A 56,849-nucleotide genomic window follows, 5' to 3' on the forward strand; every position below is an offset into this window, starting at 1 on the left:
GACTGAGTCCGCTGCAGACGCTCACTGTCTGCACCCTGCAAGCCCGGATGCTGCTAGAGGACATTGATGCGGCGAACAAACCCAAGGTGCGGGCAAGCAAGAGAAGAGCTTCCTACCGTTTTGTCTCTGACGCATACGCTGCCACTGTTCCCGATGACCAACTCGACTGGGTGCCCCAGGAACTTGCTGGATTCCGAACTCGCAATGGACGGGAGCAGGTGGAGATCTTCGCTGGCTTAGCTACTGGGTTGGCTGGTCAGGTAGAGAAGCGCTCGGCGGCCCTGGTGGTGCTTGTGGAGCTGCTGACGTTCAGTCCGTGGGATGACGGAACCCACTGGGAGAAGAAGGCCCGAGAATCGGGCCTGAACGAGGCGGCGAGTGAACTAGTCGGGCTTCGTGAGGGCGACCTGAAGGCGGCAACGCAAGAGTTCGAGAGCCTGATGAAGGCACTCCGGCGCAAGTCGATCAAATGGGGTCGAGTCGCTGCCGCAACGGTTGTCGGAGCAGGGGTGGGCGTGGCGACTGCGGGCTGGGCAGCCCCAGCAATAGGCGCTGCGATCGGCGGAACCATGGGACTCACCGGAGCCGCTGCGACCTCCGCCGGCCTGGCCGCCCTCGGCGGCGGATCACTCGCCGCTGGCGGTTTCGGTGTAGCAGGCGGGACCCTTCTGTTGACTGGGGCTGGAGGAGTTGCTTTCGCAGGCGCCGCGGCGGCTGGAACGCGGTTCAGTCCGATTGCGTCACGGACGGTCGCCGCCGAAGCTGTCAAGCTCGACCTACTTGCTCGCATGGTCCTCGTGGAGTCTCCAAATCGCGAAGAGAAGATGCGGCGAGTTGTGGAAAGCTTGCAGGAGCGAATCAATGACATGAGTGACACCACAAGTTTCCTGGTCGAGAAGATAAATACACTGAAGAAAGAAAAATCTGCCACTGAAAAAGAAAATGAGGACCTCAAGAGTCAGATCAAATCCTTGAAAGTCGAACTCGATGAGATACGTTCCGCGACGGCAACACTCGAGGTTGTGCGCGACCGAATTCCTGAAATGACCAGCAGATGAGCGACGACGAAATTGAACTTAACCTTGACACGCAATCGCGTCGACTCGACGAACTCAACGATATCGTCAACGCAGCTTTGAGCGAATCCGGGCCTACGGCGAGTCTGGAGACGAGCCCGCACCACCAGACCTACGACGAGCTCACGTCTTTCAACAAAGACCTCAGGCTGCGACGGTCCTGGCAAGAGGTCGACCTCGACGGAGCTTTGACTGAAGCGCAGCGCGAGGCATGGGAGCTTTGGCAAACCAAGCATCGCCTCTCTTGGAGATCGTCGGACTACCTCGCCGTCGGTGCCGCAGGACTTGTCGGGTTGCTCTGTTCCTGGTTCGACTCGACGATCGACAGCGCGGTGCGTGATCACCTGAAGACGCTCACCGAGTCCGCCGCCGTACAGCGTTGGGAATCAGCGGGGAAGCGACTGCCCATCGACTACATGGGGCCCGGGTTCGGTGGACGTGCGCACCGGGTCAAGTCAGCGGGTCACGATGTTGCGCGACCGATCGAAGCCATCAGGCAGGTCATGAACGGCGAGTTCCGCGGAATCCGTTGGCAGAACGGGCAAGCCATCCCGGTTTTCCAAGGTGGGGTGTTCCTACCCAATCTGTCGCTCACCGAGGCTGCGCTGCGGCTTGGGCAGCATTTGTTGGCAGATGTCGTTACTCCGATGAGCCTGCCGATCCCTGGAATGTCGTTGCTGTACGAGAGTGACAACCAATTGGTGCGGGACTTCGCCCTTCACGCCTACAGTGGACTCGGTCAAGGGACAGGTTGGAACGTGCGAAGCGGAATCGCTACGCCAACAATGACTGTCATCGCAACTGAGGTGATCATCCGTACCTACGTCCACGCCGAGGCTCTCACGCAGACAGGTTCACCAGAGCTTGACTGGCCGCAGAAGCGCCGACGTACCGAGCTGCTACTCGCTGCGCACAGTCTGATATCTGCAATATCGCTCGGCAAGGTGGCAGCCCAGATCGCGGCCCACAGCATGGCGGGTGACTATCTCCGCGCTGCGCACCCCTCGCACATCAGGCATGCAAACATCCCAGCCCTTCTCCGGACGGGAACACTAGCGGCAACTGTTGTTAATGACGCGTACCGCGCATCGCAAATACCAAGTGCACAGTCTTGGGACGAGTTAGTTGTCGCAACCGCTCAGCCCTGGCAACTCGACCTCGTGAGCAGGTACGAGACGCTTGGTAGTGCACCCGGCGGCAGGTCAGAACTACTCAAAGACCTGGATACATAGCCGGAGGCCATCCATGTGTTGAACTAGTCTCGTTGGCCCGCATATTCGCCTAAGTAGTGATAGCGGCAGCACCGACTACCCTCGCGCCATATCCACGAAGCGGCTCAGATGTAGTTGGTGCGCAACGGTTATCGTGGCAGTAGGACCGTTGCGGTGTTTGCCGACGATGATGTCGGCCTCGCCCGCGCGCGGGTCATCGCGTTCAAACGCGTCGGGGCGGTGGAGCAGGATGACCATGTCGGCGTCCTGCTCCAGCGATCCCGATTCACGAAGGTCCGACACCTGCGGCTTCTTGTCGGTGCGCTGTTCTGGACCACGGTTCAGCTGGCTGATCGCGACCACGGGAACCTCGAGTTCCTTCGCGAGCAGCTTCAATTGGCGGCTGAACTCCGAGACTTCCTGCTGACGCGACTCGACCTTCTTGCCGGACGTCATCAGCTGCATGTAGTCCACCACAACGAGTTTCAGATCGTGGCGCTGCTTGAGGCGTCGAGCTTTGGCGCGGATCTCCATCATGGTGAGGTTCGGCGAGTCGTCGATGAACAGCGGCGCCTCGGAGATCTCACCCATTCGACGTGCGAGGCGCGTCCAGTCGTCGTCGGACATCGAACCGCCACGCATGTCGCCGAGCTTGATCTTGGCTTCTGCCGAGAGGAGTCGCATCACGATCTCGACCTTGCTCATTTCCAAGGAGAACATCGCGGCCGTCATCTGATGGCCGATCGAGCACGACCGGATGAAGTCCATGGCGAGCGTCGAATTGTGCGTCGGCACCATGGCCTCACCGGCGAGGTACATGTGCTCGTCGTTGTCGACCTGCACGCACCGCACCGGGACGCTGCGGACCGGACGAACGGCGACGACGCGTCGAACTCCCGACTGCATGCGAAGTTCCTTGTGGCGCAACGCTTTGTGGTAAACGGTGAAGACGTCGTCGTCGCCCGTGTCGACCCGGAGCCAGCCGGTCGCCGACCTCTTGTATGTGTAGCCGAGTCCGGCGACGAGGTCGGCGATGACTGCGGTCATGTGTCGGGTGGCGGCCGGAACGATGATCCATCCGTCCTCATCGACGCTCGCGCGGGCATCGAGGAGGCCGGCGAGCAGTGCTCGACGCTGCGCGATCGACCCGCGCAGATACTCATACGGAATTCGCCCACCGAGATCTGACATCAGCGCCATGACGTCGACATCGCCCTCGGCGTCGATGCGGATACCGATCTCGGGGTCGTCGAATGCCATTCCCGCAAGTGCGGCAACCGTATACGGACCGTAGGCGAAGTTCTTGCGCGGCAACTCGAGTGGCTCGGTGTTGCGCACCATGGCGCACCCGACGTGCACTCGCAGATCGGCGGTGGTGAGGGTACGGCGCTCATCGTCGACCTCTGCGACCCACTGGTGCTGTTCGTCGGCGACGAGCACGCTGCCGTCGCTGAACTCCACCTCGAAGCACGGCCGCTCCGTCATGACCTCGGTCGCGGCAACGACGCGCGTGGGCCTACCGTGCGGATCGATCAGCTCGTCGCCGACGCTCACCGTGCCCATCGTGGTCCAGCCGGTCGGGGTCGGTAGCGGAGTATCGAGCGAGAGCGCTTTGCCGACACCCGGGCGGGCTGCCACGATGATCATCTGCCCGGGGTGCAGGCCGTTGGTGAGCTTGTCCAGGTCGGCGAAACCCGTTGGCACACCGAGCGAAATGCCACCGCGGGAGGCGATGGAGTCGATCTCGTCCATCGTCGGCTGCAGCAGCTCTTCGAGCGGCACGTAGTCTTCGGCGGTACGCCGCTCGGTGACCTCGTAGACCTCGGCCTGTGCGCGGTCGACCACCTCGGCGACATCCTGGCCGTCGGCACCGGAGTAGCCGAACTGCACGATGCGCGTGCCTGCTTCGACGAGGCGTCGAAGAATGGCCTTCTCGGCGACGATCTCGGCGTAGTAGCCGGCGTTGGCCGCGGTGGGCACGGTGGAGATCAGGGTGTGCAGATAGGGGGCGCCCCCGATGCGGCGCAGCTCGCCCGCGCGCTCGAGCTCTGCGGCGACCGTGACGGCGTCGGCGGGTTCACCCTTGCCGTACAGCTCGAGGATCGCCTCGTAGACGGCCTGATGTGCCGGTCGGTAGAAGTCGTTGGTGCGGATCTTCTCGATGACGTCGGCGATCGCGTCTTTCGAGAGCATCATGCCGCCGAGGACGGACTGCTCGGCCGCCATGTCTTGCGGCGGTTGCCGGCCATATTCCTCGACCGGCATGTCGGGCTCGTCGGGTCGTCCGGAATCGCGCGCCGCACCGTGACCGCGATCATCGACAACTGCCACGTGTGCCAACCTTTCGAACTCGAACCCTGACGATGGACGTCCCCAACCGTCAAACTCGTCGACACGGCGGTGTGCTGACGAATCGGCCGTCCCCCGGAATCCGACTGGCTGAGTCGTCTTTGTTGATACCCGAGGGGTCTGACATGTCGGACCGCACATCGCGACGCGCAACACCATCGGCACTGATGGAAGACAGTAGGAGTTCGTCTCGTCGCACTCAAACGCGCTTGTGGACGAACTTGTGGATGGCCTGTGGACGGCTCGCGCGCAACCCCGCGTCAGTTGTGCAGCCGCTGTGGAGAACGTTGGGGAGTATATGCGTGCGCAACTCGATCTCTGCAGGTCAGACACTGTGCGCGATTTCCACAACAAAGAACTTTTCTCAGCTCGGCGTGTCTTGGGAAACTCACAGTCGGGCGTGTTGTGGGCGGGTGACAACCACCAGCGGGCAACAACGCAGTGAACAGTGGGTGTGACCTGCGCAACAGCTCAGTTTCGTCGCGGCGATTCGCTGTCGCCGCGCCGCGCACACCGCCACTGTCCGAGTTTCGCCCTCGTCCGACGCCGCGATGTGGTGGACTGGCCCCGTGCCGACGACCCACAGACGCCACAAGATGTCTCGCTCCCGTCTGGCGTCGTGGCTCCTGGCCGCTGCGGCACTTCTCGTACCGCTACTGAACGCATCTCCGGCTGAGGCAGCACCGCCACCGCTGCCCGCCGCATTCGACCTCGCGCGCTACACACCTGTCGATCCGACGCCGTTCCGCTCGCTGGCCTACGACGACAACGGACGGTCGTTCTTCACCACCGGCCGGTGGAACTGCCAGATCGGCCCGACGTTCCGCTCGGTGGGCTGTCAGGGCCGCCCCGCAACGGCACCTCCCGGCGTCCAGGGTGCAGCCATCACCGCCGACGCCCAGGGGCCGTGGTGGGTGCCCAAGCCGGATTTGCTGACCGGCACCTCGTACCATTTCGGCTCGGCGTCGGGCTTCCGTCCGCCGCGCCTGAATGTGGGCACACGCGTGACGATCGCGGGCGTCACCTGCACGGTGCCCTCAGCCACCCAGGTCGCCTGCCGCACCGGCAATCGGGCGCTGATCTTCTCGCCCGGATTCCACAAGTTCTACTACCCCGCCGACGACACCGCGCACAGCGGCAATCCCGCTCCGCGCTACCTGCCGACGTCGCTGCAGGCGTCGAGTCAGCTACCGCTGGTGCCGGCGCCGCCGAGCTGACAAGCCGCCCTACCGTCACTCCCCAGTCGCGGGGACGCCTGTTGGACGCCGCTCACGCAGGGAGCGCACACCACGTGGCGTAGCGGTGAGCAGGTAACCCGCATCGACACCCCTGTTGACCACCAGGAGCGGGACATCCGTTGTGGCACAAAGCCGTCGGGCCAATCGACCCGGCCCCGACGCATACCCGAGAACCATTGCGGCCGCATCGAGGTCGCGGGACTCCCGCGCCAACACGACGTGGGGCTTACCGCTGCGCACCAGGGCTCGGACATCGGAAGCGCCTGCGGCACAGGCGACTTCTCGCGCACGTCGTTGAACCTCATGGATCACCGAGAGCTCCTCGAGCTGATATGCGTCGGCGCCCAACTCATCTCGCCACCGTCGTTCCTCGCGACTGCGGTGCGGATTCGCCCGCTGCCGAGCGACGACACTGACGAGGTAGAGCGGCGCCTCGGAGCGGACCGCGCGGGCGGAATACTCGACCGCCCAATACGATTCGTCCGTTCCACACACTCCGACGACGACGGGCGCCGCGGAGGTCCGGGCTTGGGTGTGAGGCTGGGCCTGGGTGTGAGTCTGGGCCGGCCGGGTCTCACCGCGCAGGGGAATCGTGGCGACGGGATGGCGCTGGATCTGATGACCGAAGAGAGTGTGCATGGCGGTGACTTCCGAGATGAGACTGCAGAGCTGTGTACGCGAATCCCTTGCACCGGCACACCACGTCGGGCACCACCACCGAGCTGGACCCGGGGAACTCGCTGACCACGACGCTACGAGCGCGAGCCCTCGCGGTATCGGGTAGCCACCTACCCCACTTTCGCGACTGCACGTCCTCGTCGCGGCCTACGAGTACGCATTTCATGAACCATGTAAAGCCAACAGCCTCAGAGACGACGAGAGCCGGGCGGAACGATGTCCGCCCGGCTCTCGACCGGTGTACAGCTACTGCGTATCAGGCAGCGGGTAAATCAAGCAGCGACGACGTCGACCTGAACGGTCGCGGTGACGTCGGGGTGCAGGTTCACGACGACCGGGAAGGTGCCGGTCGACTTGATGTGTCCCTTGGGCAGTTCGACGCTGCGCTTGTCGACTGCGGGGCCACCTGCGGACTTGATCGCGCCGGCGACATCGCCAGCGGTGACCGAGCCGAACAGCTTGCCCGAATCGTGCGTCTTGACCGTGAGGCTGATGCTCGACAGGTTCTCGAGCGCCTGCTTGAGCTCGTTGGCGTGCTCGACGCCACGGACCTCGCGGGCCTCCTGCGAGCGTCGAATGGTCTCGACCTGCTTCTCGGCACCACGGGTGGCCTTGATGGCCAGGCCGCGGGGCAGCAGGAAGTTGCGGCCGTAGCCGTCCTTGACCTCGACAGTGTCGCCTGCTTCGCCGAGGTTCTCCACGGCAGCGGTGAGGATGAGTTTCATGTCGTTATCCCCTTCCGGCTTATCGGGCGGTCGAGGTGAAGGGCAGTAGTGCCACCTCACGCGAGTTCTTGACGGCCACAGCGACGTCGCGCTGATGCTGGACGCAGTTGCCGGTCACGCGACGCGACCGGATCTTGCCGCGATCTGACAGGAAACGACGCAGCAGCGCGGTGTCCTTGTAGTCGATGTCGGCCTTCTTGTCTTTGCAGAAGGAGCACGCCTTGGTCTTGGTGACCTTCTCGACGCGCACCTTCCGGGTGCTCTTAGCTTTTGCCATGTGTACTTACTCCAAAGTTGTTGCGAGGACGCCTCTTTCACATGAGGGGCGTCGTCGCGGTTCAGAAGGGGGGTTCGTCGTCCCCGCCGCCGAAGTTTCCGCCGCTGCTCGCGGGTGCACTGCCCCACGGGTCGTCGGCAACCTGCTGGCCCGAGCCCGACCCGCCGCCGCGGCTTCCGCCGCCGGACGAGCCGAAGCCTCCGCCGCCGCCCCCACCGCGCGAGGCCTTGTTGACCTTCGCGGTGGCGTATCGCAGCGATGGGCCGATCTCGTCGACCTCCAGCTCAACAACAGTGCGCTTCTCACCCTCGCGGGTTTCGTACGACCGCTGCTTGAGACGGCCCTGCACGATGACCCGGGATCCCTTGGTCAGACTCTCGGTCACGTTCTCCGCGGCCTCACGCCAGATGTTGCAGCGCAGGAACAGCGCTTCGCCGTCCTTCCACTCGTTCGTCTGACGATCGAATGTGCGCGGCGTCGACGCCACCGTGAAGTTGGCCACAGCCGCACCCGACGGGGTGAACCGGAGTTCCGGATCAGCCGTGAGGTTGCCGATGACTGTGATGACCGTGTCGCCTGCCATGTGTTTCCCCTTAGGTCTACGTGTGGGCACTCGTCGAAATCGATGTGCACCGCGAGTTGAGTTCAACCCTAGGTGTCGACACCGACGAGATCGATGGATTCGTTCGGTCGATCAGGGATCTGTGGGTTACTTGCGCAGAACCTTCGTGCGCAGAACCGACTCGTTGAGCTTCAGCTGACGATCGAGCTCGCTGACCGTCTTGGGCTCGGCGTTGAGATCGATGACAGCGTAAATGCCTTCGCTGTGCTTCAAGATCTCGTACGCGAGTCGGCGCTTGCCCCAGATGTCGACGTTATCCACCTTGCCGCCGTCGTTACGGACAACGTTGAGGAAAGTATCGAGTGAAGGGGCGACGGTGCGCTCGTCCAGATTCGGATCGAGAATGACCATCAATTCGTAGTGACGCATAAGACCACATCACCTCCTATGGGCTCATCGGCCACGGACTGTCCGTGGCAGGAGGGTCGCCTGCGTCGGCAACCGCTCCACCATACACGGGGCACCCCTGACCAGCGAAATCGCGCTGCAGTGCACAGGCTCGACCCGCTGAGGCGACGCCGGCAGGCGGGTAGGTGACGCAGACCACGGGCCCGCCATCTCTTACCCTGTAGGCCATGCCCGCGCTCCGCTTCTCTCCGACCATGGGCTTCGGGCAGTACACGCTGTCTCGTCGAGGCGAGACAGCGTTGATCCTCTTGGTCTCACTCCTTCTCACGTCGGTGGCCCTGTACTGGTCTTATGTCCTCAAGGTGAAGTGCGGCGGCGAGCCGTTCTTTCCCGACGGCCGGTCGCATCACTTCCCCGTCGGCGACGTCGACGCCGTGGTCCCCTGCTACTCCGACCTGATGTATCTGTGGGTTGGGCGCGACATCAACAACCACATCTTCCCGTACATCCACGGCGGGATCGGACCGAACGGTCACCTGTTCGGCGGGGTCGTCGAGTACCCGGTGCTGTCGGGGATGCTGATGTACCTCGGCGCGATCGGTGCTCACACCGACACCGAGTTCTTCCAGCATTCCGCGCTGCTGCTCGCCCCGTTCGCCTTCGCGATCACCATCATGCTGGCGTTGATGACCCGCTGGTGGGTTCTCCTGTGGGCCGCAACCCCTCCGCTGGTGCTCTACGCCTTCCACAATTGGGAGCTGCCCGTCGTCGCGACAGCGGTCGGAGCCGTCGCGGTGATGGCGTGGGGTGCGTCGACCAATCCGCGGACCGGCGACCGTCGACTCTCACTACGAACGTCGGCGATGCTCGCGGCGGTGCTGTTGGGAATCGGCTTCTGCCTCAAGCTCTACCCGGGCTTCTTCGCGCTGCCGCTTGCCTTGTACGTGCTGACGCGCGGCGCGGGCGGCATGATCGACGCGCGTCGTCGAACCGAGGATCTCGACTGGACCGGCGCGATCATGACGGCCGCGGCGGCGGCCGTGACCGTGCTCGTGATCCAGTTGCCGTTCATGATCGTCGGCTTCGAGGGCTGGAAGGCCGCGCTCTCGTTTCAGGGCAAGCGCAAGTCCGACGTCGACACCAACTCCATCTGGTACTGGGGACTTCGACATTTCACCGGCGGACAGACCGACACGTACAACTCACTCGTCGGAATGCTGTCGCCGCTGCTGATCCTGTGCGCCTTCGCGCTCGCGGTCTATCTGGGCTGGCGCGTATACCTGCAGTCGGGCACGTATCCGTGGATCGGCGTCTCGGGCGCGATGCTCGCCGGATTCATGTTGTTCCACAAGGTCCACTCACCGCAGTACACCCTGTGGCTCCTGCCGTTCTTCGTGCTCCTGAAGACGCGCTGGCCGATCATCATCGCCTACCTCATCGCCGACTTCCTGTTGGACACCACCATCTTCCGGCTGTTCGGCATCTACACGGCGCACGCGCCGATGCAGTGGTGGGTGATGGCGGGCGTGAACATCGGTGTCTGGGTGACCGCCGCGATCCACTTCTACCTGATCTTCGCGTTCGTCCGTGCCCCGCTGCGAGAACCGTTGGCCACCATGGTCGCTCCGCGCCCACGGCCATCCGACGACCCCGAACCCGTGCTCGCGACGTCGTCGTAGAGGAGTCGACATGAACGAATGGCTTGGCGACGCCCCGCTCGTCGGCGACCGGGTCACGTTGCGCCCCTTGACCTTCGACGACGCTCCCGCACTCGCACGGGTCGTCGACGATCCGCAGCGTTTCGCCTGGACATCGGTGCCACGCGACGAGCAGTCGGCACGCGAGTACATCGCCGCAGCACACGCCGACGATGCGCGCATCGCCTACGCGGTCATCGACAACAGCGACGGACGGCTGGTCGGCTCGACGAGCTACTACGACATCGACCACGCCAACCTCTCCGTCGCGATCGGGTACACCTTCTACGCCGAGACGGCGCAGGGCACCGCGGTCAATCCGACCGCGAAATACCTTCTGCTGCACCACGCCTTCGTCGACTGCGGCGCCGTACGCGTCGTGTGGCACACGCACGAGAACAACGCGCAGTCTAGGGCGGCGATCGCGAAACTCGGCGCCGAGTTCGAGGGACTCCTCCGCAAACATCGACGCTGGGCCGACGGGTGGCGCACCACCGCGCAGTACGCCATGACCGACGACGACTGGCCGGCAGCGAGAGATGCTCTGCTGCAGCGCATCTCACGTCACGGATAGGACATCCCGATCCGTCCGTCGCGGTATCGTCCGAACTCGTCGTGACGCTGGTAGCTCGGTTCACCCACATCTCCGACGGCCCGCACGATCTTCGCTCCGATCCTCGAAAAGTGTTCTGCCGCAGTCGAGTTGGGATTCATCTCCGACAGCATGCCCATCCAGTGGTAGACGAGCTTGAGATCGTCGGCATTCAGCGGCCCCGGAACCCATCTGTCGTGTGGCTCCTGCGGCCACGTGTCGCGGTGCCACGACTGCCATCCGTAATCCCACCCGCTCGGCGGTGCTATCGCGACGAGACCGTTGACCACGACGTCGAGTCGTTCGACCCCGATCTCGGTGCGCCAGCGTCGTAGCAGGCCGAGGTAGGCGACGTACTCGTCGGCCGACCAGTTGGTGGTGCTCAGGCTGTCCCATCCGGCCCAACGCAGCGCGCGTGCCACCGCGGGCTCGATCACCTGGCAGGGATGGTCGGCGGCGCCCGCTCCCGCGAAGTAGAGGTACCAGGTGAAGCCGCTCGGTCCGAGCCGGTCGATGCGGTTGGTGCGTCCGGGACGCAGCATGTCGTAGGCCTTGTCCGGATCGGTGGACGCGATGGCAGCCGCCTCCTGCAGCACGCGGGCGACGCGGCTGCGATTGGCACTCACCGCGGTGATGCGTTTGCGGTTGTCGGAGACGGCGCGCCCGGTGCAGAACGCGACGGAGTTCCAGAGCAGTGTGAGGGCGGCGTCGGGACTCGTGGACGCGAGGGTGCCGAGGTCGAACAACTCGGCACGCGAGCGAGACGAGCCGATCCCGACGTCGGGGAGGCCTGCGGCGACGAGCGCGTCGCGCCACCAGTTGCCGTCGATCTGCACGGTGTCGGTCATGACGGTTGCGGTGCGGTCGGCATGCGCAGCCCATTCGATGAGTTCGGTGGGAGCTGGAAGGTCGGGTGTTGTCATGCACCCTAGGACGTCGAAACCCGCCTGCCGGTTCCACCGAAAGTTTCTGGCATCGCACCAAGCCGAGCCGGATCGGCGGTCGCATACGCGCCGGCAGCTCCGTCGAGCGGTCCGCCCGCCGGATCGTCGAGCGGTCTGCGGCGTCGGTCTCGACGCACCAGGTTGTCCACGGGGTGGTAGATCTGCCAGATCACGACGATGCACAGCACGACCACCATCAGCGCGCGAAGGACTACGGCCAGGGTGAACCACCCCTCGGGGAGCCAGCGGCGCGACGGATCCAGGAACAGCGACATCCGCGGAATCCACACCAGGGCGTCGATCACCATCCACGTCATCAGCAGTCGCGTATGGGGAATGGCCAGTACCGCGAGCGGCACAAGCCACAGCGAGTACTGCGGACTCCAGACCTTGTTCACCAGCAGGAAGCCCGCGACCATGAGAAACGCCAACTGCGCGAGGCGCGGTCGGGTCGGCGCGCGCAGTGCCAGGTAGCCGATCCCGCAGGCGATCAGGACAAGCAGGCCGAGGCTGACCGCATTCAGCAGCGTGATGTTCCATGTGAAACCAGCCGCTTTCGCGAGGATGCGGAAGAGGCTGTCGGAGTCGGCGCCGCGCTGACCGTTGTAGCGGAAGAACTCGTACCAGCCGCGCGGATGCAGCAGCAGGATCGGCAGATTCACCACGACCCACGCCAGTACCGCCGCCGACGCCGCGACGAAGAAGTCGGTGACGCGTTTGGCTCGGAGACACAGCACGAGAAGGACGAACAGCAGCAGGATCGGATACCACTTCGACGCGACCCCGAGACCGATGAACAACCCCGCCAGCCACGGCTTGTTGCGTGCCCAGGCCAGGATCGCGACCGCGACCATAGCCACAGCGATGGCGTCGAAGTTGGTGAATGCGTGGACGATCACCAGCGGTGAGAGAGCAGCCAGCCACGCCGCCCAGATGCGCGTGCGGGCGGTGAGCGCGGTCGCCCAGACGACGACGAGCCAGAACAGCGCGAGACCGAGCGCCACGAGATCGAAGAACAACACGACGCTCAGCGCGCCCGGTATCCCGAGGTGATCGTGCAACCACTGCCATCCCTGCGCAGCCTGCGCGGCGACGTACATGTAGAGGCCGGTCAGCACCGGGTACTCCATGTACCGCGTGATGGTGTTGCCGTTCTGGTCCTGCTGGGTCCACGAGGCCTTGTAGGGGAACGCGCCCTTGTCCAGTTGCTCGGCGCCGTAGAGCGCGATCACGTCGGAGTAGCAGAGATCGGTGAACTGACGCTGGTTGTCCCAGTCGAGCCGCATCGCATGTCCGGCATCGTTGGCCTCCGACGTCGCGGGAGCCTGCTGCAGACAGCCCGCCTTGCCGTACCAACTGAGCGCCAACGCGCACAGGGAAAGCAGGAACAGGACGCGGATCGGTGTCCAACGTCGACTGCGCCCGACGGCCCCGTGCGCTCCCAGCGGACCGCCGATCACGCGACTCGCATCTCGGACGACGACGTCGGTCCTGCTGGGAATCACCCGCGCGTCGTCGACCCGGGCATCGTCGGACAGGGCAACCGGACTGGCGACCCCGCCCACGATCTGACCGTCGGACATCACCCCGCCGGAGATCACCCCGTCAGGAATCGATCGCTGCTGTGGCTGCGCCGACGCGGCGTCGTCGAAGTGCTTTCCCGACGACGAGCGACGGTCAGCCGACCGGCGGCTCAGGGGTGACTCCGCCCTCGTTGCCGGTGCCGCCGGTACCGCCCTCGCCGTTACCGCCGTTTCCCGCACCACCGTTACCGGTGGTGCCGTTGCCGTTTCCCGGCTCCGGATTACCCGGGAGCGGGATCGTCACGCCGGGAGCGAGGGTGATTCCGCCACCTCCGCCACCGCCACCGTTGCCCGGGATCTGCGGTATCTGCGGGGTGTTGTCCCGCTGCGTACGCGTCCGCGGCGAGTTGTTGTAGTCGGGGTTGTACGTGCTGGTCGGCGCTTCGGTCGGTGCACCGGCCTGACCACCGACGGCCGCGGGCTCGGGGAACTGCTCGACCTGGTCGCCCTCGAGGGCGTTGTTCATCGACCTACGCCAGATCTGGGCGGGAAGCCCGCTGCCGTACACCGGTGACCCGCCGTAGTTGGTCAGCGCGGTGCCCTTGTCGGTACCGACCCAGACGGCCGTGGACAGCTGCGGCGTGTAGCCGACCATCCACGCGTCCTTGTTCTGCCCGGTGTCGCCGAGCTGTGCGGTACCGGTCTTGGCCGCCGACGGACGTGCACCGTAGGTGTCGTCGGAGAGCGAGTTGCCATTCGAGTACGCGGCGATCGGCTCGAGCGCCGAGGTCACGTTATCGGCGACCTTGGCAGGGAAGACCCGCTTGCCGTCGTTCTGCTGATGCTCGTAGAGCACCTCACCGGTCGAGGTCTCGACCTTCTGCACCATGTACGGCTCGCGATAGACGCCCGACGCCGCCAGCGTTGCGTACGCCGACGCCATGTCGATGACCCGCGACGGGTACTGACCGAGCACGACGCCGCCCTCGACCTCACCGTTGGGGTTCTGCAACGTCTTCTGGATGTCGCCGAACGACTCGGCGACGCCCGCCGTGTGCGCGGCGTCGGCGACAGCGCGCGCTTGGCCCTTGAGGTCCATCATCAGGCGGTAGTAGACGGTGTTGAGCGACATCTTCATCGCGGTCGCGAGGTTGCACGACCCGCAGCTCTCACCGTCGGAGTTCTCGACGGTCAGACCCGTCGACGTCTGGTACGGCGCGGAGCTGTACACCTTGGACAGCGGGATTCCCTGCTCCAGTGCCGCGACCAGCGCGAACACCTTGAACGACGATCCGGTCTGCAGACCAGCCTGCGCGTAGTCCCAACCCTGGCCGTCGTCGCCACCGTAGTAGCCGCGGACTCCACCGGTCTTCGGGTCGATCGACACGACGGCGTCGCGGATCTTGTCGGGCTCGCCGTTGAGCACCCCGTTGTCGCACGAGTAGATCTTGTTCTCGCGGCACGCGGCCTGCACAGCGGCGTTCTGCGCCTTGGGATCGATCGTGGTGGTGATCTTGAGACCCTCGGTCCGCACCTGCTGCTCGGAGATGTTCAGCTTGTTCAGCTCGGCCATCACCTGACGCTTGATCAGACCGTTGGGGCCGGGCGTCTCCACGGCCGCCGCGGGCTGCGGGTAGACCTTCGGATACTGCATCGACGCCCGCTCGGACTGCTTGAGCGAACCGATCTGGACCATGCCGTCGAGCACATAGTTCCAGCGACCCTCGGAAGCGACCTTGTCGACGGCGGGGTCGTAGTAGGAGGGCGAACGGATCGCCGCTGCCAGCACCGCGGACTCCTCGGGGGTCAGCTTGCTGACGTCTTTACGGAAGTAGGCCTGCGAGGCAGCGGACACACCGTAGGCGCCGCGCCCGAAGTAGATGGTGTTGAGATAGGCGGCCATGATGTCGTCCTTGGACCACTGTCCCGACATCTTGGTCGCGATCGCGAGCTCTTTGAACTTGCGCTCGTAGCTGTGCTCATCGCCGACGAGCGCGTTCTTGACGTACTGCTGCGTGATGGTCGAACCACCACCGGCGTCGGCGTTGTTGGTGAAGCGACCGACCACCGCGCGCCCGATGCCCGTGACCGAGAAGCCCTCGTTGCTGCGGAACTGGCGGTCTTCGGCCGCGATCACCGCGTCCTGCATCGACTTGGGGATGTCGGTGATCTTGACGTCGGTGCGGTTACCCTCCGGCGGCACGACCTTGGCCAGCGTCTTGCCCGTCGAGTCGGTGATCAAGGCGACCTGGTTCTGCTTGATGTCGCCGGGGCTGGGCACCGTCACCGTCGCGTAGGTGATCGCGAAGGCGAGAATGCCGATCAGGATCACCGCGGGGACCAACCCACCGAGAATGCCAAGCGTCCAGGCGATCACGCGATGCCGCGACTGCGTTGTCTGCTCGGCATCGTTCTTGGCCGATCGGGTCGGCCGTTTTCCCGTGCCGTGCGACGACTCCGTCCCGCTCATCGATCACCTTTCCGCACCGCAACCCAGGTCGCGCTCACGCGTGCCTGTGCCGTGTTGTTCGAGGTCAGAACCGCCACCATGGTCGGTTTACCGCTCCTCACAGTACTTCTCCATTGCATCGAGCCCACTCCACTGTGACGTATGCGGCGCTGGCACGGCAAAAAACCTGCGGCCCACACCACAAAGTCAGAACGCCGACGAGCGTCGTATCTCTCGTCGACGAACGTGGAAACAACCGTTATTCGGCCACCCGACGACGACGTCGTGTCGATCGTGGCGGCAGACCCGCAACGTACGACTGGACCAGATGGTTCCAGCTACATGTACGGCAGACCTCGACGACGTGCACGGTGAATTCTTCGGCGGTCGCGTCGAGGGAGGCGATCTCTTCTGCGGTACGCGCCGACCCCGACACCTGGCCGAGCCGGTCGCCGAACACCCAGGACACCAGCGTGACCTGCTCCTTGCGGCAGATCGGGCACAGCGTCGACGACGGGCGCCCGTGGAACTTCGCGGCGCGCAACAGGTAGGGATTCGCGTCGCACACGTCGGCGACGGCTGTCCGGCCGGAGTGGACATCGGACAGTCGGGACCGACGCTGCAAGGCGTAGTCGACGATCTGGCGCACGTGTTTCAGCGTACGTCGTCACGCTCTGGGACGTCTGCGCGGACGCGCGCCGCGTCAACACTCGCCACCCCGCGCGTCGCCCGCAGGTCACCGGCATGACATGTTGTGGACACTCCCCCGTCGACACAGTTATATCGGTGCGATACATTGGAAACCACATCGACGCGACATGCCGTGTGGTCCCATCGGACACCCTCTGCGTGCGCGATCAGCCACGAGATCACCGAGGAGGTGCGCACCATGCTGGAGCTCGCCATTCTCGGATTGCTACTCGAATCACCCATGCACGGCTATGAGCTGCGCAAACGCCTCACCGGGTTGTTGGGCGCATTCCGGGCGTTCTCGTACGGCTCGCTGTATCCGACGCTGCGCAGGATGCAGGCGGACGGCCTGATCGACGAGGCGAGCACGCCCGCGGGCATGAAGGTGCGTCGCGGTCGACGTGTGTACCAACTGACCGAGAAGGGTCGCATCCGCTTCAACGAGCTGGTCGCCGACACCGGACCGCAGAACTACACCGACGACGGATTCGGCGTCCACCTGGCCTTTTTCTCCCGCACCCCAGCGGTGGCCCGGATGCGCATCCTCGAAGGGCGTCGACGTCAGGTCGAGGAACGGCGTGAGGGATTGCGCGAACTCGTCACCCGCGCGACGCGTGCGTCGGATCGCTACACCCGCCAACTGCACGAGCTGAGCCTCGAGTCGAGCGAGCGCGAGGTGCGCTGGCTCAACGAGCTCATCGCCGCAGAACACACACTTCCGGACGCGACCCCACAGCCGGGTCGCGACGGGACACAAGAAACACCCGAGCCGCCGGAATCGGCTGCGCTCGACACCGCCCCGGTGACACACAACTCGCCGGCGGTAACCCACGTTCCAGGGTCCAGCGACGTTCGCGGTCCCAGAGAAAAAGAAGGAGAACCCGACCATGGGTGAGCCCAATAAGGTGCGCGTGGCCATAGTGGGCGTAGGAAACTGCGCTTCATCCTTGGTCCAGGGCGTTCAGTACTACAAGGATGCCGACGAGAACGCGACCGTCCCCGGTCTGATGCACGTCAAGTTCGGTCAGTACCACGTGCGCGACGTCGAGTTCGTCGCCGCGTTCGACGTCGACGCCAAGAAGGTCGGCTTCGACCTCTCCGACGCGATCTTCGCGAGCGAGAACAACACCATCAAGATCGCCGACGTCCCGCCGACCGGTGTCACCGTGCAGCGCGGCCACACCCTCGACGGTCTCGGCAAGTACTACCTGCAGACCATCACCGAGGCCGACGGCGACGGCGTCGACGTCGTGAAGACCCTCAAGGACAACGAGGTCGACGTCCTGGTCTCCTACCTCCCCGTCGGCTCCGAGCAGGCTGACAAGTTCTACGCACAGTGCGCGATCGACGCGGGCGTCGCCTTCGTCAACGCACTGCCGGTGTTCATCGCCTCCGACCCCGAGTGGGCCGAGAAGTTCCGCGCCGCAGGCGTGCCGATCGTCGGCGACGACATCAAGAGCCAGGTCGGCGCGACCATCACCCACCGCGTGATGGCGAAGCTGTTCGAGGATCGCGGCGTGGCACTCGACCGCACCTACCAGCTCAACGTCGGCGGCAACATGGACTTCAAGAACATGCTCGAGCGTGAGCGTCTCGAGTCGAAGAAGGTCTCCAAGACCCAGGCCGTCACGTCGAACCTGACCGGCTCGCTCGCCGGCAAGGTCGAGGACAAGAACGTCCACATCGGACCGTCGGACCACGTCGCATGGCTCGACGACCGCAAGTGGGCCTACGTCCGCCTCGAGGGACGCGCCTTCGGCGACGTGCCGCTCAACCTGGAGTACAAGCTCGAGGTCTGGGACTCCCCCAACTCGGCAGGCATCATCATCGACGCCGTGCGCGCCGCGAAGATCGCCAAGGACCGCGGCATCGGCGGACCGATCCTGCCTGCCTCGGCCTACCTGATGAAGAGCCCGCCCGAGCAGCTCGCCGACGACGTCGCGCGCCAGCAGCTCGAGACGTTCATCGAGGGCTGATTCGACGGTCTGACACCGTCACGCCACACGATGCCCCTCGGTCCGACTCCCGGACCGAGGGGCATCGTCGTGTGTGGGGGTTGAACCGGCAGGTGCGCCTCTCGACCTGTGCTATATCGGTGTGCAGCGGTGGGACAACTCCGCGAATGCACAGGAGGTGGCGTGATGTCGTTGGGATTCCGCGTCGGCGTGCCGGGCATGCGCGTGCGAGTGTCGACCCGCGGTGTCCGCGCATCGGTGGGCCCTCGCGCGGCGCGTGTGCATTTCGGTAGCGGGCGGACCGGGGTGTCCACTGGACTCGGCCCCTTCTACGCCTACCAATCCGTCGGGGGGCGATCCGGTCGCACAACGTCGCGGCGCGGCGCGAGTAGTCGCGGTCCCTCCGCGGCACAGATGACCAGAGCTGCACGCACTGCAGAACGCGCAGCGCAACAGGCCGAACGCGACGCTGCCATCGAGCAGTTGCGGGACCTGCGCAGGTCATCGACGAGCGTGCACCTCGATCAATGGATCCCCGCTTCCCGGCCCGCGATACCGCCACCTCCGGTGGTCAACGTGCAGGCTGCTCTCGCCCAGGCCGAAGCCATGCACCTGCGCGGTGTCGGTCGCCTTGCACGGGCGCAAAGGTCCGCGGCACGCGGAGCTGCCCAAGCCGACGCCAACGCTTACGCGGCCGCGGAGACCACCCGTCTCGCAGCCATTCACGCGGATCTGTTATCGCATGCCGACGGTTGGTGGAATGCGTTGAGCGGCAACGACGAAATGACCGTGCTCGAGACGGTGAACGCGGCCTTCGCCGACAATCCAGCAGCAGGTTGCGCAGTGGGACTCGACGGCACCACCCTGTCGATCATCATGCGACAGCAAGACATCGACGCCCTGCCAGACCAAACACCCTCTGTAACGTCCGCTGGTCGGCCAACACTCAAACTCCTGAACAAGCGCGACAGAGTGCGCTGGTGGCTCCACATCCTCGCGTCCAACGTTGCTGCCACGTGTAGAGAGGCGTTCGCGGTTGCTCCAGGGGTATCTCGTCTCAATGTTGTTGTGATCAGCAGGTTTTCCGATTCACGACGACTCGGCGTCGTGCTCTATGGTTCGTGGAGCCGATCAGCCGTCGAAGGTGCAACGTGGCGTAGTCGTGATGACGCCTTTCGCATCTTCGATATCGGCGAAGACGTCGAGTGCAGCGTCCGGACGACGTCGTCCGGCAATCTGTCCACGACTCTCAAACCACTCGACGTGGATTCAGTCCCAGCACTGGTCGAACTGATCACGTCGGCCGAAGACACCGAATCCTCGAACGCTCTTGCAGAATGGGACGAGACTCTCGGCAACCCGATGGACATATCAGGGCAGGCGCCTGCCTTTCGTGATCCGTACGCCCTGATCACCTTCGAGACGTGGTTCGCATCGCGATCCTCACTGCCCGTTGCTTTTCCGCAGCCAAACTCCATGCCATTGATGCCGATGCCGATGCCGACGAGGGAGTACGCCTCCGAGAGTTCAGGTGCCGCGGCGGAACTGGCCGCAGGCCAATCCGTCGAGATACCCGAGACCGGCGTCCGCCAGATGGACATAGTTCTCCACACGTCAGGAGCCGACGTCGACCTGAGCTTTCTACTTCTCGACAGCTCTGGCCACGTCCGGGACGATCGAGACTTCATCTTCTACAACCACCACGTCGCGCCGGATCAGAGTGTCCGACTGAACGGAAAGAGGCTGCAGGAGAGCGGGCTCGTCGAGTCCGGAACCGTTCACGCATCGGCGGTGCGCCCAGACGTGGCCCGGATACTCGTCGTGGCGACAATGGACACGGCCTCGCGGCTCGACTTCTCCGCGCTCAATGCCATCGACGTCACCATGTCGTGTAGTGAGATGCGTTGGCGCTTCGTCCCGGCAGTCGAAAAGTCAGTTCGCGCAGCGGTTCTCGCCGAGATCTATCGACGCCCGGGCACCACACCCGGCGAGCAGAGCTGGAAGCTTCGCGCGGTCGGCCAGGGATGGGCCGATGGGTTGTCGGGATTGGCGCGCGATCACGGAGTCGACATCGACGACTGAACTCGTTGAGGCCTTTCCTTCAGCCCGGTGTCACGACCAGGCAGCGACGCTCACGCCTGCAGCGACAACACGTCTTCGTGTCCGTGTCGTCGGCACCAGCTCACGATGTAGCGCGCGTGCAGGCCGCACCATCGGTACACCGACGCCTGGGTGAGCGGTAGGCGGTCGTCGTGTTCGCCGCGCTCGAGCATCAGCGGACCGAGGTAGTGGCTGGTCACCTTGTTCGCCGTATTCGTCGACACCTTCGCGACCGACGCCAGGGTCGCGTTGTCCGACGCATTTCCCGCGGCAATGGCGCCCGCCATGCGCGCCGCCGTGATCCCGCGCCTGCCGGAGAACAACTCGTACAGCGCCGGATGAGTCGGCGAGGGCACCCGGTCGTCGAGCTTCGCGCCGTGAGCGACGGTGCGCAGCGCCGCGATCAGCGAGCCGAATCCGTCGGCCTTGGCGACGACGCCCCAGACATCCGGCCGCAGCCGCGCTTCTTCGAGATGATCGATCTCCATGGAGTGCCCCTGCGTGGCCAACAGCACCGGCGCAAGACGATTGGAATGGTGGAGGCCGTCGAGAACGTCGAGACCGTCGAATGTCCACTCGATGTCGGGGCGATTCCAGATGAGGTCGGCGGAAACGACGTCGAACCGAACACGACCGGACACGCTACGGACGAATTCGTCCTGGTCACTGGCCACGACGACGGTGGCTCCCTCGACCGCTGCACGCACCGGCTCGGCGACTACGTGCCCAAGCGGTGACGCGATCAGGATGCGCATCCCTTCCACGGCAGCTCCCTCTTGAGTCGTAAATGCATGCGCGATTACGCATGCTGAGATAATTTTCATGCGTGATATCGCATGGAGATGTCAGCTTCAGGCGTTTTCGTGCGTGATCCTCGCACACAAATGTCATCACAAGTGCTGACTTGCGCGGACGGCGGGGGCAGCATTCTTTATGCTCGGTTTGCCCGAGTACATCAAGTGCACACTCGCGCGCAGCGCATTTTCCGGGGAGAACTCAATGACTGCCGACGTCGTCAGCGAACTCGACACTGCAGCGGTGGATGCCGCACGGACCGCCCCCACGGCAGTCATCATCGCCGAACACGACGTCATCGACTCGGCGCTCGCGGTCTTCGTCGAGGACGCCGGACATCGCGCAGTCATCATCGACCTCGACAACGCGACCGATTCACTCGGCGGACTCGACGCCCCCGGCATCACGATTGTGCGATCCGCGCGGCGCATCGCCCAGGTCAGATCCATCCGCGCCCTCAACGGCACCGTGATCGGAGCGATCGGTGTGCCTGTCTCGGACGCGCGCAGCATCGACATCACCGACCCCGGCCACGCACTCGACGTCTTGGCCGCGCTGGCCGGAAAGTCGGAGTCTGCACAACCCCGAATCCCCCGCATCCACCTCACCGAACGCGAGCGCGAGGTCCTCACCGCCTACGTCCTCGGTGCAACGCTGCGCGAGACGGCTCGCCGATTCTTCATCGCCGAGAGCACGGCCCGCGAACACTACCGCCGGGTGCGGCAGCGCTACCTCAACGCCGGCCGACCCGTCTCGAACAAGGCAGAGCTGCTGCTGGCACTCATCGGCGACGGCTGGGTGCGGCCCGAGCAACTCTGACCCAGGACTGCCGCGAGAGAGCGTCGACGCCCCCGCGCTCATCAGTAGTGTTGAACCATGCGCGTGCAACGGTGGGTGGCGACCGGCCCCGGGGGTCTCGACGACTTCGCATTCATCGACGATCAGCTCCGTCCACCTGGCCCGGGCGAGGTCAGCATCGAAGTTCTCGCCGCAGGTGTCAATCCGGCGGACCTCAAGCACACACTGACCGCGTCGGACCTTCCCGTCCCCATCGGCTACGAGGTGTCCGGAGTGATAGCGGCACTCGGGCCGGGCACCGAGATCGCCTCTGGCGCAGCATCTCCGGGCGACGACGTCCTCGCATTCCGCGTCTATGGCGGATACGCGACCGCGCTGACGGTGCCCGCGGAGAAGGTGTTCGCAAGACCTTCGACGGTCGACGACGCCTCGGCAGCAAACCTGCTGCTCGCGGGCACGACCGCGGCGGACATGCTCCGAGCGTCCCGCGCGGCGACCGGCGATACGATCCTCCTGCACGGGGCGTCGGGCGCGGTCGGCATGGCGGTGTTGCAACTCGCACTGCTGCGCGGCATCACCGTGATCGGCACGGCGAGCCCGCGCAGTTTTGAGCGGGTCGTCGAATTCGGTGGTCTCCCAGTCGAATACGGGCCGGGGCTGGCCGATCGAGTCCGCGCGCTGGCCCCGAATGGCGTCGACGCCGCCCTCGACGCCGCGGGTACCGACGAGGCCATCGATACATCCGAGGAGTTGGTCGCCGACCGTTCACGCATCGTCACGATCGTGGCGCGCGACCGTGCCAAGACAGACGGATTCGTGGCCCTCGGCGGCACGCAGCCCGAGAGTGCCGCCTACCGCGATTCGGTCCGGGCGGAGTTGATCGCACATGCCGCGGCGGGCGACCTGGTGGTTCCGGTCGCACACACCTTCCATCTGTCGCAGGCGCGTGCGGCACTCGAACTCGTCTCTGGTGGGCACGCGGGCGGCAAAGTCGCGTTGCTGGTGTGAGCGTGCAGGTGTGGCACAGTGAGAGACGTGTTGTTGCCCTACCTTGTCCCCGCCGCCCCCGATGACCCCGCCGCGGTCACCGTCGGCGACGATGTGGCATCACGCGAAGACCTCGTCGGCGCGGCAACCGCTGTCGCAGAACGGATTCGCGGAGCACGCACACTGGCCGTGCTCGCCCATCCGACGATCGACACCGTGCTCGCCGTCGTCGGCGGTCTCATCGCGGGTGTTCCGATCGTTCCCGTGCCGCCGGATTCCGGTCCTCGCGAACTCGAGCACATTCTGACCGACTCGGGTGCACAGGCGTGGCTCGGCGCCGCACCCGATTCGACGCCACTGCCGGTGATCCCGATCCGACGCTTCGCCCGCTCGTGGCATTCGCATCCCGAGCCGCCCGGCGAGTCGACCGCGCTGATCCTCTACACCTCGGGCACGACGGGACTGCCGAAGGGCGTGCCGATCACACGCCGCGCGATCGCCGCGGGACTCGACGCGCTGGCCGATGCCTGGGCGTGGACCGCCGACGACACCCTCGCGCACGGCTTACCACTGTTTCACGTCCACGGGCTGATCCTCGGCGTCTTGGGCCCACTTCGCCGCGGCGGCAGGCTGATTCACACCGTCAAGCCCACCCCCGCCGGATACGCCGCCGCGGCCGCTGACGGCGCATCGATGTTCTTCGGCGTTCCGACGGTCTGGACACGTATCGGTGCCGATCCTGCTGCAGCGCAGTCGCTTTCCTCCGCACGGCTACTCGTGTCGGGAAGTGCCCCGCTGCCCGTCCCGGTGTTCGACAGGATTCGTGAACTGACCGGACACGAGATCGTCGAACGATACGGCATGACCGAGACCATGATCACCGTGTCGACGCGATTCGACGGCGAGCGCAGACCAGGATGGGTGGGAATGCCGCTGCGCGGCGTCGAAACACGGCTGCGCAGCGGCGAGATCAATTCCAGTACAACAGATCTGCCGCACGACGGCGAGTCCGTCGGCGACCTTCACGTGCGCGGACCGATGGTCGGGTCGGGATACCTGAACCGACCGGAGGCCACGGCCGAGAGTTGGCTCTCCGACGGCTGGTTCGCCACGGGCGACGTCGCGGTGATCGGCGAGGACGGCATGCACCGTATCGTCGGACGCGCGTCGACCGATCTGATCAAGTCGGGCGGATTCCGTGTCGGCGCAGGCGAAATCGAAACCGTCCTCCTCGGACACCCCGCTGTCGACGAGGTCGCCGTGATCGGTGTTCCCGACGACGACCTCGGCCAACGAATCGTCGCCTATGTCGTCGGGTCGGCAGTCCCCGACGACGAGCTCATCGGGCTGGTAGCCACCGAGCTGTCGCATCACAAGCGTCCCAGAGAGATTCGACGCGTCGACTCTCTACCACGCAACGCGATGGGCAAGGTACAGAAAAAGCTGTTGGCGCAGTGAGCAATCCGTTCGGCCCTCCCGACTCGTCGCCCCCCGACACCTCCCACTGGACGACGCGGCCCGCCCCCACACCAGAGCCCTCATCCGAACGGCCCTCTCCCCCGCGACGGCGGATGCGACTGTGGCCGCTGCTCGTCGCGGCGCTTGTGGCGCTGGTGGTGTTGGTGGTCGTCGTCGTGTTGGTCGCCACCGGTCCGGCGCCCGACGCGCAAACCGCCGCACCGGCTTCGGACACCCGCTCGGCCCAACCGACTCCTTCGCCCGAGCCGAGCGCCGCCACGACGTCGCCAACCACAACGTCGATCGATGCCTCGCCGCTCAGTCCCGAGGCCGCAGAGGCGTTGGCCACGCTCGGCGAGCTCGCGGTCAAGGGCCGGGCGCCGCGTACCGGGTATGCGCGGTCGCAGTTCGGACAGACGTGGTCGGACGACGTCAACGTCGAGTCAGGCCACAACGGGTGCGACACCCGCAACGACATCCTGAAGCGCGACCTCACCGGCGTCGAGTTCGCGCCGGGAACGAGGGACTGCGTGGTGGTCGCCGGAGTCCTGAACGATCCGTACAGCGGACGCACCGTCGATTTCCGACGCGGCGCCGAGTCGTCGATGGTGCAGATCGACCACGTGGTCTCGCTGTCGAACGCATGGCAGACCGGCGCACAGGCGCTGACCCTCGACCAGCGCACAGACCTCGCAAACGACCCGCGCAACCTGCAGGCGACCTACGGGCCGTTGAACCAGCAGAAGGGTGCGGGTGACGCGGCGACATGGCTACCGCCGGCCAAGGCGTACCGCTGCACATACGCCGCACGGCAGATCCGCGTCAAGAAGACGTACTCACTGTGGGTCACCCCGCCCGAGCGGGACGCACTCGCCCGCATCCTGGATGGGTGCACGCGAGCCTGAGCCGGCCTCGGATTGGACCACCGCCTGTGTGCGACCACCGCCTCTATTCGACCATCGTCGGCCCACGGCGCTCCGCCACGCGAGATCGACATCATTCCCTCGGCCTACGGACAGCCGGCTTCTATGTTCTCGTCGGATAACCGTAGGTAGGGTGGCGGGCGCGTCGGCATTATGTCCGACTTGTCACTTACGATGTGACCGTCATTCGACAGTGGCTCCCGCCACAACGCGGCAGAAAGGCACGAAACATGGGCGTCAGCCTGACCAAGGGTGGAAACGTATCGCTGACCAAGGAGGCTCCGGGCCTCACGGCTGTCGCAGTCGGACTCGGCTGGGACGCGCGGACCACCACCGGAGTCGAATTCGACCTCGACGCCAGCGCGATCGCGTGCGGCACCGACAAGCGAGTTCTCTCCGACCAGCACTTCGTGTTCTTCAACAACCTCCGCTCGCCGGAGGGCTCCATCGAGCACGCCGGCGACAACACGACCGGTGAGGGCGACGGCGACGACGAGGTCATCAACGTCGACCTCGCGGGCACCCCGCCGAACATCGATTCCATCGTCTTCCCGGTCTCGATCTACGACGCCGACTCGCGTAGTCAGTCGTTCGGCCAGGTCCGCAACGCCTACATCCGAGTCGTCAATCGCGCGAACGGCTCCGAGATCGCCCGCTACGACCTGTCCGAGGACGCGTCGACCGAAACCGCCATGGTCTTCGGCGAGCTCTACCGCAACGGTGCTGACTGGAAGTTCCGTGCTGTCGGCCAGGGCTACGCGTCGGGCCTCGCGGGCATCGCCCGCGACTTCGGCGTCAACGTCTGACCCACGTCCAGCCATGTCACGATGCCGCGCCTGGCATACACAGGCGCGGCATCTGGCTGTCTGACTGCGTGCACCCGGCAGCGGGACGCGCGATCTCCCTACTTCGGTGATGCAAGAAAGGCCGCTCCACCGTGATCTTCCGAATATTCGGACTGTCCATCGCCATCACGATCGTTTCGTTGGTGGTCGCATTCATCTATGGCGGCCCGACCGCCCTGTTCCTCACACTCATCCTCGGCATCCTCGAGGTGTCGCTCTCCTTCGACAATGCGGTCATCAACGCGACCGTGCTGCGACGTATGAGCGCGTTCTGGCAGAAGATCTTCTTGACCATCGGTGTGCTGATCGCGGTCTTCGGCATGCGGCTGGTGTTTCCGCTCGTGATCGTCTGGTTGAGCGCCAAGCTGAATCCCGTCGAGGCGCTGCGTCTCGCGCTCAACCCGCCGACCGACGGCTCCCCGACCTACGAGCAGATCATCACCGACGCGCACCCACAGATCGCGGCGTTCGGCGGCATGTTCCTGCTGATGCTGTTCCTCGGCTTCATCTTCGAGGAGAAGGAACTCCACTGGCTGCGGTGGATCGAGCGTCCGCTCGAACGCATCGGCAAGCTCGATCAACTCTCCGTTGTCGTCGCCGTCGTCATCCTCGTCATCACCGCTGAGTGGATCGCACCCGACGACGAACGTTCGACGGTGCTCTTCGCCGGCGTCCTCGGCATGATCACCTACATCCTGGTCAACGGGCTCGGCGAATTGTTCAACGCCCCGGAGGAACTCGAAGACGACGCCGAATCGGAATCACTTCCGCGCTCGGGTCCGAGCGAGCTCGCCAAGGCGACAGGCAAGGCAGGCTTCTTCCTCTTCCTCTACCTCGAGGTGCTCGACGCGTCGTTCTCGTTCGACGGCGTCATCGGAGCATTCGCCATCACCGCCGACCCGATCATCATCGCGTTGGGCCTCGGCTTCATCGGCGCGATGTTCGTGCGTTCGCTGACCGTCTTCCTCGTCCGTAAGGGCACGCTCAGCGAGTACGTCTACCTCGAGCACGGCGCTCACTGGGCGATCGGCGCCCTGGCGCTGATCCTCATGTATTCGATCGGCACCCACGTCCCCGAAGTGGTCACCGGCCTGGTCGGCGTGGTGCTCATCCTCGCGGCTTTGATCTCCAGCATCATTCGACGCCGCAACCACCCCGACGAAGACACAGAGAACGCCAGCTCGAGCACCGACGGCTCGACCACCCCGGAAGGAAAGTCCGATGACGGTCAACATGAACAAGGTGACGCTGAGCAAGTCGACCCCGACGGTGTCGCTCGCCAAAAGGGGTGACGGCCAGGGGAATATGCGCGTCAACCTCAACTGGGAACAGGGTTCCGGTGGAGGTCGGTTTTTCAAGCGTTCGGCGGGCGTCGACCTCGACCTCGGGGCCATGTACGAGCTCGCCGACGGCAGCAAGGGCGTCGTGCAGGCGCTGGGCAATTCGTTCGGTTCGCTCGATCGCGCGCCCTACATATTCCTCGACGGCGACGATCGCAGCGGAAGCAACACCGGCGGCGAGAACCTGCACATCAATCTCTCCGACATCGGACGCTTCCGTCGAATCCTGATCTTCGCCTACATCTACAAGGGCACGCCCAACTGGTCGTCGGCCAACGGCGTGGTGACGCTCTTCCCGAGTTCCGGACCGCAGGTCGAGGTTCGCTTGGATTCCGCGGACGACCGCGCGGTCTCGTGTGCCATCGCCATGCTCACCAGCAACGGCGGCGAGCTGAGCGTCAACCGCGAGGTGCGGTATATCCATGGCGCACAACGCGACATCGACCAGACCTACGGCTTCGGGATGAACTGGACAGCGGGCCGCAAGTAGCCCGCACATAAACGAGAACCCGGTTGCGACGACATTCGTTGTCGCAACCGGGTTCTGGTGTTCTATGCGGTAGGTCCGCAACAGCCGCGCCTCAGCCCTGCTGCTGCCCCAACTGCCGGGAGACCTGTTGGTTGATCTGTTGCAGACCCGACGTCGAGAGCCCGGGCAGCTGTCCCTGAATGGTGCGGACAATGGAGAAGTCGCTGCGAACCTTCTCACTCGACTGCACGAGAACCGTTCCGTTGCCGGTGAAGTCGAATTGCTGTTCCTCGCCCGACTGCACGCCCATCCGGTGTGCGGTTGCCCCGATGAGGTCGGTGACCCACGACTGATCGTAGTGATGGCTCGGCGACGGGCAATCTGCCCAGCCCACAAGCGCTTCCGGGTCGACCCGCACCGGAGGTTCGACGAACATGACCGGGCCGTTCGACGATGCGAGGAACTTTCCGGTGCCGATCAGGGTGAGGAAGCCGGGCACGATCGACTGCTTCAACGCCAGTTGCGGTTGGAACGCAAGGAGATTCGCGGCCCTGATCGTCAGGTTGCCGTCGTCGAGGTCGTAGGAATTGATGTTGTACCCGCGGTCGCCGATGATCAGCTTCCCGTGCCCCTCGGCCACCACGTAGTCGCCGAGATACAAAGGTGCAGAGAACTGTTGGGCCACCATGTGGAGGAGCTGGCCGTTCAATCCGTGCTGCAGTGAGGTGAACTTCATCTGCCCGTAGAACGCGATCATCGCGCCCTTCGACATGAACCATGGGGCGTTGAGGTCGATGCAGAACGAATAGTCGTTGCCCTCGATGTTGTCGTCCACAGGCAACGACATCGGATTCCACACGGTGTTGAGTGCGCTCACAACTTCTCCTCGGACGCCTGTACGTACACGGTTCCCTGCCCCGCGCACTGCAATTGCAGTGCTTCGCCACCGGTTCGGCCGACGTTGCGCCAACTCACGTTCGACGTCAGCGTGGTGGTCACCTGTCCCGCAGCCGCCACATACGCCTGGGGATCGACGGTGACGGGCGGACGGTCGGGGGCGACCCCGAGTTCGAAGACGCCGCCGTGGCCTAGGATCACCACCTGGCCCTGACCGGAGAGCTGGGTGGTGAACATGCCCTGGCCTGTCACCGCGCCCGCAGCGGCGGACCGCAGCGAACCGAACAGTCCGCCACCACCGCCTCCGCCGCCACCCTGAGCGGTCACCGACACCACGGACGCCTGCAGGCCGGACGTGTAGGCGAGCGTGCGTGACGCTTCGACCCGGATCAAGCCGCCGACCCTGCCGACGTCGACGATCTCCACCTCGATCCCCCGGAACCCGAAGTGCACGACTCCCTGTCCGCTGGCGAGGAGCGTCGACTCGTGTTCGCCTGCGAGTCGATGTCCGATCGCGCCGCCGATCCCCGACATCCCGCCCGATCCCGGCCCGACACCGGCGATCTGATGCGGCGCGAACCGCACGTCGCCCGTGTAGAACAGCATCGCCCCTCTGCGGGCGACCACCGGTCCGGACTGCGCGACGTCGACCGACACGACCTTGCTGTTGACCTTGGTGAACATGCTCCGCCTACCGTTCCGCCGGCTGGATCGACACCACGCCGGTTCCGTCCCAACGCAGCGAGAACGCTTCGCCACTGCCCTGCCCGATGGCCGAACGCCACGACACATCGGTCACGAACGACTGCGAGAGCGCGCCACGCGCACAGACGAACGCGTCGGGGTCGACGATCAGCGGATACTGCGGCGAGACCTCGAGGTGAATCAGCGGACCACCGTTCGACACGATGCCGACCTGGCCTGTTCCGCTGACCGTCGTGGTGAACAGTCCTTGGCCACTTGTCGCGCCGTGCATGCCCGCGAACGTGACGTTCGTCTGGAGGTTGCCGTTGAGCACCATCAGTTGCTGCGACTCCACCTGCAGCGTCTCACCGCTCAGTTCGATGATCGTCGTCTCCGCGGCGTTGTGCGCGAAGTAGACGACGCCGGTGCCGCCGGCCTCCATGAGTGACAGGGATTCGCCGGTTGCCCGACGCTTGATCCCGGCGACGAGTCCGTCGCCACCGCCGAACCCCGCGGATTTGAAACTGACCTGGCCCTCGTAGGCGACCATCGAACCGGAGAGCGCGCGAACCGAGGTGTTGTTCAGTCGCGCCTCGATCACCCGCTTGGATCGCTGTACCAGTTGCACGTTTATCCTCCCGTCGTACCCTGACGAAACTAGTCGATAGCATCAGACGGTGGGCAGTAGGTTCTGGCAGCGGGGAGAGCGTGGCAGCTCAGGCATGCCCGCCGACACCGCGGCGTCGGTCCAGCAGATGACCACAGCCTTCCTCGAGTCAGAGCAAACACTGAGCAGCATCGACGGCGCGGTCGCCACGGCTCACGAGATCGACCCACGAACGCGGCTGCGGGACGAGTGGAATGCATTGCGGGAGCGCTACTCCCAGGCGACCGGCGGCTACCTCGAGCTCTCGAACTCACCACGGCCCGCGCGGGGCGAACTCGCGCGGTGCACAGACGCGTTGCGGTCACTCCAGGTCGAGATGCAGCGTTTCGCCGCCGCCAACTCCGCCGAACTCGGCCGCGCGTCGCGTGCAGTCGACGAGGTCGCATCCCTCGAACGTCAGACCCAGGTCGCGGCGACGCAGCTGCGCGGGGTGTTGGCCCAAACGCCGGCATCCCTCACGACGCTGCACAGCGTTCGCCTCGCCACCGAGAGGTTCGACGCCGCGCTGACCGAACAGCGCACGGCGTCGGGCCTGCTCGCGAGGCGGGCAGCCGCTCAACGCGTGCTGGCCGCCCGCCAGTCGCTCGAGGACGCGCTCGCCGATGCGCCGTCGCTCACCGAGCGCGGCCAGCGGGTCATCCGCTCGGTCGACACACGCCGCAGCGGGATCGTGACCCGCGCGGAGCGCATGCCCGGCGAACTCTCGACCCTCCGCAGAGAGTTCAGCCTCGAGTGCTCGCTCGATCTGCAAGACAATGAGCAGGTCTACTCCCGGTTCCTCGACGCCGCCGATCACCGATTGGCACAGGCCCGATCGCACCTGTCCGACGCCCCTGACCTCGCCATCAGCGAGGCGCAAGCAGCGCGAGACGAACTCGACGGTGCAGAGCAGGCCGTGGATGCGGTCGCCGACAGGTTGCGTGGTCTGCGAGAGGTGCGCGCCGACCCCGGGGCCCTCGAACAGCGCGTGCGATTCCGCCTGCGAGACGCGCAACACTTCGCCGTCGATAACGCTCTGGTTGACGAATGGGGTTCAGTGCTCGATGCTCAGGCCGACCGAATTGTCCGTTCACGGAGTGCCCTCGACCGGGTACATCCCGACTACTGGACGTATTCCACGGAGTTGACCGAGATTGAGCGCCGCATCGTCGAGATCGTCGAGCGGATGAGGGGGCAGGTGGCCAGGCGATGACACTCACAACCGATGCGCCGAGTGCGAGTCGGGCAGGCAACGGCGCCAGGCACTTTCGTCATCTCCCTGCGTCGACGCGGGAACGATTGTTCGTCGCGCAACCGTCGCCGGTCTCCACGTCCTGGTCCACCGACCGTCTCGCCATCGCGCTCGGCGCCACCCTCTACGTGCCCGCGACGCGTCCCGACCTCGCCGAGGTGATCACACGCCGCCACGCCGACGGCGTCGTGTCGATGGTCATCGACCTCGAAGACGCGATCGCCGACGGTGATCAGGCCGCCGCCATCGAAAGCGCTGTGGACGCCCTGCGTCGACTCGATTCGACTGCCGCGGCCGAGATGATGCTGTTCGTTCGCGTCCGCTCGGCCGATCAGATCGCGACGATCAGCGAGGCGCTCGGCGCGACGAACTCGCTCATGGGATTCGTATGCCCGAAATTCGACGCCGAGAACGCACACGAGTTCTTGATTGCGGTGCGGGAGGCCGGTATTCGGGCCGGTAGGCACTTCTGGGCAATGCCGGTACTCGAGTCCGCGGGGATCGTTCACCGCGAGAGTCGCGAACACCACCTGTCGGTGATCGCCGACGCGGTCGACGAGCATCGATCTCGGGTGCTCGCCATCCGCATCGGCGCGACGGACATGTGCGGACTGTTCGGCATCCGCCGCGACCGCGACCTGACCATCTACGACGTCCGCGTCGCAGCCGACGCGATCGCCTCGATCATCAACCGGCTGGGACGATGCGACTCCGCCGGGCACATCGTCACCGGACCGGTCTGGGAGTACTTCGCCGATCACGAGCGACTGTTCAAGCCATCGCTTCGGCAGACCCCGTTCCAGGAGCAGGGTGCCGTGTGGTTTCGCAGCCAGTTGGTACGCAAAGACCTCGACGGTCTGCTGCGGGAGATCGCGCTCGATCGTGCGAACGGTATGCATGGCAAGACCGTGATCCACCCGACCCATGCGGCCGCGGTGCACGCACTCAGCGCGGTGACCCACGAGGAGTACCACGACGCACTCGACATCCTCGCCGCAGATGCCGGCGGCGTGCAGGCATCGACGTATCGGAACAAGATGAATGAGTCCAAGCCACACCGCAATTGGGCGTCGCGCGTGATCGACCGGGCCGCCGTGTTCGGGGTCACCCACCCCGGCGTCGGCTTCGTCGACCTCCTCACCGCGATGGATCTCTCGTGACAACTACCAGTTCACGCGCAGCGCGCGCCTTCGACTCCGCGGGCGCCCCGAGCAGCTGGGTCGCCGACACGTTCGGGGTGAGAATCGCAGACACGACTGTCGACGCTCAATCCGGTTGGAGCATGGACGAACTCGTCGTCCTCGGTCTGCGCCGCAATCGCAGGCGGGCACACCTGCTCGTGTCGACGGTCCTCGGCAAACACATCCCCACCCCGCCCGAACGTGTCCGACGGGCCGCAGACGACCTCGCAGCGCTCGTCCGCCACCGCATCGGCGCCGACGCGGCCGAGAAGTCGACGGTCCTCGGGTTCGCGGAGACGGCAACGGGTCTGGGTCACTGCGTCTTCCATGCGCTCGATGCCCACGCGTACCTGCACTCCACCCGTCGGCGCCCACCGGGCGCGCTCACCGTCGGATCGTTCGAAGAGGGCCATTCGCACGCGACAACCCATCTGCTGCAGCCGAGTTCGATCGACGTGCTGTCCGCCGACCCCGACAGTCCGTTGATCCTCGTCGACGACGAGATCTCCACCGGGGCAACCGCGCTACGGGCCATCACCGCGCTCTATGAAGCCACCGGCAGACGTGACTTTGTGATCGCGTCACTCGTCGACCTGCGATCACCCGAACATCGGCAAGCCACAGACGATTTCGCGTCCGGCAACGACGTTCGGATCGAGTACGTGTCGCTCGCGCAGGGCAGCATCGACCTTCCGGCAGGGCTCACCGATGCCGTGTGGGAGACGCCGTCGACGGAGCTCAACCCACTCGGGGCCCGAGGTGAGGTCATCACGGTGACGCTGCCGTGGCCCACCGATGTGCCCGAGGGTGGTCGTCACGGCTTCCTACGCTCGGACACACAGGAATTCACCAACGCTGTCGACGACGCGGTGGCAGCACTGCTGCCCGAACTCGACTCGTCGAAGAGCACCGTGGTGGTGGGTCACGAAGAACTGATGTACCTGCCGCTCTGCATCGCCGAGGGGCTGGCCCAGGCCGGAATCCCCACGACGTTCCAGACCACCACGCGCTCACCCGCGTTCGTCCGCGACGTCGACGGGTATCCGCTGCGCCGTGGCCTGACCTTCACCGCGCCCGAACACGACCCGGGGACACCGCGATTCGTCTACAACCTGCTCGACCCCGACGGCTCGCCCGACCTTCCGCGCATCGTGTTGATCATCGACGACCCCGCCGACACCCCCGACCTCACGGCGCCGGGCGGGGTGCTCGACGTGATGACTGCGGCAGGCCACGACGTCGTCGTCGCGAAAGTCGTCGCCACAGGCCAAAGTGCGCTGCGCGACGCTCGGAGCGCACCGTGACGGCTCAGCGAGTCACCACAGAGGGAGCGCGGAACGCCGAGCTACGCGGCCCGGAGTTCGGCTCCTACACACCCGATGAGGTGACCTGGCTTCTCAAAGACCTCTCGCACCTCGACCTCGAGGCCGACCTTGCCGTACGCGAACGCCGAATTCAATCGGGCACAGCGCATTACGCGGAGTCGCTGCCCATCGAATACCAGCCGGGGGCCGCATACCAGCAGTTGTTCGCCGACACCCTCGACGACTCGGCGCAGCGACTCGCACACGCAGTCGGCGTCGTCGGCGAACTGATCATCGCCGAGCGTCATCGCGAACCGACGCTGGTGTCACTCGCGCGAGCGGGCACGCCGGTCGGGATTCTCCTGAGACGCTGGCTGAACCATGTTCACGATTGGGCCGCACCGCATTACACGATCTCGATAGTCCGGGACCGCGGCATCGACACGGTCGCCCTCGACCACATCACCGACCGCCACGACCCCGGATCACTGGTATTCGTCGACGGGTGGACAGGCAAGGGCGCCATCCAGTGCGAGCTGACAGAGGCGCTCGACGCCTACGCCCGAAGCGGTGGTCCACGCCTCGCCGACGAACTGGCCGTTCTCGCCGACCCCGGGTTCGCCACCACCACCTTCGGCACGCGCGACGACTTCCTCATCGCCTCGGCATGTTTGAATTCGACTGTCTCCGGACTGATTTCACGGACGGTTCTCAACGCCGCCCACATCGGCGCCGGCGAGTTCCACGGCGCCAAGTTCTATCGACACCTTGCCGAGCACGACATGTCGAACCGCTTCCTCGACGTCGTGTCGGCGCAGTTCGACGCGGTACGCGAGGATGTTGCCGCACACGTCGCGTCTCTGGACTCCGCTGATCGGACGCCGACTTGGGCGGGCTGGGAGTCCGTGGAGGCGATCCGCGCGGAGTACGGACTCTCGTCGGTGAACTTCGTCAAGCCGGGCGTCGGGGAGACCACACGGGTACTGCTGCGCCGCGTGCCGTGGCGAATTCTTGTGCGAGACAACGACCTACCCGAGCACCGCCACATTCGACTCCTTGCCGCCGAACGCGGGGTACCCGTCGAGGTGCGTGCCGACCTCGCGTACTCCTGCATGGGTCTGATCAAGGAGGACTCGTGACCGGATTGGTGGCGAGCGATCTGGACCGCACGCTCATCTATTCGCGTGACGCGATGGGGGAGAAGCAGTTTCGCGACGCCTCGCCCGTGTGCATCGAGATCTACCGCGACGCTCCGCTCTCGTACATGACGAGTTCGGCGATCACACTTCTCACCGATCTGCGTGCACACGCACCCTTCGTCCCGGTGACCACCCGCACGCCCGAACAGTTCGGCCGTGTTCAGCTGCCCGGAGGAACACCTCACTACAGCGTGGTCAGCAGTGGTGGCCGCATCCTCGTCGACGGCGTCGACGACCACGGGTGGCGCAGCGGCGTCGAACGCGCCGTGGCCGCCGGTTCCGCACCGCTCGATGAAGTTCTTGCGCGATTGGCCGTTGCGGCAGAAGAGGATTGGGTGAGCACGCTGCGCACCGCCGACGACCTGTTCTGCTACCTGGTCGTCGACACCGAGCGCCAGCCCGAGCACTTTCTGCCCGAGTGGGAGCAGTGGTGCGCCCAGCGCGGGTGGGTCGCCTCGCAGCAGGGTCGCAAGATCTACGCCGTGCCCGAGGCCGTCACCAAATCCGCAGCGGTAGCGGAGGTCTACCGGCGGTGCGTCGACGATGGTTCGATTTCTGCCGGCGCCCCGGTCTTCGCGGCGGGCGACGGCAGGCTCGACGTCGACCTGCTGCAGTTCGCCGATGCCGGCATTCGGCCCGCGCACGGCGAGTTGGCCGAGTTGGATTGGCAGCATCCGACGGTGACCGTCACGTCGCAGTCCGGTGCACTGGCAGGTGAAGAGATACTCGAATGGTTGCTGGACGCAGTGACCCGACAAGCAAGGACGGCGATATGACGACAGTGTTGTCGAAAGGCCAGAACGCACCCCTGCCCGCGGGCGAGGTGACTATTTCTGTGGATGTTGCTGCGCCGGTTGATCTCTCGGCCCTGCTCGTCACGCCCGACATGCGCGTACGCTCCGACGCCGACTTCGTCTTCTACAACCAGCCCACCGGAGCAGGCGTCACGTTGGCGCCCACCACCGGTCGGCAGACGCTACGGATCACACCCGCGGCAGTACCCGCGGAGATCCACGCCGTGCGCGCGGTAATCACACTCGACGACGCGTCGTCGTCGTTCGGTCGGACGCCACCGCCGGTCGCGCATGTCTTCGACGCCGCGGGCACCGAGCTATTCTCGTTCACCATCCCCGATCTGAGCAGCGAAACCGTCGTCGTGGCCGTCGAGGTGTATCGCCGGGACACGGGATGGAAGGTGCGCTCGATCGGTCAGGGCTACGCGGGCGGTTTCGCCGATCTCGTTCGGGACCACGGGGTTTCGGTCGACGACGCGCCTGCGGCTGCCGCGCCTGCTACACCACCCACTCCGCCTGCCGCTCCTGCGCCGGCCGCCCCGCCGTCACAGTTCACGCCGCCTCCCGCGCCGCCGCAGGCCGCCCCACCGCCGCAGCCCACCTCACCGCCGCAGCCAACCGAGATCAGCCTGTCCAAGAACAAGCGGGTCAACCTGGTGAAGGGCCAGAAGGTGACGTTACGCAAGGACGGCGGCGTCGCGCTCACCCTGGTGCGCATGGGACTCGGGTGGGACCCGGTCAAGCGCGGCTTCTTCGGCGGCGGGTCACAGAACATCGACCTCGACGCGTCGGTGATGATGTATTCGCGCGGTTCGCTCGCGGAGGCCATCTACTTCGGTCATCTTCGGAGCAGCGACAACTCGATCGTCCACTCCGGCGACAACTTGACCGGTGAAGGCGACGGCGACGACGAGGTGATCCGCGTCAACCTTCAGGCTGTCCCACCGCATATCGACAATCTCGCGTTCATCGTGACGTCGTACCGCGGGCAGACCTTCGAGGCGATCGACAACGCCTTCTGCCGTCTCGTCGACGACACGACCGGCGCCGAGTTGGCACGCTTCACGCTGCGGGGCGGCATGCCGTTCACCGGTGTGCTCATGGCCGTGATGTCGCGAAGCGGCGGGGACTGGAAGATGCGCGCCGTCGGCGACGGCTTCCAGGCCAAGACCCCGCGGGAGGCGGAAAGGTACCTCGGCCGGTACCTGGAGTAGGTCTGCACTGGGTGGGCGTGCACGGCCGGCGCGCTACGACGACCAGCTTGCGGCCGACGATGAGCTGGAAGCGTCGGCTCGAACGCGGTCGATGGCGACGACGAGCGAGATGATCATGGCTTCGAGCGCGTCGTCGAAGATGTCGACCTCGTAGGTGTCGCCCCAGCTGAGCAACTTCCTGCGAATACTGGCGACCCGTTCGCCATTGCGCGACACGTCGAAGGTCATGTCCCACCAGTCACCGGAGACGTCGAGCGCAGCACCCTCGATGAAGTACTTCGGCTTGAAGAAGCTGAACTCCTTGCGGATCGTCGCGACCTCGACGCCCTGCATCTCGACCGTGAACCGTGGCAAAAAACTGAACACGGTCTTCGTGATCTCCGCGATCGGAGCGCCTGATCTGTCAGTCACGGTGAAGTGCTTGGGGACCCGCATGAAGCTGCCCTGCACGTAGTAGCGCGGTTGCTCGGACTCGCCGAACACGGTGAACTGCTCGCCGACCGAGAAGACCTTCTGCTTGATATACAACCTCGACACGATGCACACCTTCCTCCGCGGTTCCGGCTACACCTCTACCCGCGGTTCCGACCACCCTAGCCAAACCCCGTCCCTACCCGGTCGACGCGAGGCGACGCCCCGTCGACGCGAGGTCACTGCCGACTGTGCGCTCGAGAATGCCGACTGGGCGCTCGAGAATGTCGACCGGGCGCTCGAGAATGTCGACCGGGCGCTTCTGAGCGTCGAGCGTGCATAGGCAGCGGCGATCGGCCACAGTGGGAAGGTGCCTGAGAACGCCACGAACGAGTCACCCTTCTCGCCGCCGGCGCGCGAGCCCGATTACCGTTTCACACTCGCAAATGAGCGCACCTTCCTCGCGTGGCAGCGCACAGCGCTCGGACTCCTCGCCGCTGCGATCGCCGCGTTGCAGTTCCTGCCCGATCCGACGCACCCCGCGTTTCGGTATGGACTCGGACTGGCTCTCGGGCTCCTCGCCGTCGTCGTATCCGCCGGCGGCCTGATCCGGTGGAAGCAGAACGACGACGCGATCCGACGCGAACAGCCGCTGCCGAGAAGTTCACTGATCGCGGTGCTGGGTGTCGCTCTGACCGTGATTGCGGCGGCCGCGGTCATCACGGCGTTGATCGTCGCGCGGCCATGAGTGATCGATCCGACCCCGCGATGCGCGCCGGATTACAACCGCAGCGCACCGACCTCGCATGGAGCAGAACGTCATTCGCGATTCTCGTCAATGGGCTTCTCGTCGCCGGTCGCGAGGTACTGCGACCGAGCTCGTCGCCTCTGATCTATGCGCTGTGTGGCGTCGCGGCAGTCGCCTCCGTCGTGGTCGCGGTCATTGGGCGTCGGCGTCGCCGAGTGCTCGGCGACAACTCCGCCCCATTGCACCGCTCGGACACGGCGGCCGTCATGACGACAGCTGCCGCGGTGTTGACGACGATCGTCGTGCTCCTCACCGCGGCGCTCGTGTAGGAACGGCGCGGTCGGCGGAGCGCTTGGTCGACGGAGTAGTCGGCCACGAACTTCCGGTTGCTGGAGTTCCGGTTGCCCAGACGCTCGGATTCCGCGCCTGTGGGCAACCGGAACCGCGGCGCCTACCGGGGTGCGCCGACGCTCCCGCGGGTCATCGCAGGTCGTCGATCCTGCCCGTCGGAACGTGAATCCAGCCCTCGCGGTGGGCGATCGGCATGTCTGCTTCGAGCGGAAGTGCGGTGCCGCCGAGGCTCGCCGCACGTGCGATGAGTGCGGTGACGACGGCGTCGAATGCGTTGTCGTTGCTGGCCATGAGGGCAGCGTGGCGTCCGACGTCCAGCCAGGGTGCCGCCGCTCGCAGGTCGTCGACGAGACCCGCGAGTACATCACGATGCGTCGAACGTTTGTATCCGCGCGATGTCAGTCCCCAATGCTTCAGTGCGCCAGCGGGATACGCTTCGACGGCCCAGCCGTCGACCCGGTTCGACACTCCGAGGTCGGCGAGCAGACCCGCACAGCGAAACGCTACGTGCGCGATCTGATCTGCCGACACGCTGAGCGGTCGGCCCAGTCCGTGCTCGACCAGGTAGCGATCAGTGCGTCGATATGCGAGCGGGCGACGTGCAGCGATGTCGTCGAGCTGCGACTCCTTCGCTGTGTCGCCACGATGGTGAGCGCTGACGAACTCGACAAAGGCGTCGGGCCACCCGAATGGCGAGTCGATGCCGCAGCGATCAGCGCCGTCGACGAGCGCACGGATCGTCGAATCATCTGCGGGAGTGACCAATTCGCGGAGTACAGCCGAGAACCCACCACGGTCGACGTCGTGTTCACGCCATTCGACGACGGCGACGGCGGTCGACGCGGGCGAGGCGGAGAGGTCGACGCCCGCGGTGATCACGCTCAGATCTTTCCGTCGAGGAACTCCGCGTAGGCGGGAAGGTCGAGTTGACCGTGACCCGACAGACCGATCACGACGACCTGCTCAGCAGGATTGTCGGCGACGTGTCGAGCGCACGCCGCGATCGCATGCGTCGACTCGGGCGCGGGCACGATGCCTTGCGTGCGCGCGAACTGCACGCCCGCGGCGAACGCGTCGTGCTGATCGATCGCCACACCCTGGACCAGGCCCTGCTCGACGGTGTGGCTCAGTGCGGGCGCCATGCCGTGGTAGCGCAGACCGCCGGCGTGGATGGGATCGGGCACGAAATCCATTCCGAGAGTGTGCATCTTGAGAAGCGGGGTGAGGCCCGCGACGTCGCCGTGGTCGTAGCGGTATTCGCCCTGCGTGATCGACGGGCACGCCGAGGGCTCCGCGGCGACCACCCTCGGGTTCGACCGGCCGTGGATCTTTTCGCGCAGGAACGGGAACGCCAACCCGGCCAGATTGGAACCGCCACCCGCACAACCGAATACGACGTCTGCACCATTGGGTTCGACGGCGACGAGCTGTTCGACGGCCTCCTGACCGATCACACTCTGGTGCAGCACAACGTGATTGAGCACGCTGCCGAGCGCGTACCTGGCGTCGGGGTCGTTGGCGGCGACCTCGACGGCCTCACTGACGGCCATCCCGAGACTGCCAGTGGTGTCGGGGGTCTTCGCGAGAATTGCACGGCCCGACTCGGTCAACGTCGACGGGCTCGAGTGAATCGTGCCGCCGTATGTGCGGATCAGATAGCCGCGGTATGGCTTCGATTCATAGGACGCGCGCACCTGCCAGACCTCGACGTCGATGCCGAACTGTGCACCCGCGAACGCGAGCGCACTACCCCACTGACCCGCGCCGGTCTCGGTGGTGAGCTTCCGGACACCGTCGACGCTGTTGTAATACGCCTGCGCGACAGCGGAATTGGTCTTGTGTGAGCCGACGGGGCTGACGCCCTCGTACTTCACGTAGATCCGCGCGCCCGTGTTGAGCGACTCCTCGAAGCGTCGCGCACGGATGAGCGGCGACGGCCGCCACATCTTGTAGATCTCGCGCACCGGTTCGGGGATCTCGATGTACGGCTCGGTCGAGACCTCCTGCGCGATCAGTCCGCTCGGGAAGAGCGCGACGAGATCGTCTGGTCCGACGGGCTCCTTGGTGCCCGGATGCAGGTGCGGCGGGATCGGCTCGGAGAGCTCCGCCGCGAGGTTGTACCAGTGCGTCGGCACGTCCACGGTGATGAGGTCCGGGTTGCTTGCGTCCACGTGCATCGTCATGCGGACACTCTAGTCCGCGGGCGGGCAGCGCCGCGGGCCGATTCGGCGCTCGGCGTCGGGCGGGGGTTAGGCGGCTCGACGTCGAGCGCCCCCGCAGAAAGTAGGGGAAGGAACCTTTCCCCGCGTTGCTGATCCCTCCCCCAGAAGCTGCGCGCGGAAACCGAAGAAGCCCGCGGAAAGAACGCTTCCCCTAGTTCCTGCGTCCTGGAGCCCGGCGTCGGGCGAGGGGTTAGGCGGCTCGACGTCGAACGCCCCCGCAGAAAGTAGGGGAAGGAACCTTTCCCCGCGTTGCTGACCCCTCCCCCAGAAGCTGCGCGGGGAAACCGAAGAAGCCCGGGGAAAGAACGCTTCCCCTAGTTCCTGCACCCGGTGCCGCGTCCCGACGTCGAACCGCACGACCGCTCGGGGCGTGCGCCCCGACAGAAAGTAGGGGAAAGAACCCTTCCTCGAGTTACTGACCTCTCCCCCAGAAGCTGTGCGGAGAAACCGAAGGAACCCACGGAAAGAACGCCTCCCCTAGTTCCTGCACCCCGGTGCCGCGTCCCGACGTCGGGCCAGGGGCAGCGCGACGTCGAACACACGACTACTCGACCTCCAGCGCCCCAAGAAAGTAGGGGAAAGAACCCTTCCCCTACTTTCCGCGCGGCCGCCGGCCGACGAGGCCCGCCCGCCGGCCGAGCCCGCCGAGTCCACCCGACCCCGGCGCGCCTAGTCCCGCGAGCCGCTCGGGGATGACCACTTCCAGTCGCGCACCTCGGGGAGGTCCTCGAAGTGTTCGCGGACGTAGTCGTGGTGGCGGGCGAGCTGGTTGTTGCAGTACGCCACCAGCTCCTCGGCCTTCTCGGGGGCGCGGCGTGCGCGACGCAGCGCCTCGATCACCAGGTGGTAGCGGCTCATCTTGTTCAGCACCACCATGTCGAACGGGGTTGTGGTCGTGCCCTGTTCGGAGAAGCCGCGCACGTGGAAGCGTCCCGGATGGGTACGCCCGTGCACCAACTGGTGGATCGCGCGCGGGTAGCCGTGGAATCCGAACACCACGTCGACGTCGCGGGTGAACAGCTCGTTGAACTTTTCGTCCGACAGTCCGTGCGGGTGATCGTTCTGCGGCAGCAGCACCATCAGGTCCATCACGTTCACGACGCGCACACGCAGGTACGGCACCCACTCGCGCAGCAACTGCGCGGCGGCGAGGATCTCCTGCGTAGGGACGTCGCCCGCGCTGGCGAGCACGATGTCGGGTAGCTCGCCCTCGACGTTCTCGGTGCCCGCCCAATCCCAGATCGACGCTCCGGCGGCGGCCTGCTTGTTGGCCTCCTCCAGCGACAGGTACTGCAGGTGCGGCTGCTTGTCGACGACGATCAGGTTCACGTGATCGCGGCTGCGGAAGCAGTGATCCGAGATCGACAGCAGCGAGTTCGAGTCCGGCGGCAGCCACACGCGAACCACCTCGGGTGAGAGTGGCAGCACGAGGTCGATCAGCCCGGGACCCTGGTGCGAGAACCCGTTGTGGTCGTTTCGCCAGCACGTCGACGTCAGCAGGATGTTCAGCGACGCGACGGGTTCGCGCCACGGCAGCGTCGCCGCGTGCTGCAACCACTTGGTGTGCTGCACCACCATCGACGCGCTCACCATCGCGAACGCCTCATAGGTCGCGAACACACCGTGCCGACCGGTCAACGTGTAGCCCTCGAGCCAGCCCTGGCACAGGTGCTCGCTGAGCACCTCCATCACACGACCCGACGGCGAGAGGTTGTCGTCGTATTCGGTGACCGGAAGCTGCCACGCGCGGTCGGTGACCTCGAAGACCGCTCCGAGCCGGTTACTCGACGTCTCGTCCGGGCAGAAGAGCCGGAACGTGCCGCCGCCGTCGGCGTCGGAGTTCTGCGTGTAGATGTCGCGCATGAACTCACCGAGAACGCGGGTCGTTTCGAATGAGACGTCGCCCGGTTCGGGGATGTCGAGCGCGTACTGCTCGATCGGCGGCAGCCGCAGCGGCGAGAGCAACCGACCACCATTGGCATACGGCGTCGCACCCATCCGGAGATCGCCCGCAGGCGCAAGCGAGGCAATCGATTCGACGATGGCGCCGTTGTCGTCGAAGATCTCCTCCGGCTTGTACGACTTCAGCCACTCCTCGAGGATCGCGAGGTGTTCGGGGTTTTCCCGGACGCCCGAGAGCGGCACCTGATGCGCCCAGTGCGTGCCCTCGATCTTCTTGCCGTCGACCTCTTTCGGTCCGGTCCAACCCTTGGGTGTGCGCAATACGATTGCGGGCCAATGGGTGTCGGGCAACGTCGAATCGGCGCCGTCTGCGCGCGCCTCGGATTGGATCTCACCGACCCGACGACGGGCCTCCACGATCGCGGCGCGCAGGTCGGAGAACACCTGGGCGGGATCGTCGCCCTCGACGAATGTCGGAACCCAGCCCTGCCCGTGCAGATAGTCGGTCACCTCGGCGTCGGTACTGCGGCCGAGGACCGTCGGACCGGCGATCTTCGCCCCGTTGAGGTGAAGGATCGGCAGCACGGCGCCGTCGCGCGCGGCGTTGAGGAAGGCCGGAATCTTCCACGAACCCGAGAGTGGCCCGGTCTCGGCCTCACCGTCGCCGATGACACAGGCGACGGTCAGGTCGGGGTTGTCGTAGGCCGCGCCCGCCGCGTGTACCAGTGCATATCCGAGCTCGCCGCCCTCGTGGATACTTCCCGGGGTCTGCACGCTCACGTGACTGGGGATGCCGCCGGGCGTCGAGAACTGACGGCAGAGACGTTTGACGCCGTCGGCGTCGAGGGAGATCTTCGGGTAGACCTCGGTGTAGGTGCCTTCGAGGTACGTATTCGCGACAAGCGCGGGACCACCGTGTCCGGGACCGGTGATGTAGAGCCACGAACTGTCGGACTCCTTGATGATCCGGTTCAGCACCGTATAGATCGCCGAGAGTCCCGGGCTGGTCCCCCAGTGGCCGAGCAGACGAGGCTTGATGTGGTCGCGCGAAAGTGGTTCGCGCAGCAAGACATTGTCTTGCAGATAGATCTGGGCGACGGTGAGGTAATTCGCCGCCGCCCACCATCGCAGGTCGGCGTCGAGATCCGCCTGCTGATACGCGCGCTGTTGGGTGGAGACCTCGGTCATGCGGGTTCCCTTCGAACTCGTCGACTCTTGATGGTGCTCTTGTCCATTCCCCCTTCCATCAGTTCTACGCGGACACCAAGCCGCGTGCGCGGCTCTTCACCGTAAATTCGCCCAAGGTGTTACCCGGAAGGGGTGTTTGCCCGGAGATCTCACCCCGGCAGCCGATACACCTGCCGTGGGCGACCCGTACTGCCGTAGTGCAGCGACATGAGCAGCCTGCCACTGTCGACGAGCGCCGCGAGGTGGCGCCGCGCGGTCGCGGGCGAGACCCCGATTCGTGCCGAGACCTCGTCGGCGAACATCGACTCGCCCTCGGTGAACTGGTCGAGGATCGTGCGCTCGGTGTGCGAGCCGCTGTCGCCGGCGTGAGGGACGGGTCGAGTACCCGTGCGCATGGCCGACAGCGCGGCGTCGACGGCCGCCTGGTCGATGTGCTCAGCGGCGAGTGCACGCCGATAGTGGGCGTAGCCGGCAAGACGTCGTGCGAGTTCGGTGTCGTCGAACGGTTTGATGAGGTACGTCAGGGCACCGGCACGCAGCGCGCGACGCACAGCGGCTGCATCGGTCTCTGCACCGGCGATGAAACAGTCGCACTCCAACTCGGCAAGGAGGTCGATGCCGGAACCGTCGGGCAGATGAACGTCGAGCAAGACCAGGTCGGTGTCGGGGTGCGAAGCGAGGGCTTCGCGCGCCTGCGCGACCGACCCCGCCGTCGCGGTGACGCGGAAACCTCGTAGCGCGGTGACGATTGCCGCGTGGAGTCCGGCGACGCGAAAGTCGTCGTCGACGATCAGCACCCCGAGTTCACGCGTCGGCGTACTCATCGGACAACCGCTGTCGAATCGAACACGCCGGGTAGTCGTGCAACGATAACCGCACCACCCCAACGGTTTTCAACGTCGCTCCGACGCTCTCCACCAGGATCGACGACGACGATGTCGCCGCCGAGTCGCCTGGCGAGTTGCCGCGACAACGCCAGACCCATTCCCCGTCCTCCCGGCACCGACGGGGCGTCCTTTGTCGTGACACCGTCGGAGAAGATCGTTGCGGGATCGTCGAATCCGATTCCCGGCCCCGAATCGGTGACGGTGATCAGCAATTCGTCGCCCTCCGTAATCGCGTCCACGTCGACGTGTGGCCGTGAATCGTTGTCGCCATCGGACTCTCCGATGCGTTGCGCTGCTGCATCGATCGCGTTGTCGACGAGATTTCCGACGACGGTCGTGACCGTGATCGGATCGAGAAGCGTCCCGCGCACCCACGTCTGATCGCCGAGACCGAGTACGACGCCGCGTTCTCTGGCGTGCGAGGCCTTGGCGTCGAGGAATGCGGACAGATGCGGCTCGTCGATGTTCTCGATTCCTTCCAGACCGAAATGACCTGCGCTGCCCGTCAATTCGGATAGGTATGCGCGCGCCTCGTCGACGTGGCTGCGACGCAGGAGGCCGGCGAGCACGTGCAGCCGATTCGCCGTCTCGTGGCGCTGTGCGCGCAATGCCGTACTCATCGCGCCCATCGAATCGATCTCGCGGGTGAGCTCTTCGACGTCGGTGCGATCGATGATCGACGCGACGATACCGAGGTCGCGCTCGTCGACATCGACCCGGTGCGACGACACCAGCACGATGCGGTCGCCGACGGTCGCGGCGACCGGATCGGGGGTCGGGGTGCGCAGCACAGCCCGGATCCGGTCGCTGAGCTCGAGATCGTCGACGCTGGCACCGACCTCATCAGTGATGTCGAGCAGCTGACGTGCCTTGTCGTTGATGACGCGCATGACACCGGTCGCGTCGACAGCGAGCACGCCGTCGGCCATGGCGTGCAACACGGCGCCCTGATCGCGGACCAGTTCGGCCAGTTCGTCGGGTTCGAGACCCAAAGTGAGTCGACGCCATCGACGCGCGAGCAGGATTGATCCCACCGCGCCGACGGCGAGCGCCGCCAGAGCGATCAGCACCGTGGTCCCGATTGCCCGACGCGTCGCTGCCGCAAGGTCGGCCGTCGAGACACCCACGCTCACCAGTCCGACAACGCGACCGTCGTCGATGATGGGCACCTTCGCGCGCACGGACTCGCCGAGCGTGCCGCGATCGGTGGTGATATCGGCCTGCCCCGACAGCGCCTTGGTGGGATCGGTCGACACGTGCTTCCCGACCTCGCCCCGATCGGGGTGCGACAACCGGATGCCGTTGGCGTTCGCGATCACGACGAACAACGCTCCGGTGCGCTCACGCACCGCGGATGCCTGGGCTTGAATCGGACCGTTCGCCAGTTGGCTGACGTCGAGGTCGCTGCGGTCGCTTTCCGCGACCTCGCTGACCGTTTCACGATCGGCCGCCACCGACTGCGCGATCGCGAGCGCGCGTTGCGCGTACTCGTCGCGGCTACGGTCGTCGGTACCCGCGAGCACGACGCCGAAACCGACGCCGAGGCTCACCGCGATGACGGACAGTTGCAGCAGAAGAACCTGCGTCCGTAATCGCATGTGTAGAGCCTAGGCGTCGGCAGTAGTGCGGCGGTTGGAGTTCGAACTCTCAGAACGGGATCGCGCCGACCACGACGCCCACAGCAAGCATCGTCACCGATACCAGTGCTGCTCGCCACAGGACCTTCTTGTGATGGTCGGCCAGTGAGACCCCCGCGAGCGCGACCAGCAGCAGGATCGCGGGCACCAGCGGGCTCTGCATGTGAACGGTCTGGCCGGTGATCGAGGCGCGTGCCATCTCTGCGGGATCGATGCCGTACCGCGAGGCGGTCTCCGAGAGGACCGGAAGCACACCGTAATAGAACGCATCGTTGCTCATCAGGAATGTCAACGGCATCGAAACGATCCCGATGACGATTGCCATGTGCGGACCCATCGCGCTCGGAATCCCGTCGGCCATCCAATGTGCGATGGCGTCCACCATCCCGGTCCCACTGAACACTCCGGTCAACACCGCAGCGGCTAGCACCATCGCGACCACCGAGACGATGCTGGAACTGTGGCGGGTGATGGCCTCCTGTTGATCTTTGATGTGCGGGAAGTTCACGGCAAGCGCGATAGCCGCGAAGATCATGAACAGAACGGGGATCGCGACGATGTCGGCTCCGAGGATCGCCAGCAGGGCGACCGTCAGGGTCGCGTTGACCCAGACCAGCTTGGGCCGCAACGTCTTTCGATTCGGATCGAGAACCCCGGTGAACGCCGACTCCCCGTCGCCATCCGACGGCGTGGCGACATCGCCTGTGCTGGAGTCGGTTCCGCCCGAACCAGTCGAGAGAGCTGGTCGGTTGTTCGATGTCGTCCCGGACCCGCCGACTCCAGCGGCAACCAGTTCACCGCGCGGCACGAGCACTGCGTCGTCGACTTCCAGACGCCCGATCCGACGACGCTCCAGCACGCCGAGGTGATAGGCGAAAGCCAGGACGACCAGCAGCGCAGCCCCGAGCGCGGGGAGCATGGGCAGGAAGATGTCGTTGGTATCGATCTTCAGCGCACTCGCCGCACGAGCCGTGGGGCCTCCCCACGGAAGTATGTTCATCGTGCCGTTCGCGAGACCTGCGACGACGGTGAGGACGACGGGGCTGACGCGTAGTTTCAGATAAAGCGGTAGGAGCGCCGCGGTGGTGATGATGAACGTCGTCGAGCCGTCGCCGTCGAGTGAGACGACCATCGCGAGCACTGCGGTGCCGACGACCAGCCGCGCCGGATCGTGCCCGACCATCCGGACCACCAGCCGAACGATGGGGTCGAAGAGCCCAACGTCGATCATGATCCCGAAGAAGATGATCGCGAAGAACAGCATCGCCGCCGTAGGGGCGAGTTCTTTGATCCCGTCGGTGATCATGTCGCTGATGCTGAGGCCTGCGCCGGCGAACAGCCCGAACGCGACCGGGACCAGGATGAGCGCGACCACTGGTGTCGCGCGTTTGGTGATGATGAGGAACATGAACGTGGCGACCATGCCCAACCCGAGTGCTACCAACATTTCCGTGCTCTTTCTCGTGTCGTTCGCGAGCGGTGTGTTGCCCGTTACTGATCGAGTGTCGGGGTAGTCCAGATCACAGTGAAGCTTGTGCGCGTAAGGCACGTTTTGCGCGTTCTGCGCACGGGAAACGGGCTGCCGTTCAGTCCGGAAGCATCGGGGCGTCGTCGCCGTGGTGGCGCCCGAGGAGTACGCCGCGGGTGACGGCGTCGCGGCCGAATCGCGTTCTCAGATCGTCCATCGCGGTGTCGAGGTGCGCGCCACGACCGCTGAGTGGACTCGACGCCTCGACCGCGCGCACCCGGCGGTCGGCAGGGTCGGGTTGGTCGAACGGCAGGGTGAGCTGTATCGAGTCGCGCTCGTCGAGTCCGGTGAGCGACAAGCCGATCAACGTGCACCCCCGGTCGCGGATCACGGGCAGGGCGTCGTCGAGCAATCCGCGCGCCGACGACATGATCACGTCGGTGCGGTCGGTGGCGTCGGACAGTGTTCGCGACCGTGTAGCACGCGAGAAGTCGTCGAACCGGAGACGCAATACGACTGTGCGACAGACTCGTTCGGCATTTCGGAGGCGACGTCCGAGGCGTTCGACGATCGCGACGACGGTCGCCTCGAGGTCGGCTTCGCTCTTGGGTCGACGGCCGAGCGCCCGCTGCGAACCGATCGACGAGCGTCGACGCCCGGTCTCGACACAACGCGGATCGGTGGCCATCGACAGCGCGAAGAGGTGACGCGCAGAGCCCGGTCCGACGATGTGCTTGAGTGAGCGCTCGCCGAGCCGGGCGATCCCGCCGACCGTGGTGACGCCCGCGTCGTGGAGTTTGGCCTCGGTCACCGGCCCGACGCCCCAGAGCCTCCGAACCGGTAGCGGATGCAAGAACGCCAGCTCGGTTCCCGGCGCCACTTCGAGCAGCCCGTCCGGTTTGCCGACGGCGCTCGCGACCTTCGCGAGGAACTTGGTGCGCGCGAGACCCACGGTGATCGGCAGTCCCACCTCGTCGCTTACGCGTCTACGCAGACGCTCCGCGATCTCGACCGGTGTTCCCGACACTCGACGCAGGCCCGCGACGTCGAGGAACGCCTCGTCGACCGAGATGCCCTCGACGATGGGTGTGGTGTCGTGGAAGATCTCGAAGACCGCGCGGCTGGCCTCGACGTAGGCGTCGAAGCGTGGCGGCACCACGATTGCGCGCGGACAAAGCGCCCGCGCCTCGTGGCCCGGCATCGGCGACCGCACGCCGAACGCCTTGGCCTCGTAGCTGGCCGCGAGCACGACACCACCACCTACAAGCACCGGCCGCCCGCGCAGCGCCGGATTGTCGCGCTGCTCGACCGACGCGTAGAACGAGTCGAGATCGGCATGCAGTATCGACGCCTCGTGCCGCTCGCGTCGCTCGATCCGCATAGAACACATGTTCGCATGCGAGTCTGACATTCTCTACACCCGAGCTGCCCCGATCAACCCGTGCGGGACCTCCGCCGCCAGGCGTCCTTGTCGGTGGCGCGGTCGTCCTGAACTGCGGGAGGCCAAGTGGCAGCGCCCAATTCGCGCGAGGTATTGCGCGCGACGTCGCGCAACATCGAGGCGACCGACGACTCGAGCGGCCACTGCTCCGCGGTGGCGACGACACCGACCGCACCGATCGGACCGCCCATCCGGTCGGTCAAGACGGCTGCGAGTTCGCACTCACCCAAAACAGCCTCTTCGACGGACTCGGCGAGTCCTGTCGCGCGCACATCGGCGAGGGTTGCGCGCAGCGCCTTCGGATCGGTGAGGGTCGATCCGGTCATGTCGCGCAGGTCGGCGTCGAGGATGTCGTCGGTCAGCTTGGCGTCGAACGCCATGATCGCCTTGCCGAGCGCCGACGCATGCGCGGGTATGACGATTCCGACCTCGGGCATCTGCCGCGAACCGTCGAGTCTGGGTTGGTGATGGACCACCACGACGTCGTCGATCAACATCACCGCGGTGCGGACCGCGAGTCCGCTGCGTCGTGCGAGATCCTCAGCCCACGGCGCGATCCGCGCACGGAGTTCGAGACTGTCGAGGTACACGTTTCCGAAGGTGAGAACCGCAGGTCCGAGGCGGTAGCGCCCCGAATCGCGCTCCTGCACGACCATGCGGTGTGCGAGCAGCGTGCGGACGATGCCGTGCACGGTCGACGGCGGCAGCTCGAGCCTCTCCGCGATCTGTCCGAGACTCATCCGGTGGTCGCCCGCCAGCACCGTGAGCACGCGGAGCGCGCGGTCTACGGACTGAATCATCCAGACATTCTCGCAGCAATCGTCTCAGCGATCTCCCCGGGGAGAGATCTCGCCTGTTCCATCTTCGGAAAGTATTGCCCGTCACATCGCGCGGGGCGTAGTGTGACATTTCATTCGATAATGTCGAATGAATTGCTCGGCCTCACCGTGCGTACCCGCAGATGTGTCCCGTAGGAGTAGTGGCTCATGAAGAAGTTCATCAACGAGCCGGCCGATGTGCTGGCCGACGCACTGCGCGGGGTTGCGGCCGCTCATCCCCGACTGCGCGTCGACCACGAGAACAGGGTGATCTTCCGAGCGGAGGGACCACGTCGCGGAAAGGTCGGGTTGGTCTCCGGCGGAGGGAGCGGCCACGAGCCCCTGCACGGCGGATTCGTCGGCCAAGGGATGCTCGACGCCGCCGCCTGCGGCGAGGTCTTCACATCGCCCGTCCCCGACCAGATCCTGGCCGCCACCAGCGGCGTCGACGGTGGCGTTGGCGTGCTGCACATCGTGAAGAACTACAGCGGCGACGTGATGAACTTCGAGATGGCCGCAGAGCTCGCCGACGTCGAGGTGGTGTCTGTCATCGTCGACGACGACGTGGCCGTCACCGACAGCAGTTTCACGGTCGGTCGACGCGGTGTAGCCGGCACGGTCTTCGTCGAGAAGATCGCCGGGGCGGTCGCCGAGCGCGGCGCCGACCTCGCCGAAGTCGCCAGGCTGGCACGCAAGACAGATGACAACGCACGCACCATGGGCCTCGCTCTCACCTCCTGCACGGTCCCCGCGGTCGGCCACCCCACCTTCGACCTCCCCGAGAATCAGATCGAACTCGGCGCCGGCATCCACGGCGAACCGGGCCGCAAACGCGTCGAACTGCCTTCGGCGAATGAGATGGCGCAGATGCTGATCGATCCGGTTCTCGCCGACCTCGACTTCACCCTCGGCGAGAACGGGGTCGTCCTGCTGGTCAACGGCCTCGGCGGAACACCCCTGATCGAGCTCTATCTGATGTGCGCCGAATTCACACGACTACTCGACGCCGCTGGCATCACCGCAACGCGCACCCTCGTGGGCAACTACGTCACCAGCCTCGACATGGCGGGATGTTCGGTCTCGCTCCTGCGACTCGACGACGAACTCACCGATCTGTGGGACGCTCCGGTCGACACACCGAACCTGCACTGGGCTTGATCCAAAGGGCACGTCATGACCACCCTGACCACTGACACCATCGCCACCTGGCTCCGCCTGTTCACCAGCGACGTGGTGGCCGACGTCGACGGCCTGACCCAACTCGACGCCGCTATCGGCGACGCCGACCATGGATCGAACATGGAACGCGGCATGACCGCCGTCGTCGACGGACTCGCCGATAGTCCAGACCTGCCGGGACCGATGCTGAAGAAGGCAGGCATGACACTCGTCAGCAAGGTCGGCGGCGCCAGCGGGCCGCTGAACGGCACCCTGCTGCTCCGGATGGCGGGCGCCATCGGCGACAGCAGCGAGATCGACGGCACGACGCTCGCCGCGGCACTGCGCGCCGGCCTTGCCGGCGTGGTCGACCGCGGACACGCACAGCCCGGCGACAAGACCATGTTCGATGCGCTCAACCCCGCATGCGATGCCCTCGATGCGGCGCTCGCCGACGGCGCAGCACTGCCGAAGGCACTGCAGGTCGCCGCCGATGCTGCCGCCGCCGGACGCGATTCGACCGTCGACATGGTTGCCCGCAAGGGTCGCGCGTCGTATCTCGGTGAGCGCAGCGTCGGACATCAGGATCCGGGAGCGACGAGCGCGGCGATGCTCGTCGACGCGCTCGCCGAAGCCGTGAACGCGACCGGCACACCATGACGGGGCTGGTGGTCGTCTCTCACAGCAGGGCGCTTGCCGACGCCGCGGTGGCACTGGCATCGGAGATGCTCCACGGATCGACGACGCGCATCGCCGTCGCAGCGGGACTCGACGCCGAGACCTTCGGCACCGATGCCACCGCCATCGTCGACGCGATCGAGAAGGCGGACGACGCACAGGGCGTCGTGGTCCTGATGGATCTCGGAAGTGCTGTTCTGTCAACCGAACTCGCGCTTGAACTGATCGACCCGGAGGTCCGCGAGCGCACCGTGCTGTCGGCGGCTCCGTTGGTCGAGGGACTCATGGCCGCAGCCGTGACCGCCGCCTCCGGGGCTTCACCCTCCGACGTCGCCGCCGAGGCGGCGCAGGCGCTGACGCCGAAGCGGTCGGCGCTGGGCGTCGGCGAGGAGGATGTGCCGGCGAGTGGTGAGAATATGTCGCCCGGCGGTGAGTCCGCCGTCGTCGAGGTCGAGAACCCGCATGGCCTCCACGCCCGACCTGCCGCCCGATTGGTCACGGAGGCAAGACAATTCGACGCCGAGGTCACGCTGCGCAACCTCGATACCGGCGCCGGCCCGGCGTCGGCGAGCAGCATGTCGCAGGTCGTGGGCCTCGCCGTGCGGTGCGGCCAGCATCTCGAGATCGACGCGAGCGGCCCCGACGCACAGGCCGCCATCGAGCACCTGACTGCGTTGGCGCGCAATCGGTTTGGCGAGGAGGACGCGGCCGCTGGTCCCGACGCCCCCACCGCTGGTCGAGCTGGTCCCGACGCTGGTCGAGCCCCAACCGCTGGTCGAGCCCCCTCCCCGCCGGTCGAGAGTCAACTGCCGCTGGTCGAGCTGCCTCCCCGCTGGTCGAGCTTGTCGAGACCACCCCACCGCCGATCGAGCTTCCACCGCTGGTCGAGCCGCCCCACCGCTGGTCGAGCCGCCCCACCGCTGGTCGAGCTGCCTCCCCCGCTGGTCGAGCTTGTCGAGACCACCCCGCCCTGCCCGCGTCGCCCGGGATCGCGATCGGGCCGGTGTTCACGCCCGCGGTCGTCGACGTCGAGCCCCCCGACGAGCACTTCGACTCCGCCGACGCCCAGTCCGCCAGACTGCGCGACGCCATCGACGATGTACGCGCCGACATCGAGAGCCTGCGCGCCACAACGGCGCAGCACAGCCCCGCCGACGCCGCCATCTTCGACGCCCACCTGGTGATGCTCGACGATCCCGACCTGGTGGCCGCAGCCCTCGAGCGCATCGAGTCCGGCGTGCCCGCGTCGCGCGCGTGGGCGGAGGCAGTGGCGGCAGTCGAAGCCGAATGGCGCGCCGTCGACGACCCCTACCTGCGCGAACGTGCCGTCGACGTGCACGCGGTCGGACAGCAGGTACTCCGCAAGCTGGCAGGCATCCCGGACGCGACCATCGATGGCACCGGCATCCTCGTCGTCGACGATCTGCTGCCCGCACAGGCGGCCGTCCTCGACGCCGAGAAGGTCGCGGGCGTCATCCTCGCGGGCGGGAGCCCGACAAGTCACGCTGCAATCCTCGCCCGCGCGCGCGGGATCCCCGCGGTCGTCGCTGCAGGCTCCGACATCTTGGCCATCGAACCCGGTGTCACAGTCGCACTCGACGGATCGACCGGCGAGATCATCGTCGACCCTGACAGTCAGACCCTCGAACGCCTGCGCGGCGAGGCATCGCGTGCTGCGGAGCGCGGAGAACTCGCCCGCGCATCGGCGCACGAGTCGGCGAGCACCGCCGACGGCACGCGAATACTGGTGGCAGCCAACCTCGGTTCCGTCGAGGATGCGCGCGCCGCAGCCGAAAGCGGCGCGGACGGTTCGGGTTTGGTCCGTACCGAATTCCTCTACCTCGACCGTGCGCAGCCACCCTCCGTCGACGAGCAGATCGACACCTACCTCGCGATGGCCGATGCCCTTGGCGGCCAACGCATCACGCTACGCACGCTCGACGTCGGAGGCGACAAACCGCTCCCGTTCGTGCCGCAACCCGCGGAAGAGAACCCCTTCCTCGGCCTGCGTGGGCTCCGCCTCGCACTGGCGGAGAAGACCCTCTTCGACGACCAGCTCCGAGCCATCGTCACCGTTGCACACCAGACCCCGATCAGCATCATGTTCCCGATGGTGACCACCGTCGACGAATTACTCACCGCCCGAGAGCATCTCGACGCCGCGATCACTTCCGTCGGACGTGGCGAACCGGCGGGGCTCGAGGTGGGGATCATGATCGAGGTTCCCGCAGCAGCCCTCAAGACCGCCGCCTTCGCGCGGTACGTCGACTTCTTCAGCATCGGTACCAACGACCTCACGCAGTACACGCTGGCCGCAGAACGCGGCAACACTTCCGTTGCGGCGCTTGCTGATCCGCTCGATCCCGCAGTCGTCACACTGATCAACAGGGTCTGTCGCGGTGCGGGACCCGACCGCCTGGTCGCAGTCTGCGGAGAGCTGGCGGCCGACGAGACGGCAACCGATCTCCTTGTTGCGCTTGGGGTGCGGGAGCTGAGCGTCGCTCCCCGCGCTGTCCCGCCGGTCAAACAGGCGGTACGCGGCATCGAGGCCACCACCAATCCCAGGCTCGTCGAGCGGTGCCTCGAAGCTGACGCTGCTCACTCGGTGCGCGCCGCGCTCATCAAGTGAGCAGCGCGGCTCGATAGACTCGAACGCATGCAGGCCATCACACGAGCGAACACGGTCGACGGGGTTTACGAGGTCGAGAAGTGACAACACCAAGCGCCACAATCGGACTAGGCCTGGCAGCCGTTGGCCGTCCGGCGTACATCACGACCGGACGAGACGACGACCTCGGCGAGGAACGCAGCATCGAGGACATGCGTGCGCGCACGTACGCGGTGCTCGACGCCGCCTACGCCGACGGGGTGCGCTACCTCGACTGCGCGCGGTCGTACGGGCTGTCGGAGCAGTTCCTCGCGGACTGGTTGAGTGATCGACCCGACGTCGACGACGTGGTCGTCGCCTCGAAGTGGGGCTACCGCTACGTCGGCGAATGGGAACTCGACGCCGCGGTTCACGAGGTCAAGGACCACAGTCTCGGCGAGTTCGTCGACCAGTGGACCGCAAGCCGCTCGATACTCGGCGAAGCACTCTCCATCTACCAGATCCACTCGCTGACACCCGACAGCCCGGCACTGACCAACCCCGCACTCCTCGACGCGCTCGCCCGACTGCGCGACGACGGCTACCGCGTCGGCTTCTCGACGTCTGGTCTGTCGCAGGCCGACGTTGTGCGACAAGCGATCTCGATCGAAGTCGGCGGGGCACCGCTCTTCGGGGTCGTCCAGTCGACGTGGAATCTGCTGGAGACGTCGGTGGGCCCAGCGTTGGCGGAGGCCGCGGAGGCGGGGCTGTCGGTAGTCGTGAAAGAAGGCATGGCCAACGGACGGTTGGCGCCCGGCGTCGCCGACGACTCCGACGCCCGACGCGCCGTCGACCTCGCTGCAAACGAACTGGGCGTACCCACCGACCAGGTCGCGTTGGCGGCGGCGCTGGCTCAGCCGTGGGCGGCACATGTGCTGTCGGGCGCGGTGAGCGTCGAGCAGGTCGACAGTAACGTCGCCGCGAACACGGTGACCCTCGAACCCGCGGTTCTCGCGGAACTAGTCGCGCACCCCGAGACGCCTGCTGACTACTGGTCGAAGCGGTCGCAACGCGACTGGAGCTAGAGCTAGCTGCTACAGGGCGGGCAACCTACGCGCCAGCAGCACCACGTCGTCGATGTGGTGCCCACCGCCAGCGGGGATGCCGCGCGGGCGGGTCTCGTGGGTGACGATCTCCCAGCCAGCTTCTTTGGATTCACCGTCCGTGGTCCGGCTCTCGAGCAAGGTCGCGATGTCGTCGGGTTGCACGTAGTCGGCGGGGTCGAATCCGTGCGCGCGCACGCCTTCTGGCGCGTGTGCGACCACCAGCAGTGAGCCGCCCGGCCCGACAGCATCGACGAGTTTCTCTGCCACCGAACGGTTTTCGGTGAGGATCGGGAAGTAGTGCGCCGCGACGAGAGCGAAGTCACCACCCGGTACGTCGTCGACGACGAGATCTGTTTGCAGCCAAGTGATCTCGGGTCCGGGGAAGCTCTCCCGTGCGCGGTCGACGGCGACCTGCGAGATGTCGATCGCCGTGACCTGCCAGCCGCGCTCGGCGAGCCAGCGGGCATCGGCACCTTCACCACTTCCGACGTCGAGCGCGGTGCCCGGCGCGAGGTCGGAGGCCTCAGCGATCAGGGAGGGATTCACGTTGGACGTCCATAGGCGCTCGATGTCGGCGTACCTCGCGTCCCACTCCGCCGCCGTGTGCGGGTTCTGGTCGTGGCTCATCGGTCCAGCCTGACACCGCCGCCGCGCGGCGTCGAGCAGCATTGCGTTGGAGGCAAGAAGTGGTCTCGACAAGCTCGACCAGCGGTTAGGGGCCCGACCAGCGGGCGAGGTGGTCTCGACAAGCTCGACCAGCGGGCGGGGGTCTCGACAAGCTCGACCAGCGGTGGGTGCGCTCGACCAGCGGGCAGGGTGCGCTCGACCAGCGGTGGGTGCGCTCGACCAGCGGTGGGTGCGCTCGACCGGCGGAAGTTGGTCATCGACGCGGCGGCTGTGGAGGGGCAGACTGGGAGACATGGCATTTCCCATTCGCATCGGAGTCCAGATCCAGCCGCAGCACGCCCCCGACTACTCGCTGATACG

52 protein-coding genes and 2 pseudogenes (1 of these 54 running past the window's edge) are annotated in these 56,849 nt (G+C 65.8%); 30 read left to right on the forward strand and 24 right to left on the reverse strand.

The features are described 5' to 3' along the window. Nucleotides 1–1,058 (forward strand): annotated as a pseudogene (locus tag GOSPT_RS01985) (hypothetical protein); the annotation flags it as partial. Next, the gene (locus GOSPT_RS01990; RefSeq protein WP_005202382.1) at nucleotides 1,055–2,308 is read left to right on the forward strand and encodes a hypothetical protein; all 1,254 of its coding nucleotides are present in this window, start codon (nucleotides 1,055–1,057) and stop codon (nucleotides 2,306–2,308) included. The pseudogene GOSPT_RS01985 and the gene GOSPT_RS01990, both read left to right, overlap by 4 nt. A 75-nt stretch (nucleotides 2,309–2,383) precedes the next feature. On the opposite strand, the gene dnaB is transcribed toward GOSPT_RS01990, so the two are convergent. Beyond that, nucleotides 2,384–4,618 (reverse strand): replicative DNA helicase, encoded by a 2,235-nt coding sequence (gene dnaB / locus GOSPT_RS01995; protein ID WP_039854383.1) that lies wholly within the window; start codon nucleotides 4,616–4,618, stop codon nucleotides 2,384–2,386. A 614-nt stretch (nucleotides 4,619–5,232) separates the two neighbouring features. Here dnaB and GOSPT_RS02000 point away from each other — a divergent pair. Then, on the forward strand, nucleotides 5,233–5,853 hold the full coding sequence (locus tag GOSPT_RS02000; protein ID WP_005202385.1) for a hypothetical protein: 621 nt from the start codon (nucleotides 5,233–5,235) through the stop codon (nucleotides 5,851–5,853). A 15-nt stretch (nucleotides 5,854–5,868) separates the two neighbouring features. Here the strand turns inward: GOSPT_RS02000 and GOSPT_RS02005 are convergent, their stop codons facing one another. From GOSPT_RS02005 to rpsF, 5 genes are all read right to left on the reverse strand, one after another. Continuing rightward, the gene (locus GOSPT_RS02005) at nucleotides 5,869–6,513 is read right to left on the reverse strand and encodes a universal stress protein (protein WP_005202387.1); all 645 of its coding nucleotides are present in this window, start codon (nucleotides 6,511–6,513) and stop codon (nucleotides 5,869–5,871) included. A gap of 311 nt (nucleotides 6,514–6,824) precedes the next feature. Further along, nucleotides 6,825–7,277, reverse strand: a complete 453-nt coding sequence (rplI, locus tag GOSPT_RS02010; RefSeq protein WP_005202389.1) for a 50S ribosomal protein L9 — start codon at nucleotides 7,275–7,277, stop codon at nucleotides 6,825–6,827. Nucleotides 7,278–7,296: 19 nt separating this feature from the next. Next, nucleotides 7,297–7,554, reverse strand: a complete 258-nt coding sequence (gene rpsR / locus GOSPT_RS02015) for a 30S ribosomal protein S18 (RefSeq protein ID WP_005177187.1) — start codon at nucleotides 7,552–7,554, stop codon at nucleotides 7,297–7,299. Between the two features lie 61 nt (nucleotides 7,555–7,615). Next, nucleotides 7,616–8,137, reverse strand: coding sequence for a single-stranded DNA-binding protein (locus GOSPT_RS02020; RefSeq protein WP_005202391.1), 522 nt, complete (start codon nucleotides 8,135–8,137; stop codon nucleotides 7,616–7,618). Nucleotides 8,138–8,263: 126 nt separating this feature from the next. Beyond that, nucleotides 8,264–8,545 carry a 30S ribosomal protein S6 gene (gene rpsF / locus GOSPT_RS02025; RefSeq protein ID WP_005202393.1) on the reverse strand — a complete coding sequence of 94 codons (282 nt, stop codon included), beginning with the start codon at nucleotides 8,543–8,545 and terminating at the stop codon, nucleotides 8,264–8,266. A gap of 206 nt (nucleotides 8,546–8,751) precedes the next feature. Between rpsF and GOSPT_RS02030 the strand changes: the two genes are divergently transcribed. Both GOSPT_RS02030 and GOSPT_RS02035 read left to right on the forward strand, forming a co-directional pair. After that, nucleotides 8,752–10,203 (forward strand): glycosyltransferase family protein, encoded by a 1,452-nt coding sequence (locus GOSPT_RS02030; RefSeq protein ID WP_005202401.1) that lies wholly within the window; start codon nucleotides 8,752–8,754, stop codon nucleotides 10,201–10,203. A gap of 10 nt (nucleotides 10,204–10,213) precedes the next feature. Next, complete coding sequence (locus GOSPT_RS02035) at nucleotides 10,214–10,795, forward strand: GNAT family N-acetyltransferase (protein WP_005202403.1); 582 nt, start codon at nucleotides 10,214–10,216, stop codon at nucleotides 10,793–10,795. On the opposite strand, the gene GOSPT_RS02040 is transcribed toward GOSPT_RS02035, so the two are convergent. The 4 genes from GOSPT_RS02040 to GOSPT_RS02055 all read right to left on the reverse strand — a co-directional run bounded on the left by GOSPT_RS02040 (nucleotide 10,786) and on the right by GOSPT_RS02055 (nucleotide 16,387). Continuing rightward, nucleotides 10,786–11,736 (reverse strand): 8-oxoguanine DNA glycosylase OGG fold protein, encoded by a 951-nt coding sequence (locus GOSPT_RS02040; RefSeq protein WP_005202406.1) that lies wholly within the window; start codon nucleotides 11,734–11,736, stop codon nucleotides 10,786–10,788. The two genes, GOSPT_RS02035 and GOSPT_RS02040, sit on opposite strands and share 10 nt — an antisense overlap. A 5-nt stretch (nucleotides 11,737–11,741) precedes the next feature. After that, nucleotides 11,742–13,340, reverse strand: coding sequence for a glycosyltransferase family 87 protein (locus tag GOSPT_RS02045; RefSeq protein ID WP_039854413.1), 1,599 nt, complete (start codon nucleotides 13,338–13,340; stop codon nucleotides 11,742–11,744). A gap of 94 nt (nucleotides 13,341–13,434) precedes the next feature. Further along, the gene (locus tag GOSPT_RS02050; RefSeq protein ID WP_005202410.1) at nucleotides 13,435–15,750 is read right to left on the reverse strand and encodes a transglycosylase domain-containing protein; all 2,316 of its coding nucleotides are present in this window, start codon (nucleotides 15,748–15,750) and stop codon (nucleotides 13,435–13,437) included. 238 nt (nucleotides 15,751–15,988) lie between these two features. Next, nucleotides 15,989–16,387, reverse strand: a complete 399-nt coding sequence (locus GOSPT_RS02055; RefSeq protein ID WP_039854392.1) for a DUF5318 family protein — start codon at nucleotides 16,385–16,387, stop codon at nucleotides 15,989–15,991. 231 nt (nucleotides 16,388–16,618) lie between these two features. Between GOSPT_RS02055 and GOSPT_RS02060 the strand changes: the two genes are divergently transcribed. The 3 genes from GOSPT_RS02060 to GOSPT_RS02070 all read left to right on the forward strand — a co-directional run bounded on the left by GOSPT_RS02060 (nucleotide 16,619) and on the right by GOSPT_RS02070 (nucleotide 20,456). Further along, nucleotides 16,619–17,314, forward strand: coding sequence for a PadR family transcriptional regulator (locus GOSPT_RS02060; protein WP_005202413.1), 696 nt, complete (start codon nucleotides 16,619–16,621; stop codon nucleotides 17,312–17,314). Next, nucleotides 17,307–18,395 carry an inositol-3-phosphate synthase gene (locus GOSPT_RS02065; protein WP_005202415.1) on the forward strand — a complete coding sequence of 363 codons (1,089 nt, stop codon included), beginning with the start codon at nucleotides 17,307–17,309 and terminating at the stop codon, nucleotides 18,393–18,395. The genes GOSPT_RS02060 and GOSPT_RS02065 overlap by 8 nt, the downstream gene beginning before the upstream one ends. A 165-nt stretch (nucleotides 18,396–18,560) precedes the next feature. Further along, nucleotides 18,561–20,456 carry a TerD family protein gene (locus GOSPT_RS02070; protein WP_005202417.1) on the forward strand — a complete coding sequence of 632 codons (1,896 nt, stop codon included), beginning with the start codon at nucleotides 18,561–18,563 and terminating at the stop codon, nucleotides 20,454–20,456. A 50-nt stretch (nucleotides 20,457–20,506) separates the two neighbouring features. Here GOSPT_RS02070 and GOSPT_RS02075 read toward each other — a convergent pair whose 3' ends face one another. Then, nucleotides 20,507–21,229 (reverse strand): MSMEG_1198 family transcriptional regulator, encoded by a 723-nt coding sequence (locus GOSPT_RS02075; protein ID WP_039854395.1) that lies wholly within the window; start codon nucleotides 21,227–21,229, stop codon nucleotides 20,507–20,509. 244 nt (nucleotides 21,230–21,473) lie between these two features. On the opposite strand from GOSPT_RS02075, the gene GOSPT_RS02080 reads away from it, so the two are divergent. The 7 genes from GOSPT_RS02080 (at nucleotide 21,474) to GOSPT_RS02110 (ending at nucleotide 28,110) form a co-directional block, all read left to right on the forward strand. After that, the gene (locus GOSPT_RS02080) at nucleotides 21,474–22,088 is read left to right on the forward strand and encodes a helix-turn-helix transcriptional regulator (RefSeq protein WP_141630779.1); all 615 of its coding nucleotides are present in this window, start codon (nucleotides 21,474–21,476) and stop codon (nucleotides 22,086–22,088) included. A 57-nt stretch (nucleotides 22,089–22,145) separates the two neighbouring features. After that, nucleotides 22,146–23,075, forward strand: coding sequence for a quinone oxidoreductase family protein (locus tag GOSPT_RS02085; RefSeq protein ID WP_005202420.1), 930 nt, complete (start codon nucleotides 22,146–22,148; stop codon nucleotides 23,073–23,075). Nucleotides 23,076–23,102: 27 nt separating this feature from the next. Beyond that, nucleotides 23,103–24,512, forward strand: coding sequence for an acyl-CoA synthetase (locus GOSPT_RS02090; RefSeq protein ID WP_039854397.1), 1,410 nt, complete (start codon nucleotides 23,103–23,105; stop codon nucleotides 24,510–24,512). A gap of 113 nt (nucleotides 24,513–24,625) precedes the next feature. Beyond that, nucleotides 24,626–25,417: an HNH endonuclease family protein gene (locus GOSPT_RS02095; protein ID WP_083837445.1), complete on the forward strand. Its 792-nt coding sequence runs from the start codon at nucleotides 24,626–24,628 to the stop codon at nucleotides 25,415–25,417. 248 nt (nucleotides 25,418–25,665) lie between these two features. Continuing rightward, a complete protein-coding gene (locus GOSPT_RS02100; protein ID WP_005202423.1) occupies nucleotides 25,666–26,241 on the forward strand; it encodes a TerD family protein in 576 nt (191 codons plus the stop codon). A 131-nt stretch (nucleotides 26,242–26,372) separates the two neighbouring features. Beyond that, nucleotides 26,373–27,572 (forward strand): DUF475 domain-containing protein, encoded by a 1,200-nt coding sequence (locus GOSPT_RS02105; RefSeq protein WP_005202424.1) that lies wholly within the window; start codon nucleotides 26,373–26,375, stop codon nucleotides 27,570–27,572. Continuing rightward, nucleotides 27,502–28,110 carry a TerD family protein gene (locus GOSPT_RS02110; protein WP_005202425.1) on the forward strand — a complete coding sequence of 203 codons (609 nt, stop codon included), beginning with the start codon at nucleotides 27,502–27,504 and terminating at the stop codon, nucleotides 28,108–28,110. Before GOSPT_RS02105 ends, GOSPT_RS02110 begins: the two co-directional genes overlap by 71 nt. A 91-nt stretch (nucleotides 28,111–28,201) precedes the next feature. Here the strand turns inward: GOSPT_RS02110 and GOSPT_RS02115 are convergent, their stop codons facing one another. The 3 genes from GOSPT_RS02115 to GOSPT_RS02125 are packed head-to-tail and all read right to left on the reverse strand — an operon-like array spanning nucleotide 28,202 to nucleotide 30,298. Then, a complete protein-coding gene (locus GOSPT_RS02115) occupies nucleotides 28,202–28,966 on the reverse strand; it encodes an AIM24 family protein (RefSeq protein WP_005202426.1) in 765 nt (254 codons plus the stop codon). Then, the gene (locus tag GOSPT_RS02120) at nucleotides 28,963–29,670 is read right to left on the reverse strand and encodes an AIM24 family protein (RefSeq protein ID WP_005202427.1); all 708 of its coding nucleotides are present in this window, start codon (nucleotides 29,668–29,670) and stop codon (nucleotides 28,963–28,965) included. The genes GOSPT_RS02115 and GOSPT_RS02120 overlap by 4 nt, the downstream gene beginning before the upstream one ends. Before the next feature lie 7 nt (nucleotides 29,671–29,677). Next, entirely contained in the window at nucleotides 29,678–30,298 is a 621-nt protein-coding gene (locus GOSPT_RS02125; RefSeq protein WP_005202429.1) for an AIM24 family protein, read from the reverse strand. Nucleotides 30,299–30,347: 49 nt separating this feature from the next. On the opposite strand from GOSPT_RS02125, the gene GOSPT_RS02130 reads away from it, so the two are divergent. Genes GOSPT_RS02130 through GOSPT_RS02155 form a run of 6 tightly spaced genes read left to right on the forward strand, consistent with a single transcriptional unit; the run spans nucleotide 30,348 to nucleotide 37,260 of the window. Beyond that, on the forward strand, nucleotides 30,348–31,529 hold the full coding sequence (locus GOSPT_RS02130) for a hypothetical protein (protein WP_245548677.1): 1,182 nt from the start codon (nucleotides 30,348–30,350) through the stop codon (nucleotides 31,527–31,529). After that, entirely contained in the window at nucleotides 31,526–32,728 is a 1,203-nt protein-coding gene (locus GOSPT_RS02135; RefSeq protein WP_005202443.1) for an HpcH/HpaI aldolase/citrate lyase family protein, read from the forward strand. The genes GOSPT_RS02130 and GOSPT_RS02135 overlap by 4 nt, the downstream gene beginning before the upstream one ends. Continuing rightward, nucleotides 32,725–34,053: a phosphoribosyltransferase family protein gene (locus GOSPT_RS02140; protein WP_005202444.1), complete on the forward strand. Its 1,329-nt coding sequence runs from the start codon at nucleotides 32,725–32,727 to the stop codon at nucleotides 34,051–34,053. Before GOSPT_RS02135 ends, GOSPT_RS02140 begins: the two co-directional genes overlap by 4 nt. Further along, the gene (locus GOSPT_RS02145) at nucleotides 34,050–35,192 is read left to right on the forward strand and encodes a cysteine protease StiP family protein (RefSeq protein WP_005202445.1); all 1,143 of its coding nucleotides are present in this window, start codon (nucleotides 34,050–34,052) and stop codon (nucleotides 35,190–35,192) included. Before GOSPT_RS02140 ends, GOSPT_RS02145 begins: the two co-directional genes overlap by 4 nt. Further along, complete coding sequence (locus GOSPT_RS02150; RefSeq protein WP_005202446.1) at nucleotides 35,189–36,028, forward strand: HAD family hydrolase; 840 nt, start codon at nucleotides 35,189–35,191, stop codon at nucleotides 36,026–36,028. The genes GOSPT_RS02145 and GOSPT_RS02150 overlap by 4 nt, the downstream gene beginning before the upstream one ends. Continuing rightward, a complete protein-coding gene (locus GOSPT_RS02155) occupies nucleotides 36,025–37,260 on the forward strand; it encodes a TerD family protein (protein WP_039854400.1) in 1,236 nt (411 codons plus the stop codon). The genes GOSPT_RS02150 and GOSPT_RS02155 overlap by 4 nt, the downstream gene beginning before the upstream one ends. A 33-nt stretch (nucleotides 37,261–37,293) precedes the next feature. Here the strand turns inward: GOSPT_RS02155 and GOSPT_RS02160 are convergent, their stop codons facing one another. Next, nucleotides 37,294–37,797 carry an LURP-one-related/scramblase family protein gene (locus GOSPT_RS02160; RefSeq protein WP_039854418.1) on the reverse strand — a complete coding sequence of 168 codons (504 nt, stop codon included), beginning with the start codon at nucleotides 37,795–37,797 and terminating at the stop codon, nucleotides 37,294–37,296. A gap of 1 nt (nucleotide 37,798) precedes the next feature. On the opposite strand from GOSPT_RS02160, the gene GOSPT_RS23525 reads away from it, so the two are divergent. Genes GOSPT_RS23525 through GOSPT_RS02170 form a run of 3 tightly spaced genes read left to right on the forward strand, consistent with a single transcriptional unit; the run spans nucleotide 37,799 to nucleotide 38,748 of the window. Continuing rightward, nucleotides 37,799–38,014: a hypothetical protein gene (locus tag GOSPT_RS23525; RefSeq protein WP_141630780.1), complete on the forward strand. Its 216-nt coding sequence runs from the start codon at nucleotides 37,799–37,801 to the stop codon at nucleotides 38,012–38,014. A 27-nt stretch (nucleotides 38,015–38,041) separates the two neighbouring features. After that, the gene (locus GOSPT_RS02165) at nucleotides 38,042–38,419 is read left to right on the forward strand and encodes a YidH family protein (protein ID WP_005202450.1); all 378 of its coding nucleotides are present in this window, start codon (nucleotides 38,042–38,044) and stop codon (nucleotides 38,417–38,419) included. Then, entirely contained in the window at nucleotides 38,416–38,748 is a 333-nt protein-coding gene (locus tag GOSPT_RS02170; RefSeq protein WP_005202452.1) for a DUF202 domain-containing protein, read from the forward strand. Before GOSPT_RS02165 ends, GOSPT_RS02170 begins: the two co-directional genes overlap by 4 nt. A gap of 151 nt (nucleotides 38,749–38,899) precedes the next feature. On the opposite strand, the gene GOSPT_RS02175 is transcribed toward GOSPT_RS02170, so the two are convergent. The 8 genes from GOSPT_RS02175 to GOSPT_RS02210 form a co-directional block, all read right to left on the reverse strand. Continuing rightward, nucleotides 38,900–39,649 (reverse strand): DUF429 domain-containing protein, encoded by a 750-nt coding sequence (locus tag GOSPT_RS02175; protein WP_005202454.1) that lies wholly within the window; start codon nucleotides 39,647–39,649, stop codon nucleotides 38,900–38,902. Between the two features lie 2 nt (nucleotides 39,650–39,651). After that, entirely contained in the window at nucleotides 39,652–40,953 is a 1,302-nt protein-coding gene (locus tag GOSPT_RS02180; RefSeq protein ID WP_005202456.1) for a TrpB-like pyridoxal phosphate-dependent enzyme, read from the reverse strand. 708 nt (nucleotides 40,954–41,661) lie between these two features. Beyond that, nucleotides 41,662–44,082 carry a phosphoketolase family protein gene (locus GOSPT_RS02185; protein ID WP_005202458.1) on the reverse strand — a complete coding sequence of 807 codons (2,421 nt, stop codon included), beginning with the start codon at nucleotides 44,080–44,082 and terminating at the stop codon, nucleotides 41,662–41,664. 149 nt (nucleotides 44,083–44,231) lie between these two features. Continuing rightward, nucleotides 44,232–44,906 (reverse strand): response regulator, encoded by a 675-nt coding sequence (locus GOSPT_RS02190; RefSeq protein WP_005202459.1) that lies wholly within the window; start codon nucleotides 44,904–44,906, stop codon nucleotides 44,232–44,234. Beyond that, nucleotides 44,903–46,567 (reverse strand): sensor histidine kinase, encoded by a 1,665-nt coding sequence (locus GOSPT_RS02195; protein WP_005202461.1) that lies wholly within the window; start codon nucleotides 46,565–46,567, stop codon nucleotides 44,903–44,905. The genes GOSPT_RS02190 and GOSPT_RS02195 overlap by 4 nt, the downstream gene beginning before the upstream one ends. A 49-nt stretch (nucleotides 46,568–46,616) precedes the next feature. Beyond that, nucleotides 46,617–48,053 carry a CitMHS family transporter gene (locus tag GOSPT_RS02200; RefSeq protein ID WP_005202463.1) on the reverse strand — a complete coding sequence of 479 codons (1,437 nt, stop codon included), beginning with the start codon at nucleotides 48,051–48,053 and terminating at the stop codon, nucleotides 46,617–46,619. A gap of 139 nt (nucleotides 48,054–48,192) precedes the next feature. Then, on the reverse strand, nucleotides 48,193–49,455 hold the full coding sequence (gene dinB, locus GOSPT_RS02205; RefSeq protein ID WP_005202465.1) for a DNA polymerase IV: 1,263 nt from the start codon (nucleotides 49,453–49,455) through the stop codon (nucleotides 48,193–48,195). Between the two features lie 53 nt (nucleotides 49,456–49,508). Continuing rightward, nucleotides 49,509–50,315 (reverse strand): IclR family transcriptional regulator, encoded by an 807-nt coding sequence (locus GOSPT_RS02210; protein ID WP_005202482.1) that lies wholly within the window; start codon nucleotides 50,313–50,315, stop codon nucleotides 49,509–49,511. A gap of 186 nt (nucleotides 50,316–50,501) precedes the next feature. Here GOSPT_RS02210 and dhaK point away from each other — a divergent pair, with 186 nt between their 5' ends. From dhaK to GOSPT_RS02235, 5 genes and pseudogenes are all read left to right on the forward strand, one after another. Next, nucleotides 50,502–51,491 carry a dihydroxyacetone kinase subunit DhaK gene (dhaK, locus tag GOSPT_RS02215; protein WP_005202484.1) on the forward strand — a complete coding sequence of 330 codons (990 nt, stop codon included), beginning with the start codon at nucleotides 50,502–50,504 and terminating at the stop codon, nucleotides 51,489–51,491. 15 nt (nucleotides 51,492–51,506) lie between these two features. Beyond that, nucleotides 51,507–52,151, forward strand: a complete 645-nt coding sequence (gene dhaL / locus GOSPT_RS02220; protein ID WP_005202485.1) for a dihydroxyacetone kinase subunit DhaL — start codon at nucleotides 51,507–51,509, stop codon at nucleotides 52,149–52,151. Next, nucleotides 52,148–52,840 (forward strand): annotated as a pseudogene (gene dhaM, locus GOSPT_RS02225) (dihydroxyacetone kinase phosphoryl donor subunit DhaM); the annotation flags it as partial. The gene dhaL and the pseudogene dhaM, both read left to right, overlap by 4 nt. Nucleotides 52,841–53,172: 332 nt before the next feature. Continuing rightward, a complete protein-coding gene (gene ptsP, locus GOSPT_RS02230) occupies nucleotides 53,173–54,798 on the forward strand; it encodes a phosphoenolpyruvate--protein phosphotransferase (RefSeq protein ID WP_005202487.1) in 1,626 nt (541 codons plus the stop codon). Nucleotides 54,799–54,878: 80 nt separating this feature from the next. Further along, nucleotides 54,879–55,841 carry an aldo/keto reductase gene (locus GOSPT_RS02235; protein WP_005202488.1) on the forward strand — a complete coding sequence of 321 codons (963 nt, stop codon included), beginning with the start codon at nucleotides 54,879–54,881 and terminating at the stop codon, nucleotides 55,839–55,841. 9 nt (nucleotides 55,842–55,850) lie between these two features. Here the strand turns inward: GOSPT_RS02235 and GOSPT_RS02240 are convergent, their stop codons facing one another. After that, nucleotides 55,851–56,489 (reverse strand): class I SAM-dependent methyltransferase, encoded by a 639-nt coding sequence (locus tag GOSPT_RS02240; RefSeq protein ID WP_005202489.1) that lies wholly within the window; start codon nucleotides 56,487–56,489, stop codon nucleotides 55,851–55,853. Between the two features lie 292 nt (nucleotides 56,490–56,781). On the opposite strand from GOSPT_RS02240, the gene GOSPT_RS02245 reads away from it, so the two are divergent. Next, nucleotides 56,782–56,849: the 5' end (the start) of an LLM class F420-dependent oxidoreductase gene (locus tag GOSPT_RS02245; protein ID WP_005202490.1), read on the forward strand. Its footprint extends 715 nt past the window's final position; 68 of the gene's 783 nt are visible here — the first part of the coding sequence; it begins with the start codon at nucleotides 56,782–56,784; its stop codon lies off the right edge, out of view.

Origin of the sequence: Gordonia sputi NBRC 100414, assembly GCF_000248055.1 — a bacterium.
Classification (GTDB): domain Bacteria; phylum Actinomycetota; class Actinomycetes; order Mycobacteriales; family Mycobacteriaceae; genus Gordonia; species Gordonia sputi.

What these genes read in the sequence shown, in the direction of transcription:
- GOSPT_RS02020 (WP_005202391.1), bottom strand. Translation starts at nt 8,137, where the DNA reads ATGGCAGGCGACACGGTCATCACAGTCATCGGCAACCTCACGGCTGAT.
- GOSPT_RS02045 (WP_039854413.1), bottom strand. Translation starts at nt 13,340, where the DNA reads ATGTCCGACGGTCAGATCGTGGGCGGGGTCGCCAGTCCGGTTGCCCTG.
- GOSPT_RS02110 (WP_005202425.1), top strand. Translation starts at nt 27,502, where the DNA reads ATGACGGTCAACATGAACAAGGTGACGCTGAGCAAGTCGACCCCGACG.
- GOSPT_RS02200 (WP_005202463.1), bottom strand. Translation starts at nt 48,053, where the DNA reads ATGTTGGTAGCACTCGGGTTGGGCATGGTCGCCACGTTCATGTTCCTC.
- GOSPT_RS02100 (WP_005202423.1), top strand. Translation starts at nt 25,666, where the DNA reads ATGGGCGTCAGCCTGACCAAGGGTGGAAACGTATCGCTGACCAAGGAG.
- GOSPT_RS23525 (WP_141630780.1), top strand. Translation starts at nt 37,799, where the DNA reads ATGCACACCTTCCTCCGCGGTTCCGGCTACACCTCTACCCGCGGTTCC.
- GOSPT_RS02120 (WP_005202427.1), bottom strand. Translation starts at nt 29,670, where the DNA reads ATGTTCACCAAGGTCAACAGCAAGGTCGTGTCGGTCGACGTCGCGCAG.
- GOSPT_RS02005 (WP_005202387.1), bottom strand. Translation starts at nt 6,513, where the DNA reads ATGCACACTCTCTTCGGTCATCAGATCCAGCGCCATCCCGTCGCCACG.
- GOSPT_RS02240 (WP_005202489.1), bottom strand. Translation starts at nt 56,489, where the DNA reads ATGAGCCACGACCAGAACCCGCACACGGCGGCGGAGTGGGACGCGAGG.
- GOSPT_RS02170 (WP_005202452.1), top strand. Translation starts at nt 38,416, where the DNA reads ATGAGTGATCGATCCGACCCCGCGATGCGCGCCGGATTACAACCGCAG.
- GOSPT_RS02190 (WP_005202459.1), bottom strand. Translation starts at nt 44,906, where the DNA reads ATGAGTACGCCGACGCGTGAACTCGGGGTGCTGATCGTCGACGACGAC.
- GOSPT_RS02035 (WP_005202403.1), top strand. Translation starts at nt 10,214, where the DNA reads ATGAACGAATGGCTTGGCGACGCCCCGCTCGTCGGCGACCGGGTCACG.
- GOSPT_RS02095 (WP_083837445.1), top strand. Translation starts at nt 24,626, where the DNA reads ATGCGACTGTGGCCGCTGCTCGTCGCGGCGCTTGTGGCGCTGGTGGTG.
- dhaK (WP_005202484.1), top strand. Translation starts at nt 50,502, where the DNA reads ATGAAGAAGTTCATCAACGAGCCGGCCGATGTGCTGGCCGACGCACTG.
- GOSPT_RS02135 (WP_005202443.1), top strand. Translation starts at nt 31,526, where the DNA reads ATGACACTCACAACCGATGCGCCGAGTGCGAGTCGGGCAGGCAACGGC.
- GOSPT_RS02000 (WP_005202385.1), top strand. Translation starts at nt 5,233, where the DNA reads ATGTCTCGCTCCCGTCTGGCGTCGTGGCTCCTGGCCGCTGCGGCACTT.
- GOSPT_RS02030 (WP_005202401.1), top strand. Translation starts at nt 8,752, where the DNA reads ATGCCCGCGCTCCGCTTCTCTCCGACCATGGGCTTCGGGCAGTACACG.
- GOSPT_RS02040 (WP_005202406.1), bottom strand. Translation starts at nt 11,736, where the DNA reads ATGACAACACCCGACCTTCCAGCTCCCACCGAACTCATCGAATGGGCT.
- GOSPT_RS02195 (WP_005202461.1), bottom strand. Translation starts at nt 46,567, where the DNA reads ATGCGATTACGGACGCAGGTTCTTCTGCTGCAACTGTCCGTCATCGCG.
- GOSPT_RS02155 (WP_039854400.1), top strand. Translation starts at nt 36,025, where the DNA reads ATGACGACAGTGTTGTCGAAAGGCCAGAACGCACCCCTGCCCGCGGGC.
- GOSPT_RS02180 (WP_005202456.1), bottom strand. Translation starts at nt 40,953, where the DNA reads ATGACGATGCACGTGGACGCAAGCAACCCGGACCTCATCACCGTGGAC.
- GOSPT_RS01990 (WP_005202382.1), top strand. Translation starts at nt 1,055, where the DNA reads ATGAGCGACGACGAAATTGAACTTAACCTTGACACGCAATCGCGTCGA.
- GOSPT_RS02085 (WP_005202420.1), top strand. Translation starts at nt 22,146, where the DNA reads ATGCGCGTGCAACGGTGGGTGGCGACCGGCCCCGGGGGTCTCGACGAC.
- GOSPT_RS02075 (WP_039854395.1), bottom strand. Translation starts at nt 21,229, where the DNA reads ATGCGCATCCTGATCGCGTCACCGCTTGGGCACGTAGTCGCCGAGCCG.
- GOSPT_RS02080 (WP_141630779.1), top strand. Translation starts at nt 21,474, where the DNA reads ATGACTGCCGACGTCGTCAGCGAACTCGACACTGCAGCGGTGGATGCC.
- GOSPT_RS02060 (WP_005202413.1), top strand. Translation starts at nt 16,619, where the DNA reads ATGCTGGAGCTCGCCATTCTCGGATTGCTACTCGAATCACCCATGCAC.
- rpsF (WP_005202393.1), bottom strand. Translation starts at nt 8,545, where the DNA reads ATGCGTCACTACGAATTGATGGTCATTCTCGATCCGAATCTGGACGAG.
- rpsR (WP_005177187.1), bottom strand. Translation starts at nt 7,554, where the DNA reads ATGGCAAAAGCTAAGAGCACCCGGAAGGTGCGCGTCGAGAAGGTCACC.
- GOSPT_RS02210 (WP_005202482.1), bottom strand. Translation starts at nt 50,315, where the DNA reads ATGATTCAGTCCGTAGACCGCGCGCTCCGCGTGCTCACGGTGCTGGCG.
- GOSPT_RS02185 (WP_005202458.1), bottom strand. Translation starts at nt 44,082, where the DNA reads ATGACCGAGGTCTCCACCCAACAGCGCGCGTATCAGCAGGCGGATCTC.
- GOSPT_RS02050 (WP_005202410.1), bottom strand. Translation starts at nt 15,750, where the DNA reads ATGAGCGGGACGGAGTCGTCGCACGGCACGGGAAAACGGCCGACCCGA.
- rplI (WP_005202389.1), bottom strand. Translation starts at nt 7,277, where the DNA reads ATGAAACTCATCCTCACCGCTGCCGTGGAGAACCTCGGCGAAGCAGGC.
- GOSPT_RS02065 (WP_005202415.1), top strand. Translation starts at nt 17,307, where the DNA reads ATGGGTGAGCCCAATAAGGTGCGCGTGGCCATAGTGGGCGTAGGAAAC.
- dhaL (WP_005202485.1), top strand. Translation starts at nt 51,507, where the DNA reads ATGACCACCCTGACCACTGACACCATCGCCACCTGGCTCCGCCTGTTC.
- dinB (WP_005202465.1), bottom strand. Translation starts at nt 49,455, where the DNA reads ATGCGGATCGAGCGACGCGAGCGGCACGAGGCGTCGATACTGCATGCC.
- GOSPT_RS02070 (WP_005202417.1), top strand. Translation starts at nt 18,561, where the DNA reads ATGTCGTTGGGATTCCGCGTCGGCGTGCCGGGCATGCGCGTGCGAGTG.